This window comes from Malonomonas rubra DSM 5091 (assembly GCF_900142125.1).
Lineage (GTDB): Bacteria > Desulfobacterota > Desulfuromonadia > Desulfuromonadales > Geopsychrobacteraceae > Malonomonas > Malonomonas rubra.
This window is the reverse complement of sequence record NZ_FQZT01000012.1, coordinates 57,672-99,273: the sequence shown is the minus strand read 5'-3', so window position 1 is coordinate 99,273 and position 41,602 is coordinate 57,672. Positions and strand designations below refer to the sequence as shown.

General features: G+C 52.0%; 37 protein-coding genes, 2 tRNA genes and 1 other RNA gene (1 of these 40 running past the window's edge). 26 read left to right on the top strand and 14 right to left on the bottom strand.

The features are described 5' to 3' along the window. From BUB13_RS14550 to BUB13_RS14525, 6 genes are all read left to right on the top strand, one after another. A partial coding sequence (locus tag BUB13_RS14550; protein ID WP_072909501.1) for a flagellin occupies positions 1-801 on the top strand: 801 nt, incomplete at its 5' end. Between the two features lie 84 nt (positions 802-885). Continuing rightward, positions 886-1,233, top strand: coding sequence for a flagellar protein FlaG (locus tag BUB13_RS14545; RefSeq protein WP_072909500.1), 348 nt, complete (start codon positions 886-888; stop codon positions 1,231-1,233). A 22-nt stretch (positions 1,234-1,255) separates the two neighbouring features. Then, positions 1,256-2,599, top strand: coding sequence for a flagellar filament capping protein FliD (fliD, locus tag BUB13_RS14540; protein WP_072909499.1), 1,344 nt, complete (start codon positions 1,256-1,258; stop codon positions 2,597-2,599). A gap of 50 nt (positions 2,600-2,649) precedes the next feature. Beyond that, positions 2,650-3,090, top strand: coding sequence for a flagellar export chaperone FliS (gene fliS, locus BUB13_RS14535; protein WP_072909498.1), 441 nt, complete (start codon positions 2,650-2,652; stop codon positions 3,088-3,090). 14 nt (positions 3,091-3,104) lie between these two features. After that, positions 3,105-3,503: a hypothetical protein gene (locus tag BUB13_RS14530; RefSeq protein ID WP_139249398.1), complete on the top strand. Its 399-nt coding sequence runs from the start codon at positions 3,105-3,107 to the stop codon at positions 3,501-3,503. Positions 3,504-3,552: 49 nt separating this feature from the next. After that, a complete protein-coding gene (locus tag BUB13_RS14525; protein WP_072909496.1) occupies positions 3,553-4,212 on the top strand; it encodes a flagellar brake protein in 660 nt (219 codons plus the stop codon). Positions 4,213-4,289: 77 nt separating this feature from the next. On the opposite strand, the gene BUB13_RS14520 is transcribed toward BUB13_RS14525, so the two are convergent. Continuing rightward, complete coding sequence (locus tag BUB13_RS14520) at positions 4,290-5,270, bottom strand: GGDEF domain-containing protein (protein ID WP_072909495.1); 981 nt, start codon at positions 5,268-5,270, stop codon at positions 4,290-4,292. 276 nt (positions 5,271-5,546) lie between these two features. Here BUB13_RS14520 and BUB13_RS14515 point away from each other — a divergent pair, with 276 nt between their 5' ends. The 13 genes from BUB13_RS14515 (at position 5,547) to BUB13_RS14455 (ending at position 21,302) form a co-directional block, all read left to right on the top strand. Beyond that, a complete protein-coding gene (locus BUB13_RS14515; protein WP_072909494.1) occupies positions 5,547-7,451 on the top strand; it encodes a hypothetical protein in 1,905 nt (634 codons plus the stop codon). A gap of 2 nt (positions 7,452-7,453) precedes the next feature. Then, the gene (locus tag BUB13_RS14510; protein ID WP_072909493.1) at positions 7,454-7,747 is read left to right on the top strand and encodes an EscU/YscU/HrcU family type III secretion system export apparatus switch protein; all 294 of its coding nucleotides are present in this window, start codon (positions 7,454-7,456) and stop codon (positions 7,745-7,747) included. 87 nt (positions 7,748-7,834) lie between these two features. Then, positions 7,835-7,922, top strand: a tRNA-Ser gene (locus BUB13_RS14505). Between the two features lie 187 nt (positions 7,923-8,109). Next, an RNA gene (gene ffs / locus BUB13_RS14500) (signal recognition particle sRNA small type) lies at positions 8,110-8,208 on the top strand. Positions 8,209-8,319: 111 nt separating this feature from the next. After that, positions 8,320-10,008: a DNA polymerase III subunit gamma/tau gene (dnaX, locus tag BUB13_RS14495; protein ID WP_072909492.1), complete on the top strand. Its 1,689-nt coding sequence runs from the start codon at positions 8,320-8,322 to the stop codon at positions 10,006-10,008. A gap of 47 nt (positions 10,009-10,055) precedes the next feature. Beyond that, positions 10,056-10,370 carry a YbaB/EbfC family nucleoid-associated protein gene (locus tag BUB13_RS14490; protein WP_072909491.1) on the top strand — a complete coding sequence of 105 codons (315 nt, stop codon included), beginning with the start codon at positions 10,056-10,058 and terminating at the stop codon, positions 10,368-10,370. A 244-nt stretch (positions 10,371-10,614) separates the two neighbouring features. Beyond that, positions 10,615-11,214, top strand: a complete 600-nt coding sequence (gene recR, locus BUB13_RS14485) for a recombination mediator RecR (RefSeq protein WP_072909490.1) — start codon at positions 10,615-10,617, stop codon at positions 11,212-11,214. Positions 11,215-11,344: 130 nt separating this feature from the next. Beyond that, positions 11,345-14,929, top strand: coding sequence for a pyruvate:ferredoxin (flavodoxin) oxidoreductase (nifJ, locus tag BUB13_RS14480; protein ID WP_072909489.1), 3,585 nt, complete (start codon positions 11,345-11,347; stop codon positions 14,927-14,929). Positions 14,930-15,024: 95 nt separating this feature from the next. Beyond that, entirely contained in the window at positions 15,025-16,035 is a 1,011-nt protein-coding gene (locus BUB13_RS14475; RefSeq protein ID WP_072909488.1) for an NAD-dependent epimerase/dehydratase family protein, read from the top strand. After that, on the top strand, positions 16,032-17,276 hold the full coding sequence (locus tag BUB13_RS14470; RefSeq protein WP_139249397.1) for a hypothetical protein: 1,245 nt from the start codon (positions 16,032-16,034) through the stop codon (positions 17,274-17,276). Before BUB13_RS14475 ends, BUB13_RS14470 begins: the two co-directional genes overlap by 4 nt. Before the next feature lie 173 nt (positions 17,277-17,449). Further along, positions 17,450-18,355, top strand: coding sequence for an AEC family transporter (locus BUB13_RS14465; protein ID WP_072909486.1), 906 nt, complete (start codon positions 17,450-17,452; stop codon positions 18,353-18,355). A 264-nt stretch (positions 18,356-18,619) separates the two neighbouring features. Beyond that, the gene (locus tag BUB13_RS14460; RefSeq protein ID WP_072909485.1) at positions 18,620-19,924 is read left to right on the top strand and encodes a pyridoxal phosphate-dependent aminotransferase; all 1,305 of its coding nucleotides are present in this window, start codon (positions 18,620-18,622) and stop codon (positions 19,922-19,924) included. A 10-nt stretch (positions 19,925-19,934) separates the two neighbouring features. Further along, positions 19,935-21,302: a glutamate--cysteine ligase gene (locus BUB13_RS14455; RefSeq protein WP_072909484.1), complete on the top strand. Its 1,368-nt coding sequence runs from the start codon at positions 19,935-19,937 to the stop codon at positions 21,300-21,302. On the opposite strand, the gene BUB13_RS18835 is transcribed toward BUB13_RS14455, so the two are convergent. Beyond that, on the bottom strand, positions 21,262-21,492 hold the full coding sequence (locus BUB13_RS18835; RefSeq protein WP_139249396.1) for a hypothetical protein: 231 nt from the start codon (positions 21,490-21,492) through the stop codon (positions 21,262-21,264). The genes BUB13_RS14455 and BUB13_RS18835 overlap by 41 nt on opposite strands. Positions 21,493-21,660: 168 nt before the next feature. Here BUB13_RS18835 and tkt point away from each other — a divergent pair, with 168 nt between their 5' ends. The 3 genes from tkt to BUB13_RS14440 all read left to right on the top strand — a co-directional run bounded on the left by tkt (position 21,661) and on the right by BUB13_RS14440 (position 25,577). Then, on the top strand, positions 21,661-23,649 hold the full coding sequence (gene tkt, locus BUB13_RS14450; RefSeq protein WP_072909483.1) for a transketolase: 1,989 nt from the start codon (positions 21,661-21,663) through the stop codon (positions 23,647-23,649). A 344-nt stretch (positions 23,650-23,993) separates the two neighbouring features. After that, positions 23,994-24,245 carry a helix-turn-helix domain-containing protein gene (locus tag BUB13_RS14445; RefSeq protein WP_072909482.1) on the top strand — a complete coding sequence of 84 codons (252 nt, stop codon included), beginning with the start codon at positions 23,994-23,996 and terminating at the stop codon, positions 24,243-24,245. Continuing rightward, a complete protein-coding gene (locus BUB13_RS14440) occupies positions 24,246-25,577 on the top strand; it encodes a type II toxin-antitoxin system HipA family toxin (RefSeq protein ID WP_072909481.1) in 1,332 nt (443 codons plus the stop codon). A gap of 330 nt (positions 25,578-25,907) precedes the next feature. Here the strand turns inward: BUB13_RS14440 and BUB13_RS14435 are convergent, their stop codons facing one another. The 11 genes from BUB13_RS14435 to BUB13_RS14385 all read right to left on the bottom strand — a co-directional run bounded on the left by BUB13_RS14435 (position 25,908) and on the right by BUB13_RS14385 (position 38,098). Further along, on the bottom strand, positions 25,908-27,014 hold the full coding sequence (locus tag BUB13_RS14435; RefSeq protein WP_072909480.1) for a helix-turn-helix domain-containing protein: 1,107 nt from the start codon (positions 27,012-27,014) through the stop codon (positions 25,908-25,910). Beyond that, entirely contained in the window at positions 27,007-27,336 is a 330-nt protein-coding gene (locus tag BUB13_RS14430; RefSeq protein ID WP_072909479.1) for a type II toxin-antitoxin system RelE/ParE family toxin, read from the bottom strand. Before BUB13_RS14430 ends, BUB13_RS14435 begins: the two co-directional genes overlap by 8 nt. Positions 27,337-27,426: 90 nt before the next feature. Beyond that, positions 27,427-28,197 carry a signal peptidase I gene (gene lepB / locus BUB13_RS14425; protein ID WP_072909478.1) on the bottom strand — a complete coding sequence of 257 codons (771 nt, stop codon included), beginning with the start codon at positions 28,195-28,197 and terminating at the stop codon, positions 27,427-27,429. 22 nt (positions 28,198-28,219) lie between these two features. Next, positions 28,220-30,631: an EcoAI/FtnUII family type I restriction enzme subunit R gene (gene hsdR, locus BUB13_RS14420; RefSeq protein WP_072909477.1), complete on the bottom strand. Its 2,412-nt coding sequence runs from the start codon at positions 30,629-30,631 to the stop codon at positions 28,220-28,222. Further along, a complete protein-coding gene (locus BUB13_RS14415) occupies positions 30,628-31,884 on the bottom strand; it encodes a restriction endonuclease subunit S (RefSeq protein WP_072909476.1) in 1,257 nt (418 codons plus the stop codon). Before BUB13_RS14415 ends, hsdR begins: the two co-directional genes overlap by 4 nt. Next, positions 31,884-33,335, bottom strand: coding sequence for a class I SAM-dependent DNA methyltransferase (locus BUB13_RS14410; protein WP_072909475.1), 1,452 nt, complete (start codon positions 33,333-33,335; stop codon positions 31,884-31,886). Before BUB13_RS14410 ends, BUB13_RS14415 begins: the two co-directional genes overlap by 1 nt. A 251-nt stretch (positions 33,336-33,586) precedes the next feature. Then, on the bottom strand, positions 33,587-34,159 hold the full coding sequence (locus BUB13_RS14405; protein WP_139249395.1) for a hypothetical protein: 573 nt from the start codon (positions 34,157-34,159) through the stop codon (positions 33,587-33,589). 95 nt (positions 34,160-34,254) lie between these two features. Beyond that, positions 34,255-35,103, bottom strand: coding sequence for a hypothetical protein (locus BUB13_RS14400; protein ID WP_072909473.1), 849 nt, complete (start codon positions 35,101-35,103; stop codon positions 34,255-34,257). Between the two features lie 52 nt (positions 35,104-35,155). After that, positions 35,156-35,566, bottom strand: coding sequence for a hypothetical protein (locus BUB13_RS14395; RefSeq protein ID WP_072909472.1), 411 nt, complete (start codon positions 35,564-35,566; stop codon positions 35,156-35,158). Further along, entirely contained in the window at positions 35,567-37,828 is a 2,262-nt protein-coding gene (locus BUB13_RS14390; RefSeq protein WP_072909471.1) for a phage/plasmid primase, P4 family, read from the bottom strand. A gap of 30 nt (positions 37,829-37,858) precedes the next feature. Continuing rightward, entirely contained in the window at positions 37,859-38,098 is a 240-nt protein-coding gene (locus tag BUB13_RS14385; protein WP_208610179.1) for a helix-turn-helix transcriptional regulator, read from the bottom strand. 125 nt (positions 38,099-38,223) lie between these two features. On the opposite strand from BUB13_RS14385, the gene BUB13_RS14380 reads away from it, so the two are divergent. From BUB13_RS14380 to BUB13_RS14370, 3 genes are all read left to right on the top strand, one after another. Continuing rightward, a complete protein-coding gene (locus tag BUB13_RS14380) occupies positions 38,224-38,760 on the top strand; it encodes a hypothetical protein (RefSeq protein ID WP_072909470.1) in 537 nt (178 codons plus the stop codon). 14 nt (positions 38,761-38,774) lie between these two features. Next, the gene (locus tag BUB13_RS14375) at positions 38,775-39,968 is read left to right on the top strand and encodes a tyrosine-type recombinase/integrase (protein WP_072909469.1); all 1,194 of its coding nucleotides are present in this window, start codon (positions 38,775-38,777) and stop codon (positions 39,966-39,968) included. 78 nt (positions 39,969-40,046) lie between these two features. After that, entirely contained in the window at positions 40,047-40,376 is a 330-nt protein-coding gene (locus tag BUB13_RS14370) for a helix-turn-helix domain-containing protein (protein WP_072909468.1), read from the top strand. 92 nt (positions 40,377-40,468) lie between these two features. On the opposite strand, the gene BUB13_RS14365 is transcribed toward BUB13_RS14370, so the two are convergent. Beyond that, positions 40,469-40,544, bottom strand: a tRNA-Phe gene (locus BUB13_RS14365). Between the two features lie 397 nt (positions 40,545-40,941). Here BUB13_RS14365 and aroF point away from each other — a divergent pair. Continuing rightward, positions 40,942-41,602: the 5' portion of a 3-deoxy-7-phosphoheptulonate synthase gene (gene aroF, locus BUB13_RS14360; protein WP_072909467.1), read on the top strand. The gene runs 365 nt beyond the window's last position; only the first 661 of its 1,026 coding nucleotides appear in the window; its start codon is at positions 40,942-40,944; its stop codon lies beyond the right edge, outside the window.

Sequence of the window (41,602 nt, the reverse complement as noted above, 5' to 3'; positions counted from 1 at the left end):
GGTATCAACCAGGCGGTCCGGAATGCTAACGACGGCATCTCTTTGGCACAAACTGCTGAAGGCGCCATGGGCGAGATTACCAACATCCTGCAGCGGATGCGCGAACTGACTATCCAGTCGGCCAACGATTCCAACAGCGCCAGCGACCGTGAATCCCTGCAAGAGGAAGTCAGCTCGCTGATCAGCGAGGTTGATCGGATCTCGGCGACCACCGAATTCAACGAAACCAAGGTTCTGGACGGTTCGGGTACCACTCTGAACTTCCAGGTCGGTGCTCGTGGTACCACTAATGATCAGATCTCCATCTCCCTGAGCTCGTTGAATATGACGGCATCGACCGGTGGTCTGGAGATTGCTGCCGTGAATATCGGTTCGACCTTTAATGCTGCAGCATCAACGACCGCTGTCAACGTAACTTCTGCTGTTAATTTGCTTTCAGCCACAGGTGGCGGATCTACTACGGTGATTGGTGCCTCTACTACCGTGACTGGTGCTTCGACTACAGCAACTGCTGCTGGTATGACCACCGCTTCTGTTCTGACCGCCCTTGACGATGCCATCGGCAAGGTCGACAGCGCCCGTGGTACCATGGGTGCGGTGCAGAATCGTTTCGAATCGACCATCGCTAACCTGTCGAACATCGCTGAGAACGTTACTGCCGCGCGTTCGCGGATTATGGATGCGGACATCGCCGCTGAAACTTCGGCAATGACCAAGTACAACATCCTGCAGCAAGCTGGTGTTTCGATTCTGGCCCAGGCCAACCAGTCACCACAGTTGGCACTTTCGCTTCTTGGTTAACGTGTGAGCTCTTGTCGGGGGTCGGTTTGTCCGGCCCCCGGTTTTTTCCCTGCTGATTTAAATTAGTGGGGGGAGGAGAAGAAAATGAATGTTGAAGCTTTAAATGTACAGAGCCCGGCGCAATTTCAACTGAGCAAAGCCTCTGACGAGGTTAGCGAGTCGCGCAAAAAGGCCGAAAATGCTCCGCAGAGCGAGCTGCTTGAGAAAAAACAGGCTCAGCCTGAAGAGCTGCTCAAGCAAATCAAGTCTTTGACTGAAGGCGGCATCTACAGCGTGCGTTTTGAGAACGATGAACGCACCCACGGGATGGTGGTTAAAATAGTCGATCGTGAGTCGGATGAAATTCTTCGCCAGGTTCCGGCAGAAGAAATTCTGGAACTGAAGGCGGCATTAGACGATCTGCGTGGCAATATTGTCGATACACAAGGTTAACTGGGAATAAGCGGAGAGAGCCATGGCGATTACTTTCGGCGGTCTGGCAACCGGACTAGATACAGGATCGATAATCTCGGAGTTGATGAGTATCGAGAGGACACCGATTACCCGTCTCGAAAACGACAAGGCTTTTTTCACCAATCGGTTGGCTGTTTTTTCTAAACTTGACGGGAAGCTAAGCACGCTGCAGGAGAAGGCAGAGGCGATTGATACTCCGATCGAGCTGAACTCACCAAGTGTTGACAGCAGCTCTGAGTCTTACCTCTCTGTGACCGCAGGAGGAAAAGCACAACTGGGCACATACCAGATCAGTGTTGTTGCCTTGGCGCAACAGCAAAAAGATGTCAGCCAGGGCTATGTCGATAAAACAACGAATAGCTTTGGGACGGGTACGCTGAACCTTACGGTTGCAGGTGAGCTGAATGAAATCACCATTGATAGTGAAAACAATTCCCTTGAAGGGATTGCCGAGGCGATCAATGATGCGGATTTAGGTGTTTCTGCGACCATTATCAATGATGGGACTGCCTCTCCATATCGCTTGATTCTGACTGGCGAAACAGTTAGTGACAGCTTTTCGCTCGACAGTTCGGAATTGACAGGTGGGACTGATCTGAACTTAGCCATGAGTCCAACCCAGACAGCGCAACAAGCGCATGTTCGTATTGACGGAATTGATATCTACAGTGACAGCAATAGCATCGATGAGGCGATCCCCGGCCTGACCCTTGATCTTGCGCAGGCCGATGAAACGGTAACGACCACGATCACTATTGATGCTGATAAAGATGCCGCCCAAGGCAAAATCAAAGATTTCGTAACCGCCTACAACGACATTATTAACTACATAGCAAGTCAGAAAACCGCTGACTGGGGAAATGATTCAACCTTCCGTTCGGTCAAGCGGCGGATGCAGGACTTGCTGGTCTCGCAGCAAAGTGGGTTGGGAACTTTTTCATCTTTGTCAGAACTTGGGTTTGAAACCCAGAAGGACGGGACCATATCTTTGAACAGCACGACGCTATCAGAAGCGCTGGAAGAAGATTATGAGGGAGCCGTTGCTCTTTTTACTGGTGATGATGAAACCAGTGGAATCAGCAGTCAGTTTGCCGACTACCTGGACCTGCTGACAGATTCTGCCGATGGTATTTATGCCGGTCGGAAAGAAACGACAGACAGTAATGTTAAGCGGATCGAGCAGCGTATTACCAGTATGGAAGCTCGATTGGAACTGAAAGAAGAAACCCTGCGGGCACAGTTTGCTGCAATGGAACAGCTTGTTAGCGGGCTGAATTCGCAAGGCAACTATCTGCTGCAGCAGTTATCGTCGATGCCCACAATTGGCGGCTCAAGTAGTAACTAATCCATCAGCCTGTGTTTCTGGCAGTTGATGTTTTTCGGGAGCAATATACTATGAATGCATATTTAAACCATTATCAGAACAATCAAATCTTGACAGCAAGCCCTGAGCAGATTTTGATCATGCTGTATGATGGAGCAATCCGCTTTGTTAAGGGAGCTAAACTTGCGATTGAAGAGGAGCGCCCGGCAGATAAAGCAAAATATTTGAGCAAGACAATTGCGATTATTACCGAGTTCATGAATACCTTGGACCATGAAGTCGGCGGTGAGATTGCTGCTGATCTCCTGCGGCTTTATGATTTTATGGTCAGTGAGCTTTCAGCGGTAAATGTTAGGAGTGATGCAAAGCGGCTAGACCCGGTGGAGAAAATTCTGACTGAATTGCGTGAAGGTTTTGCAGAAGCTATTGAAATTAATCGAAAAGCACCACAGCCTGGCAGCACAATGGCACCGGGTATTGAACAGGCTAAGCAGATAGCTGCTTCTCTATAATGTTGGAGATGCAGATGGATATACTCTTAGAAAAATCGTTAGATCAGTATCGGCAGATTATTGAGCATGCTGGCCAACTTGAGCAATTGTTATCCAACGGAGACCCGGAACAATTGCGACAGTACACGATGCGCCTGAATCAACTTCAAGAAGAAGCCGGCTTACACGACCAGCAACTGCTTGCCGAAATCGCTCGCGATTCAGCCCGCTGGCAAGCCCACCCCCTGTTCCAGCAGCGCATGCAACTACTGGAACAAATTATGGAAATGAATAATTTGCTTTTGCCAAGAATCCATGGCATGATGGCCGTCACCGGGGCTGAACTGGCCCAGTTGAAAGAAGGGCGGACTGCGCTATCCGGCTATCATCCAAACGCAGGCCGACCGAAAAAATCGATTCGAGGTGTCGGTTAGCCGGGTCATTCAGATCTCGTTGTTATCGATCCTTATTCGGGGATCTGCCATGTCTGCTTTAGATCAATTAAAAGAGTACCGGGTCGTTCGTGTCGTTTTACCGCTTGCTGAAGGTGGCCAGCAGTTGATTGATGGTGTCGCCAAAGCAACCAACCCGCCTGAACTGGAAATTACCTTCCTGCCGGATCAACTCAATGCTGATGCGTTGAACATGGAAGAGCCCTGCCAGATATCTTTTGACATCGCTGGCTCGACCAAAGCGATCCGCGCAAAAATCACCGAAGTTGTCAGTGATGCCAAGCTGCAGATGGAGATGGTTGAGTCCTTCACCCATGTGCAGAAACGTGCCTATTTCCGGGTTGATGCAGACCTGTCGGTCAGCTATTGGCTGCTGGAAGCAGAGAACCCCCTGGCACGTTCGATTCAGACTCCGGTCAATATAAGTGGTGGTGGTGTTCGCCTGCCGGTAGACGAGCCTTTACCCGATGGAACCGAGATCGGTCTCGAACTGGTCCTTGACGTGCCCGAGCCGCGGGTTGTCGAGTGTGCTGCGAAAGTTGTGCGGACTTACGAAGGCGGTCCGACCGGCAAGCAGGCAGCGCTTACATTTATCGATCTGGATGAAGAGGATCAGGATGCAATTGTCGCTTACTGTTTGGCAGAGCAGCGTAAGCAGTTGCGCTTGAAGGTCCAGGTCCTGGGACGCTGAAAATTTAAAAAAGAACAATTGGAAAAGCCTGCGACATCATGCCGCAGGCTTTTTTGTTTTTCATTTCGTTCGGATGACTAGGTGCCGAAGGCCAGCTGTTGCACCGGGCTGTAACGATAATCACATCTATTACTGATGTGCTGATGCAGGTGCCAGGTTTCGGTACGGTTGCGGCCATTGCTCTTTGCCTGGTACAGGGCGCGATCCGCTTCTTCGACGAGAGTTTTGGGATGGGTTGTGCCCTTCAGGGTGGCGCAGCTGATACCGATGCTGACAGTGATCTGGTGTTGAAATTGGTGCATCCGGTCTGATACCTGGGCAACCTCGCGGTGAATTCTGTCAGCAAGGACTTTAGCGTTGTTTGCGTCCGTATCTGGCAGGATGATAGCGAACTCTTCACCACCATAACGGCAACAGATGTCGGAATCGCGTGCGGAGGTTCTTATCGCCTTGGCGACTTTACGCAGCACGTTGTCGCCCGCTTGGTGTCCATAAGTATCGTTGAATTGTTTGAAGTGATCCAGGTCGATCATCAGTAGCGAAACGGGGAAACCGGAACGCTGGGTGCGTGCGGTTGCCTGTTTGATGCTCAGGTCAAAGGTGGCTCGGTTGCCCAGCTCTGTTAAGGGGTCGGTCAGTGCCATCTTCTGTAGCTGTTCTTTAGTTTTGCGCAGATCGAGCATCCGCTGCCAGCGTTTCAGGTGACCCTGCAGACGAGCGTTGAGTTCACAAGGGTCGGCCGACAGGCGAATGGAATCGCTGGCACCGAGATTGAATCCTTTGATAAGGCTTTGCTGATTGTCGGCAAAAGCGATCAACGGCAGGTCGTGCCACTGATCTTCTTTTTGCAGTCGATAGATCCAGTCTGTCTGGGTTTCCTTGCTGTCAATTGCCCAACAGATAATATCAGCAGATTTTGTTTTGAGATGCTGAAAAAGCGCAGAAATGGTTTTCAATGGCTTAACCCGGTCAAACAGCTTTGTTTCCGAGAGGTTTTTAACCAGCTGCAATTTCTTACCGGGATCAGCACCGATCACCAGGGCAGTAGCATGCATCATTTTATATATCCTTTCACGTCCGGATATCGCATATAAAGTCGTGTGCAGATTCAGCTAAGTTACGCTTCGGCAGCTGCCAGAGAAGTCTTTAGCTTTAAATCAATTTATAGCGAAATTTGTGCCATCTTGTAAAAGTTCATTTAAATTAGTCTGTTAGTGCGTTTTTCAGCTTTTAGCTAAAGCGTGGAGTATGTTTTCGTGCCAAGTTTTTGACTCATTCTGACTCTGCAGAAAAGAGTGTTAAACTAGTCTGATCGAAAGGTCGATGAGCAGCCTATGAGTATAGTGAATCCACTGGCAACTCCCAATCAGGTCACACCGCAGCAAGCAGCTGTTCCGGTTGAGTCTGCGGAACAGCGACAGATCGACTTGCGCCCGGAGCAGATGGTGCGGGCGACGGTTGTTGAAGGGGGGCTGGATAGGGCGCTTCTGGAGATGAATCATCAGCAGTACCGGGCCAAGAGCGATATCGAACTGCAGGCCGGTCAGAAGTTGATGTTGCAGGTGTTGCAGACGCAGCCGACGCTTGAGTTTCGTATCGTCAATGATCCTTTGCTGAGCAGGCTTGGGCAGCTGTTGCCTTTATTGTCGCAAAATTATGATTGGGCCAAACTGCTTGAATCGATTCAGCAACCGCAACAGCAGCAGAATTTGCCGCCGACGGCGAAAGAGGTTCATCAGCAATTGCTCCAACTGTTGCAACCGAACGGGCAGGCGCCCGTCGGACTCGATACAAACCTGGCAAAACTTCCCAGACAATTGCAGCAGCTTTTTCAGGCTGTAGCCAATAACCCGGATAAAATTGTTTTGCCGCAACAGGGGCAGGCACAGGCCCCGCAGGGGGCTTTGCTGCAAGCCCAGCCGGTTCCTGTCGGCGAGGCTTCTGCTGCAGCGCAGACGCAGATCGCACAGCTCGCTAAAGATTTGCAGGTACAGCTCAGCCAGCTGCAGCAGGCAGGAAACAAACCGATGGCGGAAAGTTGGTTGGCAGAAACGCGGAATATTCTGCAACCTTTACATCAGCAGAATGCTGCTCAATTGCACCTGCAGGCAAAACCGCAGATGGATAATCTGTTCGCTTTGCTGGGTCAGATGCGACAACAGCCGAATCTGCCCCCACAACTGAGCGGTGAGTTGGAACGCTTGGTTCTGCAACTGAAGCAACCGGATGCTTCGCTGTTGAACCCTGAACAGAAGTCGCAACCGCAGCAGGTTGCCGGGCAAGCACAGGATGCTTCTGCTGCTCGGCCGCAGCAGGCCGTAGCTGCGCCGCAAGTCACGGCAGAGTCGATTCGGCAGGCCATACAGGCCAGTGGAGTCTATCGGCCACCGGCAGGTGCCGCCCAGGCCACCCAGCCAAATACTGTCACCGCACCGGTTGTCCCGGCAGAAATCAGCGCCGGGCTGGAGAAGCTGCTGGCACAGGTGCAGCAGGCTCAGGCCGATGGAGGGAAATTGCCCCCTGAACTGCTCGGCCGCTTGGAGGGTTTGCTCGATAAGTTGCAACGGTTGCCCCAGGTGCAGGGGCTGACTCAGCCGTTGCTGCCGGGGCTGGAAAATATCAACCAGCAGCTGGTCCAGTTGATTCAGCAAGGACCGCAGCAGCCGAATGGGGGCGCACTCGGTGTTCTTTCTCAACTGTTCGGCTTTCATCTTGAAGCGGAACTGCTGAAAGGAAAGACGAAAGAAGCTCTGGCAAACCTTAAAGCCAGCTTGCTGGCTATGCAGAAAGAACTGGGTGAGGAAGTAAAGGAGCCGCTCAAACGATTGGAACTGTTCCAGCTCTGCAAAGCGCGGCTGGCGGAAGAACAGGTGCAGTTTATCCCGTTGCCTTTTAACGAGCTGGAGGAGGGGTATCTGCTGATGGAGCAGGGTCAGCAGGACGACGAAGATGACGCGGTGGAGCCTCCTCTCCACATTACGCTCTCCTTGCGTGTGTCGGCGCTTGGAAATATGCGCGTTGATATGCTTTACGATCAGCATGGCCTGCATCTGCGCATGGCCTGTGAGAGTAAGGAAAAGATGGCTTATCTGCAGGAGCACGCAAGCGAGCTGGAGGAGTCGATCGAGACGGTATCGCTGAATGCTCTCAGCTTCAGTGACGATGCCCGGGTGCCAAGCCGTGAGCTGCTGGAAAAGCTGCTGCCGGACGCTCTCGGCATGCTGAACACCAGGATTTGATGATGAGTAAAACGGAAAGACCGCAGAAGCCGCTGCAGGCTGTTGCACTGCGTTACGATAAGGAAGTCAGCTCGGCGCCGAAAGTGACGGCCTCAGGCAAGGGCGAAATTGCGCGCAAGATCATCGAAGCCGCCCAAGAGGCCGGGGTCGACATTGTTCAGGATCCGGACTTGCTCGAGGTGCTCGGCCGGGTGCCGATTGGTGAGGATATTCCGCCCGAACTCTATCAGGCCGTTGCCGAAATTCTAGCCTTTATCTATCGGGTTAACGGTCGTTACGCGGCGGCGAACGGGTAAGAGAATTAATCCTTAAGCTAAGCGATTATTTCGACAAAAAATCCCCTTTACAGTTTCCTGCCTGTTAGTGTAGTGTATGCGGCTCGCGGAGAGGTGACCGAGAGGCCGATGGTGCTCGCCTGGAAAGCGGGTGTAGTGAAAGCTACCGGGGGTTCGAATCCCCCCCTCTCCGCCATATTCTACATGGCTGATGAAAAACGCCGATCTGCGGCGTTGCCTTCATCCCGCCTCGGCGACGTACCATAGAGGTACGCCTTACTCGGCGAGATTTCAGGCGCCTTGCATCTCAGCATTTTTGATCAGCCCAGATACATTGTATATAAGATCAATCGATATCGGTAAACGTTGCCGGTAGAAGTGACAGCCGGGTCCCGCGCAACGGACATCCGTGAACCCCGTCAGGCCCGGAAGGGAGCAGCGGTAACGGTTTTGGACGTGTGCCGCGGGGGTGCCTGGCTGTCACTTGTGCCGGCAATTTTTGTTTTGGCCAGTCAAGCTCTACGGATGGGTTCATGTGACCCTCGGAATGGGTGGCACAAGATCGTTCTCAACACCATTAGAGGGAAGATTGCATGTCCTATCTGGTTCTGGCACGTAAATGGCGACCGCAGCTGTTCGATGATCTGGTCGGTCAGGAGCATGTCAGTCAGACGCTGAAAAACGCTATCAATGCTGACCGGGTGCATCACGCTTTTCTCTTTACCGGGGCCCGTGGAGTCGGTAAAACCTCTGCCGCACGGATTTTTGCCAAGGCCCTCAACTGTGAAAAAGGGCCAACGGTGGAGCCCTGCGGGGTCTGTCCGTCCTGTGTTGAGATCACCGCCGGGCAGGGAGTGGATGTTTTTGAAATTGATGGTGCCTCGAACACCGGTGTCGATGACATCCGTGAACTGCGCGAGAATATCCGTTACCTGCCATCGAACTCCCGCTACAAGATTTTCATTATCGATGAGGTCCACATGCTCTCGATCAACGCCTTCAACGCGCTGTTGAAGACGCTGGAGGAGCCGCCGGACCACGCCAAGTTTATCTTTGCCACAACCGAGCCTCACAAGATTCCGATTACCATCCTCTCCCGTTGCCAGCGGTTTGATTTTCGCAAAATCGGCCAGCCGCAGGTTCAGGGGCGTTTGCGCTATATCATAGATCATGAAAAGGTGTCGATCTCTGATGCGGGTCTGTCGATGATTGCCCGCAGTGGTGGTGGCAGCATGCGGGATGCGCTTTCGACTCTTGATCAGGTGATCGCGTTTTGCGGCGAAAAAGTGGCAGACAAAGACCTGCAGAACCTGCTCGGTTTGGTCAGCCGCCGTCTGCTTCTTGATTGTATCGAGGCGATTCTCGATCGTGATGCGCAGCGGGCTCTCCTACTGCTGCAGAAAGTGGACGAGCATGGCCACTCTTTCCGCCAATTCTGCCAGCAGCTGGTCGAACTGGTCCGGGCGCTGGTCATTATTAAGGTCGCTGAGCAACCGGGCGTTTTACTCGATTTCAGTGAAAGCGAACTGCAGGATCTGCGCGAGTTGGCTCATCCGGCCAGTTTGGATGATTTACAGCGGCTGTTGTCGGCGCTGATCAAAGCTGAAGCGGACCTGGCGCTGTCTAACTATCCCCGCCTGACGCTGGAGATGGTACTGGTCAAGCTGGCCAGCCTGCCGAGCAGTATCGATGTTAGTGCGCTGGTGAAGAAGCTGGAATCGCTCGAACGCAAACTGGCCGGAGGTCTGCCTGCTCCACCGGCACATCGCCCGCAGCCTGCTGCGCCGGCTCCCTCTCCGGCTGCAGTTGACGAGGTGTCACCACCGCCACCGGATACGGACACGTTTGGAAAAAAGCCTGAAGCTCCGTCTGCTCCTGCCGGGGAAAAGAGCTGGGCGGGGCTGGTTGAATTTGTTAAAGCACATCGCCGGCCACGGATTGCTTCGCTGCTGGAACAATCGAGCTTGCTGCTGATCGAGCTGCCGCGCCTGCAGATTGGCATGTCGAATCGCTATTACAGCCTGGCAGACGCTGATATGAAGCATTCGATCGAAGAACTGGCCAGCGAGTATTACGCTGCCGAGGTCCGGGTCGAGTTCAAGCAGGTTGGCAATCAGACCGACGCACCACCATCGTTGCACCAGGAACGGGTTCAGCTGGAGTCCGACCGGCAGAGAAAGTTACGTGAAAATGCTGCAGAGCACCCGATGGTGAAGACCGCACTAGAGGTGTTCGGCGGCAAAATTGAAGAGATTAAACCGATCGATAAGGGATTTGTTTAACTTATAAAGAACCGGGGATCCGGACGAAATTCACTGGAGGAAAAGTCATGGCAAAAGGTCTTGGCAACATTATGAAACAGGCTCAGCAGATGCAGGCGAAAATGGCTCGCGTGCAGCAGGAGCTGGAGAAAAGAGAAGTTGAAGCAACTGCAGGCGGCGGCATGGTGACCGCTAAGGTCAACGGCAAGCAGGAGCTGCTGTCGCTGAACATCGAGAAGGACGTGGTTGACCCGGAGGATGTTGAAATGCTGCAGGATCTGGTGATGGCTGCTGTCAACGAGGCGGTTAAGCAGAGCCAGAAAATGATTCAGGAAGAAATGAGTAAAGTGACCGGCGGAATGAATATTCCCGGCCTGTTCTAAAAATATTTTTTGTATTAAAGGCCCCTTGGCAATTGTCGCCCTGGGGCCTTTGATTTATCATGTAGTATTTACCAAAAGCAGTATACGATAAAGATTGAAATTCGCCTGAAGTGGTGGTAGGGTTCTTTTTGGTCAGACCAATAGACCGCAAAAGTGCTCGTATCATTTTGGGGAAATTTTATTTTTTAAGTGATACTAAATAAATAAAACAGCATTTTAAAATGTTGGATTTGGCGGAGAAATCATGTTAGGCTCGCTCCCGTCTTTTGCTCGTCTGGTCGCTGAATTGAGCAAATTGCCGGGTGTCGGCGGCAAGACCGCTGCACGCTTGGCGTTCCACCTGTTACGGACAACAGATAGTGATGTCGAGGCGCTGGCTGACGCGTTGCTCGACATGAAACGTAAAGTTCGGTTTTGTTCCCGCTGTTTTCACATCGCCGAAGAAGAGCTTTGTCAGATATGTTCTGACCCCGGCCGTGAATCTCAGCGACTCTGCATCGTGCAGGAACCGCAGGATCTGCTGGCGATAGAACGCAGCCACGCATATAGAGGGCTTTACCATGTACTGCATGGAGCTCTGTCACCGCTCGACGGGATCGGTCCGGAAGATCTGAAAATCCCACAATTGCTGCAGCGTTTGCAGGATGAGCAGATCGAGGAGGTGATGCTGGCGACCAACTTTACTGTTGAGGGTGAGGCAACGGCGCTCTACTTGGCCAAGCTCTGCAAGGAACAGGGAGCGAAGGTTACGCGACTGGCCCACGGGATTCCATCCGGCAGCGACTTGGAATATATCGATGCCGGCACGGTACAGCAGGCAGTCAGTGGGCGGAGAGAGCTTTAATAAGACGATAGATAGATCTTCCTCGACAGGGGCCGTTAGGTCGGTTTCTGTCGTTTCAGCGTTTTGGTTTAACCGGTTCACGATTCCATGTTTTGGATCGTCAATTTAACAACCTATCAAGGAGGTTTGCATGTCTCGGAAAATGGTTTGTACTGACGGCAATTCCGCGGCGGCGCATGTTGCACATGCGACCAACGAGGTTATTGCTATCTACCCCATTACCCCGTCCTCGGTTATGGGCGAGATTTCTGATGCCAAAAGTGCTGTTGGCCAGAAGAACATCTGGGGAACTGTTCCAAAAGTTGTCGAAATGCAGTCGGAAGGTGGCGCCGCCGGTGCCGTTCACGGTGCCCTGCAGGCTGGTTCTCTGACCACGACCTTTACCGCATCTCAGGGTCTGCTGCTGATGATCCCGAACATGTACAAGATCGCCGGCGAATTGACTCCGACCGTCTTCCATGTTTCGGCGCGTGCCATCGCTGCTCAGGCACTGTCGATCTTCGGTGACCATTCCGACGTTATGGCCTGCCGCCAGACCGGTTGGACCATGCTCTGCTCGAACAACGTGCAGGAAGTCATGGACTTCGCTCTGATCGCCCAGGCTGCGACCCTTGAGTCCCGCGTTCCTGTGCTCCACTACTTCGATGGTTTCCGTACTTCTCACGAAGTACAGAAGGTCGAAGAACTGAGCATGCAGACCATGAAGGCGATGATTGACGATGAGCTGGTTGCTGCCCACCGTGCCCGTTCCCTGTCGCCGGACCACCCGGTCCTGCGCGGTACTGCTCAGAATCCGGACGTCTACTTCATCGGTCGCGAGACCGTCAATCCTTACTACGAAAAAGTTCCGGGCATCATGCAGGCCCAGATGGACAAGTTCGCCAAGCTGACCGGTCGCCAGTACAACCTGGTCGATTACGTCGGTCACCCTGACGCTGAGCGCGTCGTCGTTATGCAGGGTTCCGGGTGCGAGGCGATGGAAGAGCTGGTCGCACACCTGGCCGCACAGGGCGAGAAGGTTGGTCTGCTCAAGCTGCGCCTGTTCCTGCCGTTCCCGATCGAGCAGTTCTGCAAAGTGCTGCCGAAGAGCGTCAAGAAAATTACCGTTCTTGACCGCACCAAGGAGCCGGGTTCCATCGGCGAGCCGATGTACCAGGCAGTTCGTACCGCAATTGGCGAAGGCATGACTGAAGACCTTTGCTCCTTCGATGGTTACCCGAGCATCGTCGGCGGCCGTTATGGTCTCGGTTCTTTCGAGTTCAACGCCGGTATGTGTAAAGCCGTCCTCGACAACATGCTGCAGGATAAGCCGAAGAATCACTTCATCGTTGGTTTCGAAGATGATGTCATGGGTTCCAGCCTGCCGTTTGACGAGGACTACAAGGTTCCGTTCGATGGCTACGCTGCCATGTTCTATGGTCTCGGTTCCGACGGTACCGTCGGTGCAAACAAGAACTCGATCAAGATCATCGGTGATACCACCGACAACGAAGTTCAGGCCTACTTTGTCTACGACTCCAAGAAGGCAGGTAGCATGACCACCTCGCACCTGCGCTTTGGTAAGCAGGTGATCAAGTCGACCTACCTGCTCAGTAAAGAAGAGGCTGATTTTGTCGCCTGTCACAACTTCTCCTTCCTCGAGAAGTACGACATGTTGCGCAACGCCAAAGAAGGCGCGACCTTCCTGCTCAACTCGCCGTACGGCAAAGACGATGTCTGGGCTCACCTGCCGAAGATGGTGCAGCAGCAGATCATCGACAAGAAGATGAAGTTCTACGTCATCGACGGTGTTCACTTGGGCGAGAAAATCGGCCTCGGTCCCCGCATCAACGTCATTATGCAGACTGCTTTCTTCAAGATCTCCGAGATCATCGATCTGGATCAGGCGATTGCTGAAATCAAAGGTGCAATCGTTAAATCCTACGGCAAAGCCGGTGAGAAGGTTGTCAGCATGAACAAGCAGGCGGTTGACGTCGCGCTTGAGAACATTAACGAAGTTAGCGTTCCGGCAACTGCCGACAGTGCAATCGAGATGACCAGTGGCCAGTGGGCTGGTTGCTCTGAAACTGTCCAAAAGACGCTTGGTCCGATTATCGATGGTCTGGGTCACAAGCTGCCGCTGTCGGCCATGCCTGCCGATGGTACCTTCCCGACCGCAACGGCCTGTGTCGAGAAGCGTAACATCGCTGTGACTGCCCCGGCCTGGAAGGAAGAACTCTGCGTCCAGTGCGGTATCTGTTCTTTCGTCTGCCCGCACGCTGCCATCCGCATGAAAATTTACGATGATGCTGATTTGGCTGGCGCACCGGCAACCTTCAAATCTTGCGATGCCAAAGGCAAGGATCTGGCTGGCAAGAAGTTCACCCTGCAGGTCGCGGTTGAGGACTGTACCGGTTGTGGTGCCTGTGTTTACAACTGTCCTGCCAAGAGCAAGACAGAAGAGGGCGTCAAGGCAATCAACATGGTTGAGCAGCCGCCTCTACGTGAGACCGAAGCAGCCAACTTCGAGTTCTTCCTCGGTATCCCTGATCCTGACGAGAGCCTGTTTAACCGTGCGACCGTTAAGGGAAGCCAGCTGCTGCCGCCGATGTTCGAGTTCTCCGGTGCCTGTGCCGGTTGTGGCGAGACCCCGTTCGTCAAGCTCTGCTCGCAGCTGTTCGGTGACCGCATGGTCGTCGCTAACGCGACCGGTTGTTCCTCCATTTACGGTGGCAACCTGCCGACCACTCCCTGGTCGACCCGTAAAGACGGCCTCGGTCCGGCGTGGAGCAACTCCCTGTTCGAGGACAACGCCGAGTTCGGTTTCGGCTTCCGTCTCTCGATCGACAAGACCACGGCTTATGCCCGTGAACTGCTTGAGAGCAACGTCGATTGCGGCTGCAAGGCTTGTGAGGGCACTGCCGACATGAAGAAGGAAATCCTCGCATCGGCGCAGGATACTCAAGCAGAGATCGAAGCTCAGCGCGGTCGTGTCGCCAAGCTGAAGACGATTCTCGCAGCATGTACTCACGAAACCGCCAAGCCGCTGTCCGGTGATGCTGACTACCTGGTCAAGAAATCGGTCTGGATCCACGGTGGTGACGGTTGGGCGTACGACATCGGTTACGGTGGCCTTGACCATGTTCTCGCTTCCGGCGCGAACGTCAACGCACTGGTCCTCGACACCGAGGTTTACTCCAACACTGGTGGCCAGGCCTCCAAGTCGACACCGATCGGCGCGGTTGCCCAGTTCGCAGCTGGTGGTAAAGATATGCCGAAGAAAGACCTGTCGATGATCGCCATGACTTACGGCAACATTTACGTTGCTCGCGTCGCTCTGAGCAATCCGGCACAGGTCGTTAAGGCGATGATCGAAGCGGATGCCTACGATGGTCCGTCGCTGATTATTGCTTACAGCCACTGTATCGCTCACGGTATCAACATGACCAAGGGTATCGACAGCTGTAAAGAAGCGGTCGCCTGTGGCCACTGGCCGCTGTTCCGCTACGACCCCCGTCTCGCTGCGGAAGGCAAGAACCCGCTGCAGATGGACAGCAAAGAGCCGACCATCAGCTTCGAGGAGTTCGCTGGTAATCAGAACCGCTTCCGCGCTCTGAAGAAGGCCAACCCCGAGCAGGCTGAAGAGCTGATTGCTGCATCCGCAAAGGATACCGCAACCCGCTACGACCTGTACAAGAAGCTGGCAGAAATGCAGGCTGACTGTGGTGTCAAATAAGCAGAGCTTTTAAACTGCTGAACAAAATGAGCCCCCGGTGCATAAGTGCCGGGGGCTTTTTGTCGGGATGAAATATCTGTTATGGTGTGCCTCAAATGAACGGAAAACATGTTTTCATTACTGGGATAGCAGGTTTTTTGGGCAGTCATGTTGCCGACAGATGTCTGGCTGAAGGCTGCCGGGTTTCAGGGTGTGACAACTTAACTGGTGGCTATCTTGACAATGTACCGAGTGGTGCTGCGTTCCATCAAATCGACTGCAACGATTTTGCGCCGCTGGCCGCTTTGCTGAAAGAGGTTGATGTTGTCTACCACTGCGCTGCCACAGCTTATGAGGGACTCTCTGTATTCAGCCCGCACCTGGTCACCCGCAACGTTGTCACGGCGACTACGGGAGTTGTCTCCGCTGCAGCGGCCGGAGGAGTAGGGCGCTTCATTCTCTGCTCATCCATGGCCAGATATGGCACCAATGAGGTTCCCTTTACTGAGGATATGGTGCCGGCTCCTCAGGATCCCTACGGCATTGGCAAATGGTGTGCGGAGCGGTTGCTTGCCAATATTGCCAAAACCCACAGGATGGAGTGGGTGGTGGCTGTCCCGCACAATATCATCGGGCCGCGCCAGCGCTACGACGACCCGTATCGAAACGTGGCCGCCATTTTCATCAACCTGATGTTGCAAGGACGGCAACCCTATATCTACGGGGATGGCAATCAGAAGCGCTGTTTTAGTTTTGTCTCCGATGTGGTCGATCCGCTGCTGCGCATGGCCACAGATGATTGCTGTGTCCAGCAGGTCATCAATATCGGTCCCGATGATGAGTTTGTGACCATCAACGAGCTTGCGAGTACCATCGCCCGACTGCTCGATTTCGATCTCAAGCCGAATCGTATTGAGAGTCGCCCCCAGGAAGTTTTCTTTGCCAACTGCTGCGCCGACAAAGCCCGGCGACTGCTTGAATATCAGCCGAAAGTGAAGCTCGAGGAGGGCTTGGCTGCTATGATCGACTGGATAAAATCTCGCGGACCTCGCCCATTTTTGCACAATGTTGAGTTGGAAATAGACGGGCCGCGCGCGCCGAAGACCTGGTCGAAGAAGTTACTGTGACAAGGGGGCTCGCAGAAAAGGCCGCCACTCTTTTGGCAGAGGCCTCGGGATTACAGGGGAAGCTGCATTTGCCCGGAGTGCGTGATGATTATAGATGTCGGCTGGAGCAGGTTGTTCTAGTAGCCACAAGGGCAATGAACGACACGGAGGAAAACCAAGAAGGGACATTGCTCCAGCGGGTGTTGCTAAGGGCGCATGCAGCTCGGGCAGAGGATGCGCGCTATGGTGGCGGACAGCTCTCGCGCGGATCTCAGCGGGCGCCCACATTGTCAGATTGTGAAGACGGCTGGCAGCGCGTTGAGGAGATCGTTTGTACTGCGGAGGATGCGTCAGTGGAGGCCGCACGTTTGGCCCGGCTTCTTGCTACGGCCGAAGCGAGTGAGATTGCCGGCAGGGCTGAAGGTGCCGCAAAGGCCGCCAGAAAAATCGTCACAGAGCGCAACCGCGCTTACACTTTCCATGCTGACCCCGGTTTTTCCTTTGGCGAAGGCTGGTACCTGGCCGCTGCTGCGCTGCTTGCAGGCGTCCCCATTCAAATTAAACCGGGTGCTGTCCAGGAATTGCAGGCCAAGCGATTTCTTCTTGATGCCGGGTTGGAAGGATCATTGCGCCCATACCGGCCACGTCCGGCCAGTCCAAAGCATCTCACTCATATCATCGCTGAGGCTTTTCGCGTTGATGCTTTAGGAGCACAGAAAATTCTTCGCACAGCGTTTCTGGGAGGCGAATCGGCATCGGCTTCTTTGCATTCGTGGGTCGATGACATCGTGGAAGGAAAGCCAGCGCAGAAGGTACTGCTTTGGGTCCGAACGGGTGATCACGATATCGAGCGCAATACCTGTTTCGCTGAGTTGCAGCAGCTTTCTGAACTGGTAGCGAATGCCGGCTTCTCTCCCATCTTTTTCGGCGATGCTGTTCCCACGGAGCTTGTTCCGACAAACGGAGTCGACCTGACTCTGTGCTGGAAAGAACCGCTCTTTCAGGGGCCGGATATGCGCCGCGCTCAACTGCAGCTGTTTGAAGAATTGAAAAAACATCACGGCCTAGTGGGGCAGATTGGCGTTACTAGTGCTGGTATGGACGGGCCGGCGCTTATGGGGTTGCCCACCCTCTATCTGACACAGGAACGTAACGTTCGGCTGGGCAAGTGGGTGGGAGCCGTTCCGGGGTATCAAGAAGTCGTGCGGGCACCGGACTGTCTCGACATCATCGCTACTACTCTCCATCAGTGGCGGCAGTGAGCTCGCATCTCGCTTATCGTATAGTGGCGACTGCTTCGCAGGCTGTTGGCCAACCCAAATCTTAAGCCCACTTTCTCAGCACTCTGGTACGCAGGTGCCGGGGCGTTTTTTGTTTGCTGAAAACAGACAGATAGCGGTAATTTGATCTCCTCTCTTTTCTTGAGAAGGTGTATATGCTGGAGCTTTTTTCCATATTTTTCAACGTGATCATGCCGGTTTTCGGCATTGTCGCTCTCGGCTTTCTGCTTGGTGGCAAGTTGCAGCTGCAGGCGGCAACACTGACTCGCAGTGCCTATTACGTTTTTGTCCCGGCATTTATCTTTCAGGCCATCAGTCAGTCGCAGATCGAGCTCAATGCGGCTTTGCAGATGGTTGTCTTTATCGTTGTGTCCCACCTGCTGGCCGTGTTTATTGCCGGAGGTATCGGCCGGGCGCTCGGGCGTTCGAAAGAGATGATTGCCGCTTTTGTCATGATTGCTGCCTTCGGTAATGTTGGAAACTATGGCCTCGCTATTGTTCGATTTCACCTTGGTGATGCGGCATTGGCTCCTGCAAGCATCTATTTTGTCGCTATCTCCATAAGCGCATTTATTGTTTGTGTCGGAGCTGCTGGCTGGGCCCATGATGGCAGCAAAGGAGCAATCTGGGGGGTACTGAAAACTCCAGCCCTTTGGGCATTGCCACCGGCGTTGCTGGTCTCTTTGGGTGGGGTAGAGGTGCCCTTGATGATGTCGCGCATGATCGGCCTCCTCGCTGATGCCATGATTCCGGTGATGCTGTTTGCCCTAGGCCTGCAGTTGCTTGAGCAGCGGCGGGTTTCGTTGGGAAGCGATGTCTGGCTAGCTTCAGGAATACGTTTGCTTTTAGTGCCGGCCATTGCATTTGTTGTCTCTTCTTTGTTTGTTTTGAACCCACTTGAATCGGCCGCGGGTATCCTGCAGGCGGCTATGCCGACAGCGATCCTGGTGGCAATTATTGCCAAAGAGAACAACATCGTCCCGCAGTTTGTAACTTCGGTTGTTGTTGTCTCGACCCTCACCAGCCTGGTGACCTTAACGTTGCTGATGGTTGCCTTGTAAGATAATAAATCCCGTTCAGCGCAGGGAAAGTGATTGACTTGGATTTCACTCTGTGATAATCCAAGCAGCTAACTTTACCTTAGGAGTAAACCTAATGATCCACACTGCAGCAGCGGCAGCACGAGCGATTCAGGCGGCGAGTTCAAGCCTGACAACTGTCCATCACCCCTAGCGGGTGAAGCTGCACGCGTTTGTAAAAAACACCGAGGCCATGGACAGAGCAGTCCATGGCCTTTTTATTTGCCCTGCAATGGAGAGAAGAAGATGCGCAACAATATTGTTCACATCGGTGCCGGCGAGCTGACTTATGAAATTCGCGCTATTGTCGATATCGCCGAGAAATTGAAGAAGCTTGGCATCAAAACCAACATGGAAAATATCGGTGACCCCGTTGCGAAAGGGGAAAAGATTCCGGACTGGATTAAGGGGATTGTCGCTGACCTGGCGATGAAAGATTGCTCCTATGGTTATTGTGCGACTAAAGGTGTGCTGGAGACTCGTGAGTTCCTCGCCGAACTGACAAATAAGCGGGGCAAGACCCAGATAACGGCAGAAGACATCATTTTCTTCAACGGTTTGGGTGATGCCATCCAGAAAGTCTATGGCCTGCTCAAGCGTGAAGCTCGGGTGCTCGGTCCTTCACCGACCTATTCAACCCACTCCTCTGCAGAAGGTGCCCACGCAGGTCAGAAGCCGGTCACCTATCGACTCGACCCGGAGAACAACTGGTATCCGGATATCGATGATATGCGCTTGTCAATTAAGTACAATCCAGCAATCTCTGCGATCCTGGTGATTAACCCGGACAACCCGACCGGAGCCGTTTACCCGGAGCGTATCCTCAAAGAGATCATCGCCCTCTGCAAAGAGTACGATCTGTTTCTGATCTGTGACGAGATTTATCACAACCTTTGCTACAACGGGACGGCAACCCGACCCATCTCCGACCTGATCGGCGACCTGCCGGCGATCGCCATGAAGGGGATTAGCAAAGAGGTCCCTTGGCCTGGCGCCCGCTGTGGCTGGATTGAGGTCTACAACGCCGATAAAGATCCGATGTTCGCCAAGTATGTTGAGAGTATTTTGAACTCAAAAATGGTCGAAGTCTGTTCGACCACTTTGCCGCAGAAAGCGATCCCGGCGATTCTCAGCCACGAGGAATATCCAAAATATCTCGAGCAGCGGAAGAGCCGATACGAAAACTATTCGAACATCGCTTATAATTTACTGAAAGAGGTGCCGGGCCTGAAGGTGAATCGCACGAACGGCGCTTTCTACATGAGTGTGGTGTTCGAAAAAGGCCTTCTTAATAGTCAACAGACTTTGGATATCGAAAATGCCGAAGTCAAGCAGCTGGTTGAGGAGTTGGTCAATAAAGAAGGCTGCGAGGCAGACAAACGGTTTGTTTACTATCTGCTTGCGTCCACCGGAATTTGCGTTGTGCCAATCTCCTCTTTCTGTACCGATGAGCGTGGTTTCCGCATAACCTTGCTGGAACTGGACGAAAAAGAATTTACGCAGATTTTCATTACCATTGCCAACGCGGTGACCAGCTACCTGCGTTCCTGAAAGGCTGCCGATGCTGCCCTTTGCCAGCGATAAACACGCACAGTTAATTGACGCCCCGCAGCAGTTGAAAGAGTTTCTACTGCGGGGTGCTCGACCACGAAAAGATTGGGGGGTCGGGCTCGAAAGCGAAAAGTTGGTCGTTGATCGTCAAACTGGCGAAGTAGCGAGTTATGAACGGATTCGTGATCTGCTGGCGCGACTAGAGGGCGTTGGTGGCTGGGAGGGTAGCTACGAAGGCGAACATCTGCTCGGTTTGCAGGGGAAGCGTTCATCCATTACGTTGGAACCGGGAGGTCAGCTGGAGCTTTCTGGCCGTTTCTGTTGCGACATCCACTGCAGCTGGCGTGACCTGAGCCGTTATCGTCAACTGGTGATGGAGACCGGTCGCGAACTCGACCTGATGTTTCTTGGCTTGGGGGTGCAACCCTTTACGCCTCTTGAGAAAATAGACTGGTTACCGAAGGCCCGCTATGATGTGATGGGTCCTTATATGTTGAAGGCTGGTTCAATGGGGCAGCGGATGATGAAGCAGACCGCCGGAACCCAGGTCAACCTCGACTATTCTGACGAAGCCGATTGCCTGCGCAAGCTGCGGGCGGTGCAATGGTTGGCTCCAGTCTGCTATGCTTTGTTTGCCAACTCGCCCGTCATGGAAGACAATCCGACCGGCTTTCTCTCGACCCGTGGTCATATCTGGTCGCATACCGATGCCGACCGTTGTGGGCTGATCCTGCAACTGTTTGCGCCTGATGCAGGCTTTGACAGTTATATTGAATATGCGCTCAATGTTCCCATGTACTTTATCCAACGGGATAACCGCTATATCAATTTGACGAACCAGCGGTTAACTTTCGGCCATTATCTGGAGACTGGCTGGCAGGAATGTAAGGCAACATTGGCGGATTGGGATCTGCACCTGTCGACACTGTTTCCAGAGGTTCGCCTGCGACCACAGATAGAAATTCGTAGCGCTGATAGCTTGCCGCCAGCATATACGGCCTCTGTTGCGGCTTTTTATAAGGGTTTGCTTTATTGTGATGATGCCCTGACGAGAATTGAATCACTATTCAACTGTCTTTCTGAGGAAGACTTTTTGCAACTTTACCGTGATTCTTGGAAGCTCGGGCTGAAGGCGACCTCATCCCAGGGGAGCCTGCAGGAGATCGCTGCAGAGTTGTTGCCGTTAGCGAGCACAAGTTTGCGCCGGCAGTTTGAAGCTGGTTGCACCGGGGCCGATGAAAGCAGTTTCCTGTACCCGTTAAAAGAGCTTGTCGAAAGTGGCGAAACTCTGGCGGAACAACTGCTGGCACGCTGGCGGGGAAGCCGGGAAGAGAAGCTCAAAGTCTTGTTTGATCGCTGCGATTTCTCTCATCGTTGAACACATTGATTGCTTTTTCCGACTCGGCAACTATGGCGACTGTGCATTTGTGCAGTCGCTTTTGTGTTTTTGCTGACAAATGTTTACGTGTTTCCACGTGTTTATTCTTTGCGACTGCTGCTAAATTACAAACCATCAACAGCTTGGTGTGGCAGTCAGGCTGTTGACCTCCAAAAAAAGAAGGTTTCATCATACCTCCTTTCTTGCTTACAGGCCGATAGCCGGGAATGCCTCCCCTGGTTATCGGCCTCTTTTTTTCCTGTAGTTTTCCTTGTCTTTTGGCCCGGTTCCTGTTTCAATATGCCGTTCAAAAATTAGCCGTAAATCTGCAGCTTAGCCGACCAAGGAGTCATTTCGAATGCAGCCGAAACAGTTTACCGATCCCGTCGTTAAAGAATCGATCAACACCATCCGCTTGCTCGCCGCCGATGCGGTTGAGGCAGCCAAGTCGGGTCACCCCGGCACGCCGATGGAAGCCGCGCCGATTGCCTACCTGCTCTACATGAAGCATCTGCGGCATAATCCGGCCAATCCTGACTGGGCTGGACGGGATCGTTTTATCCTTTCATGTGGTCACGCTTCGACTCTGATTTACAGTATGCTGCATTTGACCGGGTATGACCTGCCGCTCGACGAAATCAAGAACTTCCGCCAGTTCGGCCGCAAAACAGCCGGTCACCCCGAGTTTGGTCATGTCCCCGGCGTTGAAACCACCACCGGTCCGCTTGGCCAAGGTGTTGCCGTTGCTGTCGGTATGGCGATGGGCGGTCAGTACCTGGCGCAGAATGTCGATGCCGAACTGTTCGACTACCGAACCTGGGTTATCTGTTCCGACGGCGACCTGATGGAAGGCGTATCCGCTGAAGCTGCTTCTCTGGCCGGTCATCTCAAGCTGGGTAACCTCAACTATCTCTACCTCGATAACAAGATTACCATCGAGGGCGATACCCAACTCGCTTTCACTGAAGATGTCGGCGCGCGCTACATCGCCTGCGGCTGGCACGTTGAGCGTGTTGAAGGTGAGAACCTGGAAGAGATTGACGCTGCAATGGAGCGTGCCAAGAATGATCCACGTCCTTCTCTGATCATCGCTCGCACTCATATCGGTTTTGGTGCGCCGAACAAGCAGGACACTCACGATGCCCACGGAGCTCCGTTGGGTGGCGACGAGCTGGCACTGACCAAGCAGTTCTTTGGCCGCGATCCAAAAGAGACGTTCGTGATCCCTGCTGAAGTTGCTGAGCACATGGGTGGCTGTGTCGCTAAAGGCACCGAGCTGGAAAAAGAATGGCAGCAGAAGCTGGATGGCAAAAAAGCTGAGACAGCCGTTGTTAACTGGTTGGCCGTTTCGGACGGCGGTCTGCCACAGGGTTGGGATGCCAAACTGCCGGTTTTCGAAGCGGGTGACAATAAAGCAACCCGTCAGGCCAGTGGAGCGGCAATCCAGGGGCTGGCTCCGCAGATGCCTTTCCTGATCGGCGGTTCTGCCGACCTAGCGCCTTCGAACAATACCGAAATCAAGGGTGAAGCGTCTTGGCTGCCGGGCCGAAGTGGTCGCAATATCCACTACGGCATCCGCGAGCACGCCATGGGCTCGATTATGAACGGCCTCTCCCATACTCCGGGTCTGATCCCGTTTGCCGGCACATTCTTCGTCTTTGCCGATTACATGCGCCCGGCGATGCGGATGGCTGCGCTGATGGGGCTGGCTCCGATCTATGTGCTGACCCACGACTCCATCGGCCTCGGAGAAGATGGCCCGACTCACCAGCCGGTCGAGCATCTGGCGTCTCTGCGTGCGATGCCGAACATGACCGTAATCCGTCCGGCTGATGCCAATGAAACCGTTGAAGCGTGGAAGGCCGCAGTTGCCAACCGCAAAGGGCCGACCAGCTTGGTTCTCACCCGTCAAGGCCTGCCGACTGTTGATCGTACCCAGTTCGGCTCAGTTGAGGGGCTGCAAAAGGGCGGTTACGTGCTGGCTAAAGAGGAAGGCGAGTTGCAGGTCATCCTTATTGCCAGCGGTTCTGAAGTGCAGCACGCGGTCGCTGCCCGAGAAACCTTACAGGCAGAAGGTGTCGGCACTCGCGTCGTTTCCCTGCCGTGCTGGGAGCTGTTTGACGCGCAGGACGCTGCCTATCAGGAAGAGGTTCTGCCATCTGCCTGCACCAAACGTGTCGCAATGGAAGCAGGTGCAACATTCGGCTGGGAAAAATATGTCGGCCGCTGCAACCCGATCATCGGCATGGAAACCTTCGGTGCCAGCGCCCCCGCCGGAGAATTGATGCAGCACTTCGGTTTTACAGCTGAAAACTTTGTCGCCAAGGCAAAAGAAATTCTCAGCTAACTGAGGTTTCTATAAATATCGAAAGGGTGGTCCGTTGGGCCACCCTTTTTTGTTTGTCCATGCTTTTTGTTGGTGGACAGGTTCAGTATTTCTAGTACCGCCCCTATTTTCAATATCTACTAGTTGAAGCATCATACGTTTTACAAATAAAGTTTTGAGTAATATCAACGTGTCAATAGGCGGGCTTAGCATCAAGAGAATCAAATGCCAACTAAAAACTTAGCATACCACCAATTGACAATATACTCTATAGTCACTAAGCTATAAAATAAAAATATTGCCCTTAGGTCATATTGTGTTTTTATGGCTTGATGGCTATATCTCTGGCAGTAATCGGAGGCCCAATGTTTCGCAAAATCATCTCTCCTGAGAGCCTAGGGGCAGCCCTAAGGGAAGTACGTAAGCAAAAAGGCTTAAACCAAACGGCAGCAGGGAAATTGGTTGGCATAGACCAGTCCACTGTATCGAAGGTCGAACAGGGCAGTGGCGGAACACAACTCGACACCCTGTTTCGACTGCTGGCTGCTCTGGAGCTGGAAATGGCAATACAACCTCGGAACAGGGTTGAGGACAATATCGAAGGAGATAACTGGTAAATGGGCCGCAAACGCCTAAGAACAGAACTATTCGCCTACATGAACGGGGAAAAGGTTGGCACCCTGACTCGCACGGCTAACGGCAGGCTGGAGTTCAGCTATGACAAGTCATGGCTCGAAAGCAGCTCAGGGCGTCCGCTGTCGCTCTCGATGCCTTTGGCCGAACAGGTCTACGCAGATGATAGAGTCGAAAACTATTTCGACAATCTGCTGCCGGATAGCCAACCGATCAGAAACCGAATTCAGCGACGCTTCGGAACCGCCTCAAATAACGGTTTTGACCTTTTGTGGCATGTCGGTCGGGACTGCGTCGGAGCACTGCAGCTTATGCCTGAAGACCAACAGGTCGATGTCCAGCAAATAGAGGCAGAACCATTAAAGGACGCGGATATCGCAGCAATTCTGAAAAATTATCGAACAATGCCCCTGGGAATGCACGAAGATAAGAACTTCCGAATTTCGGTCGCCGGGGCTCAAGAGAAAACCGCCCTGCTCAAAATTGACAACCAGTGGCATCTGCCGCTGAGCAGCACGCCGACCAGTCATATTTTCAAACTCCCGATCGGCCATATCGAACATAGCGGCATGGATCTCTCCGACAGCGTAGAAAACGAATGGCTTTGCCATGCCATCCTCAAGGCTTTCGGCCTTCCCGTTGCCAAAGCAGAAATGCACACATTTGAAGAGACAAAAGCTTTGGTTGTCGAGCGCTTCGATCGGCGCTGGGCTAAAGACAGATCATGGTTGATCCGTCTGCCGCAGGAAGACATGTGTCAAGCGCTGAACGTTCCGCCAGTTCTCAAATATGAAAGCGATGGCGGCCCCGGCTTTTCACCGATCATGGAATTACTGCTCGGTTCCACAGACAGTTTGAGCGATCGGCGCCTGTTCATGACTGCTAATCTGGTCTTCTGGCTGCTGTGCGCCATTGACGGTCACGCTAAAAACTTTAGTATTTATCTCCTTCCGGGCGGAGACTTCAAACTGACCCCACTCTACGATGTGATTTCCGCCTTCCCCCTGGTCGCAAAAAAACAGCTCGAGCAACGCCGATTGAGAATGGCGATGGCGCTGATGGGCAAGAACCGGCATGACGAATGGCACATGATGCTCTATCGCCACTGGCTCTCCACGGCAAAAGCATGCCGCTTCCCGACAGGCGAAATGGAGAAGATCATCACCGAAACCCTTGGCCGCCTGGATCAAGTCGTCGCTGAAGTCAGCTCACAACTCCCCGGTTCATTCCCTGATGCCGTTGCTGGTCCAATTTTTGACGGCATGAAAACGGCACGTGATAAATTGATCCGAACAGACCCTTTGAAAGAGGGATAAGGCTATAGGAGATAAAAGCTATAGCAGCCAAGTTGGGATTGAGGAAGTGAGTTTTAAGGGTTACACGAAAGGTTACATAGAAGCAAAAAGGGGTTACACCGTATGGCATAACCCCTTAATTTTACTGGTGCCCAGAGACAGAATCGAACTGCCGACACGAGGATTTTCAGGATTTGTTAAAGAGTTTCTATCTAGTGCCTGTTTGTTCTCAAGGACTTGTTCTTATTGATAAATATCTTTTCCTTGTGCGAGCTTTGTTCTGCCGATGTCTCGGGCTTTGTGTAATTTTCTCGGCATGATTACACAGAAATTACACTAAGCAGAGATCCTCTATTTCTCCTCGAAACGAAAACTCACCTTTAAGTCATTCATCCATGATGGTTGGATAAGTTCGTCATGCTGTAAACGGCCCACGATAATTCCAGGGTGGATGCCAATTTTTTCTGCCAGACAGCACACTGCCGCCTTGCTCCTGAGGCCAAGGAGGTGTGTATTGTTTTCTGGAGGAATTAAGAAGTTTGCTGCCCACTCATTGGCTTCATGTTCTTCTGGGCTGTCGATTTGAGCTTTGTTTGGATCATCTAGGTATACGGACTTCTTATCATTAGCATGAAGTAAAATATGGGCTGCTTCGTGGAATAGTGAGAACCAAAACTTATCGTTAGTTTTGCCATACAGGGAGAGTTGAATAAGTGGCCTGTGCGGACTTAGCCAGCGTGCAACTCCGCTTACATGTGCCCTAGGGATTGCCGGGGCCAGAACGAAGGCTACACCTGCTTGTCTAAAATGATCACGAAGTAGGGGTTCAAACTTTTCCGGTGGGAAGATGGTCAGCTTTCTTATCTCTTCTAACGCTGCAGTAAATTGAGGGCGATCGTACTTGGGGCCGTCTAATTTCTCTGCATGCTGTTCCCCCATGCGCAACCATGAAGAAATAGACCCAATATCGCTTTGATCTGCACGGCTACGGCGGAAAGAGCACTGCATTTCTCCGTAATGGCTACGCCATTCATCGGGTGAAGCAACACCAAAGAAACGCAAACACTGTTCAACCAGTTCAGGTTTTGATTTTTTAACAATGCGCTTTTTAGTTATTACGCCGGCAGCCATCAACTCCTTTACAGGTAATTCATCCAGCCATGCTGCCCACTTGGCATCTCTTTCGGCAGCTTCAAGCCGAGCGCAACGTTCACGATATTTGGCTTCACGCGCAAGCCAGAAGCCAACTGAACTTCCTAGGACACGCTCTAGTCTAATAGCGGCATCTTCCGTAAGCGGTACTTTTCCTTTGATAAGTTGATTGACATGCTTGGTGCTGTATCCAAGACGAGTTGCTAATTCTTTTTGTGCCCAGCCACGTTCCTCGATAATGTCAAGAATTGTGTCACCTGGGGGGGAAACCCAGTCAGGGGTAAACGGTGAACTTAGTTTAGTCATGATAGTCTCCGGTGTATTCAATGCAAATAATGGTTACCTTCGACCAATCAATCGAGCCGTCACCATGCTGAGGGCAAGGGTCGTTCTTTGGAGAAAATACAAGCCGTACTCCCCCCGCAAGGCTAACAGCAAACTGTCCGGCTCGATCACCTTTTAGTGGGTGAGGATTGCCTGCGACAAGGTCTGTAACATTCTCTGCCGCCTCAAGGTCGTCCATGCGAGTTCTAAGCTTACGAGCACAGGCCTTCCCTAGTTTTTGCTTAGCAACAGAACTTTTCTCGCAAAGTTCACGAGTTTTCTTGTTTTTAAAGTAGATTTCCAACTGATGGCACCATCGTATCATTATTTACCTAATAGGTAAACGCTCGATTTTGAATAAGGATTGACAATAGCGGATCTTACCTGTCAGAGATTATCTGATTACTGAGCCAGTTCTCTCTTTCCGAGCACCCGCCATGCTCGTTTCATTTGGCAAAGAAGCATAAACAATAAGCGCACGACCAATAATCATCTTCTCAGTCACGGGGCCGAAAAATCTGCTGTCGAAGCTATAGTCTCTATTGTCGCCAAGGAGGAAGTAGCTATTGGCGGGAATCACCAGCTCCTTCATTTGATCTCTTGGGGCTTTTTCAGCGCTGAGTTTTTCTTCATCGAAGTGGGAAGCATATTTATCGAACACCTTATTGCCATCGATATAGAGAGCTTTGTCTTTTATGGCGATTTTTTCGCCTGGGAGTCCCATCACCCGCTTAATAAAAAGCCTGTTTTTTGCATCGTCTGGCATTAAAAAAACGACAACATCACCCCGCGATATGGGCTTGTTTCTATAATACTGATTATCAATAATGATTTGATCGCCAACAATTAACGTCGGGTTCATGCTTGCTGCAGGAACTCTAAAAATACGCCCTTTGAAAAAGGCAGGATTTTTCTCTCTTCCCAGACTCCAAACCTGCGCAGCTTTGATCTGATCTCCTGTCATGAAATATGAGAGCCCCAGCCTAAATAAAGTTTCCTCGAGGTTGCCAGTTGGAACGCTCTGCCCATTCAGGGCACTGGTGTATTCTTCAGCGGCACTCCTATATTGGTCGTTATAAAATAGTTTGTCGGCGAGAGTTATTTCCCCGCACCAAGCTGACGATGTATAGGCAAAAAGAACCCATAGGATTACAACATATTTCATTTATCCCCCCCCTGTAATTGTTTCACTCAATATCAGCCGACCTCGCATACAAGTGCCGCTGAAACCCAACAAACGTCTCCCGGATCTGCGGGATACCACCAAGCTGCGCAGCGGCATCATTGACATTGCCGTACTTCAATTCAAGTAGTCCTGCAAGCTTGGCTATCTCCAGCTCACCGACCCCAACTCTGACATACTCGCCAAGCACGAACTCCAGGAACGCCTGCTGTTTCTCTTCGTACTTGGTGTAGATCTCGTTTTTGTGTGCCTCTACTCGTTCTTCACGGCTGATCGGCGGTAAGGTGAAGGCGATGTAGGCTAGGACGTCGAAGACATCACTGTGCATGGCGTTGATCATCAGCTTGGCTTCGGCCAGTTGCTCAGCCCCGAAACCTTTCTCCGCCAAGCCGTCGAGCAGGGTCTTTCGTGTAACCGGATCGCCCCAGATGGTGCGCAGCTCTTCTTCATTCTTGAACAGAGCCGGTAGCTCGCCATAGAGGTGTTCCACGAACTGCGCTGCCGACATCGGCGTGCCGTCGGGACTCCAGAAGGTGGTTGCCATCATGTGCTGGATGACGCGCTCTTTACCGTCGGCGAGCGTCACCTTGACCTTCTTTTTCTTACCCCCTTCACAGACGCACGGCTTTTCGCCGCATTCCGGGCAGGGGCAGATGCACGGTTTCACTCCACATTTTTCGCAAACGCAAACACAAGGCCATTCACCACACCGCGCACAGACCGGCTTTTCACAGGAGCAGGGAGCGTTACCGCACTTCTCACAAACTTCAGGCTCTTCCGGCTCGCCATCCCATTCCGGATCACTGAAGTGCTTGTACGCTTGCACGAAGTCGTAGATGGTGAAGTAATCCTTACCGTCAAACAGGCGCGTACCTCGTCCAATAATCTGCTTAAACTCGATCATCGAGTTGACCGGGCGCATCAGCACAATGTTGCGGATATTGCGGGCATCGACGCCGGTGGAGAGTTTCTGAGAGGTGGTCAGGATGGTGGGGATGGTCTTTTCGTTGTCCTGGAAGGTGCGCAGCCAGCGTTCCCCTTCGGCTCCGTCGCGGGCTGTGACTCGTACGCAGTAATTCGGGTCGGTGCTGGTCTTCATCTGGTTAATCAGGTCACGCACCGCAGCGGCATGATCCTGGGTGGCGCAGAACACCAGCGTCTTCTGCTTCTGGTCAATCATCTCCATAAAGATTTTGACCCGGTAGGCTTCGCGCTCTTTGATCTCGATGATCTTGTTGAAGTCATCTTCGCCGTAGAGCTTGCCTTCCTCGATCTCCCCTTCGATGACGTTGTCATCCGGGGTATAGATGTAATCATCCAGCGTCGTGGCGATCTGCTGCACCTTGAACGGGGTCAGGTAGCCGTCGTTGATCCCTTCCTTGAGCGAGTAGATATAGACCGGCTCACCGAAGTAACGGTAGGTATCGGCATTCCCTTTGCGCTTGGGGGTGGCGGTCAGGCCCAGCTGCACCGCAGGCTTGAAATACTCCATGATGCTGCGCCAGTTGCTTTCGTCGTTGGCTCCGCCACGGTGACACTCGTCGATGATGATGAAGTCAAAAAAGTCGGGCGGATAATCACCAAAGCTGGGAGCGGGATTGCCTTCGGCGTCGCGGCCGGCCATGAATGTCTGGAAGATAGTGAAGAAGATGCTGCCGTTTTTTGGGACACGCCCATGCTGTCTGATGATCGCTGGATCGATGCGCACAAGGGCATCTTCTGGGAAGGAGGAGAAAGCGTTGTAAGCCTGATCGGCGAGGATGTTGCGGTCAGCCAGAAAGAGGATGCGTGGCCGGCGCTTGCCGTCCCTGCCCAACGTCCAGCGGCTGTGGAACAGCTTCCAGGCGATCTGGAAGGCGATGGCGGTTTTGCCTGTGCCGGTCGCCAGGGTCAGCAGGATACGATCTTCACCCGCGACAATCGCCTCCAATGCCTTGTTGATGGCGTTATGCTGATAGTAACGCGCCTGCCACTGACCGCTCTTGTTCTCAAACGGCACATCGGCAAAGCGGTTGCGCCACTCGTTCTCTTCGGCATAGGTCATCGCCCACAGTTCATCCGGGCTGGGGTACTGGTCTACATACCCTTCCTTGCCGGTCTCCATGTCGATCTGGTAGATGCCGACGCCGTTGGTCGAATAGGTGAAGCGGGTCTGCAGCATCCCAGCGTAGCGCTTCGCCTGTGCCACCCCTTCGGTATCGGGCAGATCACGCCGCTTGGCTTCGATCACCGCCAACTTCTGCCCGCGATAGGTAAGCACATAATCGGCGATGTCCTGCTTCGACCGTTTACCCGCACCCTGCAGCCTGCCCAGCGTGATGACTTCACGACGGATGCGACTGTCCTCGACAGCGCCCCAGCCTGCAGCTTTCAGGGCGGGATCGATCAGTTCGGCGCGGGTTTCGGCTTCGTTCATGCGACGGCCTCTTCAAGTGTTTTTTCGGGCAGGACGGTGAGTTCGCCTGCGAAGGCTTTTTGTAGGATGGATTGCTTGAGTTCGACGAGGGCTTCTAGCTTTTGCTGATAGACGGTTTCGAGGCTTTGCGTCTCAACAGATAGCTCTTTTAGTCGAGCTACAATTCGCCCTTGATCCGCTAAATCCACTGGAACCGGAATTGAAAAGTTTACAAGCGTTTTGATCGGTAGTTGAGGTTGCGCAGCCCCCGAAACAAAACGTTCAATTTGAGATTTCATAATTCCAGAACGTAAAATCTCAAACAAATACTCGGACTGAATGACTTTCTCGTTAGGGCGAAAAATCAGCATTCCTGAGTTGATTCGGATCGCATCATAGGCAACGCTGTCGTCATAAACAGCAATGTTGCCTATAGTCCCCCTGGTCGTAAGGATGACATCTCGGCGCTTTAGCTTGCCCTTCCGCAGGGCCTTGTCTTTCTCTTCAGTGATAAACATTGTGGTGTCAAAATTAAACCCGTCGGGTCTGACATTTTTTGTATTGAGAAAGAGGCAAAAACCTTCATCCAAGAAGTCAGCTTTCTTTGGGTAGTTTACTCCTCGATCACCATCTATGATCTGAATCAGATCAGCATCGCCGAACTTCTTCTCCACCCACCCATCACCCTTCTGGGTGAAAACGGCATTCAGATAGCTTTCAAACAGCTCTCGGGCATTGGCGAGGTTCTTCTCGGTATTGGCGACCGCCGCATCGATTCCCGCAAAGGCTTCATCGAGAATAGCGACTATGCGCTTTTGTTCGGGGAGGGACGGAAGAGGGATTTCAACACCGGCCAGTGCAGACTTGGATAGCTCTTTAAAAGTCGTGCCGCTTCCAAGGTCATTCAATAGGCCGACATTCAAGCGCAGGAAGTAAAAGAGGTACTTGGTATCCAGCAGTTCAGACGGCACAAGCCCCCGACAACCTTGGTTCGTTGCCATCGGCAATGTATTGATAACCAAATGCCCAATCGGCGCACGAGTCGATAAAATTACTGAGTTTGCGGGAATCAACTTGGCCGATGATTTAGCGAGTCCCTTATCGGAAATCTTCCTGCAGGTATCAGATACATAATTGCTATCGAGCTGGCCCATGTCTTTGGGGGTGATCCACAGTACGTCGCCATCCCAATACTCAGCAACTTTGCTTTTGGGCGTACCACCGTTGATGATAGTGGTGACATCTCCGATGGGTTTAGTTATCCAACCCACCATCACACCATCTCCCGAATCCCGGCCAGAATCTCCGCACTCTCGGCATCCAGCGCCGCAATCTCATCCAGAATCTCCTGTGGATCGCGCAGCGGGGCTTCCTCTTCTTTGTTCGGGTTCTTCACCGACAGATCAAAGCTGGTCTGATCGATCTCCTGCACATCCACCGACCACGATTTGTCTGAATCGGCAAAGCTGGCCTGCAGGGCGACGAACTCTTTCAGATCATCATCATTCAGGGCCGTGGTCTTGCCGAGGCTGCGGCCCGGATCGAGCTGGTAGTACCAGGTCTTGCGGGTGGGTGCGCCCTTCTCGAAGAACAGCACCACGGTCTTCACCCCGGCGCCGAGGAAAGTTCCACCGGGGCAGTCGAGCACCGTATGCAGGTTGCAGCTTTCCAGCAGCTCCTGGCGCAGGGCGCGGGAGGCGTTGTCCGAGTTGGAGAGGAAGGTGTTCTTGATCACCACTGCCGCCCGGCCACCAGCCTTGAGCGACTTGATGAAATGCTGCAGAAACAGAAAGGCGGTCTCGCCGGTCTTGATCGGGAAGTTCTGCTGCACCTCCTTGCGCTCTTTGCCGCCGAAGGGAGGATTGGCCAGGATCACATCGAAGCGGTCCTTCTCCTGAATGTCGCTGATGTTCTCGGCCAGGGTGTTGGTGTGGATGATGTTGGGCGCGTCGATGCCATGCAGGATCATGTTCATGATGGCGATGACATAGGCGAGGCTCTTCTTCTCCTTGCCGTAAAAGGTCTTGGTCTGCAGGGTCTCCAGTTGGCTGGTGGTCAGCTTACCCTTGCGCAGGTAATCATGCGCCTCACACAAAAAGCCCGCCGAACCGACTGCGCCATCATAAATCCGCTCACCGATCTTCGGCTTGGTCACCTGAATCATGGCGCGGATCAACGGCCGGGGGGTGTAATACTCCCCACCGTTACGGCCAGCGTTGCCCATGTTCTTGATCTTCTCTTCATACAGGGCCGAGAGTTCGTGCTTCTGATCCTGTGAGCGGAACTGCAGGGCATCCATCAACTCCAGCGCATCGCGCAGGCTGTAACCGCTGCGGAACTTGTTCTTGATCTCACCGAAGATCTCGCCAATCTTGTATTCGATGGTATCGGGACTGGCAGCACGTTGCTTAAACCCCTGCAGATAGGGGAACAGCTCCCGGTCTACGAAGGCGATTAAATCATCGCCGGTCAACGCGGTATCGTGATCGAACTCCCCCTTGGCATTCTTCGGCGCCGCCCACTGTGACCACTGGTATTTCCCTTCGATGATGAAGGTGTAGTCCTTACCCTCCAGCTCCGCCCGCATGGCCCGCTCGCGCTCCAAATCATCCAGATACTTGAGGAAGAGCATCCACGAGGACTGCTCGGTGTAATCGAGTTCCGAAGAACAGCCCGCCTCTTTCCAGAGGACATCATCGATATTTTTAAAGGTTTGTTGAAACATTGGGTTCCTTGTTGTGATCTTGTGGTAATGGGCGGGGAGAAATGAAAAACCGCCAGAACAGCAATGCACTGCTGTTGACGGTTTAGAGTGTTTTAGCTTGGTTCGCAGACAACATTATTTCATCCCCCCATACAATATAATGTAAGAATTATAGGGGAACCTCGATATGTTTTCCAGAAGAATACGGATAGCTGGACAGGGTTCGTTTTGGTGCGAACCAAGGTGTGTGCTGTTAGGGCGGGTTGCTTCTGTTAAAAGTGAATGCCGAACTTTTCAGCGATCCATAACCATCCAGCATTCTCGGCATGAGTGGCCTCGTCGCGCAATCGCCAATATGTTTTCCAATGCATGTGTTTTGGTTTTTCTGGGAATGCGTCAGTCAGGCTGTCATCACCACCGAGATCTTTTCTGATCTTTCTGGCTTTGCGGATAAGGCGATCTGCAGGGTTTTCTTGCTGACTGCTGTAGGTTAAGTCGTAACAGTGACGGCACAAGAAATACTTGCCCGCCCCATAGATCACGGCAATACGCTTGTGACAGTGGGGGCAGAGAAACCATTTGCGAGAACCACCGTAGTTGCAGGGGGTGTGGTCAAAATAAACGCTCTGTTCGATGTCCTGCCACTCTTCGCCACTACGACGATAACGGTAGCGAAGATTCATTCGGTCATGCTCCATAGTGTATCGAATCCAGCCGGTCTGCTCGTCGCCACGAGACCAGGATAAGGTTCCCGAAATCCCAGGTCGCAGGTAGTTGTTTTTCTTCAGCCAGCGAATATCGATACGGTGCTGGCTTTCAGCTGCGTCTTTTGTGTCCCATCGCATCCGACGGCCCGAGCCTGATCCGCCCATTTTTTCGCCTCATCTTTTTATCGAAATCATTAGTAAAGTTAACCGGTCTGTTTTCCAAACGAACCCATTCAGACCACTTCTTCACCTGGAGTGACATCAATGGATCTTCTCTGCCGCATCTCCTGCTGCTGCCAGAAAGCTTTCATGGCTTTGTATAATTGGTTATCAAGCGATACTTGGTAACGCGTTAAATTTTCTCGAGTGATGGGATCGGGGATACTGGCGGCCTCAATGGCGGAATCGTACAGAGACGCCAAAAGAGGTTGTCTTTCATGCCGCTTCAGTTCGTTGTATGAGTGAGATCGGCACTCCTCAAGCCAATCGAGCAGGGTCTGGTCTTGCAGGTAGTCATCAAAATATTCTTCTGTCGTCATCAGGTCTTCTTTTGCCCAGCTTTCTGCGATTGACCAGAGAATCGGCGCATGCTTTTTGATTGCTCCAGGGGTTAGGTTTTCAGCATGTCCCTCCCCCCAAAGGGCCGAGATTTCCTCCAGAACCTTTGCGTGTGAATCATGCTCTTGCTGTTCGAGAGGGATTAAATCATCAGTCGAAACGGCCTTGCTACTGTAGGCCTGCAAACCCAGGGAGCGATTCACCTGTTTTAGAAGTTCATTCTCCTGCCTGTGCAACTTGATCATGGCGCTTTCGGCGGCTAGGATTCTCTTCTGCCGCCACAGGATGATCGCTATCTTTTCCACCAGTGTTTTTTCGAGAAAACCTGTTGGCTTCAGGTCGTGCTGCAGTTCCTTCATGATGTCGCTGAACTCAAGGGGGTCTTCTCCTTCAATAAGCATGCGGTTACTGAGAATGCCGTGCCTGAGGGAATTGAGGCTGCTCACCTCTTTGCCTGATGATGTTTTCGGGCCGGTGCTTTTCAAGGCATTCTTCTTGTTTGCTGTGGTCTGTTTTTCCGTCATCTCTGTTATCCTCGGTCCTGTATTGCTACTCGCCTTCTGTTGATGGTTGCTTTCAAACCCTCAACTCTGGCAAGAACGCTTCCAAAAGATACATCTGGGCCGCCTTGTGTTCGGCTTCTTCTCTGGTCATGCCGGCGTCGTATTCGAGGATGGCCGCCTTCTCTTCCCACTTTTCTTTTAACGCCCTGAAATGTGTGTTTGGCGCATATTGTTGGCAGTGCTTGAGGAGGAGTTTCTTTTGTAGCTCTAGATTGTTTTCGGTCAGGCCAACAATCACTGCAGCGAGGTTTTCGACGGGGGTGATCATCCGCAGTTCCTCGGCTTCAAGTCTGGCAATTGAGACTGGTTTGATCTTCCTCTTTGCGATCAGTTGATTTGCAATCTTGTCCGGCAAAACAATCTGGCTACCAGTGGGGATCGTTCCTTTTTTTGTGGAAAGCGGACTCAGGACTTCGGCCAGCATTTATACGGCCTCCTCATTGTCGAAATCTTCTTCAGTGAGGGTGAGGATATCTACATTATTATGAGCGTTTGGACGTTCCGGACGTTTGGGGCCGTTTTCAGTAAACTTCTCTATATAATCTTCTTCGCGAGACTTTACGGAAAAATCGTCCAAACGTCCGCATTGTCCAGAATCATCATCGATGGCGATGCCATTCCAGAAGATGGTTCCGCTTTTTTCCCGCTCAAAACCGCATTCCGCTAAGAGTCGGCCGAATTTTTGTGCTGAAATGTTTCTCCAGTTTGAATAGCTGATGAATGATTGGAGAAGATCGTTTGCTGCAGAGCGGTAGGCACTGCCGGTTTTGCAGCATTCGTCGATCCACTGCTGGAAGATGTCTTCAGAGTGACGATACGCCTCGACCTCTTCTCGGACTTCTCGAGGTGGGCATAGACCGGTTTCCTGCCACTTGAGACACCCCTGCACCGCCCAGTTGAGGATGCCCGGCAATTCTGCGGTGAGCTTGTCCATCAGTTTCGGGTCGCGTTCTTTCTCCGGAATGGTGACGTTAAACGGCACGAGATGAATCCGACGCCAGATGCCATGATCACGCCCTCTGACCTTTGGTTTGTAATTACCCAGCAGCAGAATTTTATATTGCGGCGTGTACTCGAAGAACTCTCCATACAGGAAGCGACACGAAATCCTGTCTCCCCCTGTCAGGGTTTTTACTGTTGCTTCGGCCAGTCTTTCTCCGTCGTCAAATTCTGAGACCTTCACTAGCCGTGAGCCGCGAAGAGCTGCCAAGTCGTTGCTGGCAGAATTGTTGTCGCGGTGCATCAGCAGGGTGCTGCCGGCGGTGGAGGCAAAATCACCCAGAAGCATTTCAATCACGTTGGCGAGAGTTGTTTTTCCGTTTGCTCCGGTTCCGTAGAAAAACACAAGAATCTGTTCGCAAATATTGCCGGTCAAACAGTAGCCAACATATCGCTGGATATAATTGATTAATGCGGTATTGCCGCCCATGATCCTGTCTAGGAAACGGATGAACTCAGGACATTCCGCGGTTGGGGAATAGTTGATATTTACGAGCCTGGTGATGAAGTCTTCAGGGGTGTGTTCATAGAGCGACCCGTCTTTCAGGTTTAATGTTCCATTGCGGCAGTTCAGTAGCATGGGGTCTTGGTCGAGCTGTGAGCTGGAAACATTCATCTCAGGCACGACCGCCGCAGCTTTTAGGACGGTTTCCTGTCGCTTGTGGCTTTCCAGCGACACGACTCCTTTGAGCATTCTCTGTCTTGCATTGTCGTCGGTGATCTTGCGGACATTGTCGTAGAGTTGATCCAGGTTTTCCTTGAAAAGAGGAAATGGGCCGCCTGGGGCATCCGTGGTCCAGCGTTGGCCGTCGTAGATCAACCACTTTTTTGCCTCCATCCAGTTCCGAACTTTGCTGCTGTAGTTTTTTGTGAAATATTCTGCGATCCTGATGTCAGTGATGAGATTTGGTACGTCGGGTTGTTGATTGTGGCGAATATAAATGCTTTGGACGACCTGCTCGACCTCCTCTGGTGGAAGGGGCGGATTGTTCTGCTGGTTCCATACGGATGCCTGTTCAAGAATCTCTTCCAGTGTGCCACCATCGTTGATCCAGGAACCCACCAGTCTTGCTAATGCATTGTTGCGCCCGCCTTCGGTTGTGCCCCGGTACAATTCCTTGACGGGTTGTTTCTCCTTGTCGGATTTCGCCAATAACCATTCCGGGATATCTGGTAAAGAGGCTTCATCAAGTGAGACGACCCATCTATATTGCTGGCCATTTTGATGCATCGATGGTGGGGCGACTGCTTGCCCACCCTCCGCTCGAAGGTCGATTCCGGGGAGGTCGGCACGTTTCTGGAAGTTGCGAATGCCAGGCTTATATTTGCAATAGAGGTGATAGCCTCGCCCCGTTTTAACAAGAGGGGCATGCGGCAGGCCGCGATCTTTTGCCTGTTGGAATGCTTCTTCGGTGTCGAAGTCGATAATGGCAATCCCTGATAATTCGCCGGTTACGATGCCGATGTTGTGTTTGGCGTTTTGAAACCACTCGCGACAGTCTTCTTTTGTTGCGGGCGTTTTTTGATAGTTACTCCAAGAATAGGCAGGAATCTTTCCGTTGAGTGGAATGATGGACAGCCCTCGATCTAAATAATCAGTTGCCGCGTTGTGTAAATCTGAATCAACGGCAATCGGTGGAGTTGTCATGCTCCCCATTTCCATGACAACTTCGTTGTGTTCACTCATCAAGTGTCTCCTGGGGTTCGAGTAAAATTCTTAGTAATTGCTTGCCCTAGCCTGTGCCGTGCTGTTTGCCTTGCCAGATTCCAGCCACTCATCCAGATCTTTTTTGTAGTAAAAGACGCGGCCGCGTTTGATGTACCTCGGCCCAGTGCCGTCGCAGCGTTTCATGGCAAGAGTCTTTTCCGAGAGACCGAGATAAACAGACGCATTTCTGGTATCCAGGCGTCCATCGGGGAACATCATCACTTTTTCAACCATAACCTCAGCATTCATAAGAACCTCCAGTGTGTTGTAAGATGGCACGAGTATGTCACAGGAAAAAATGTATTGCAATAGAACACATGTGTGGTATATTGATTTAGAACAATTTAGAACTTTTGACACGGAGGACGCTGTATATGACTGCAAAAAAGGCTGGTGGCGGCAAGCTGACCCGTTCTGAAACAGTTACGGTGCGCTTAGATCCAAAGCTGCGTTATTTAGTTGAGTTGGCAGCAAGGAGTCAACGTCGAACAGTTTCAAGCTACATCGAGTGGGCGATAGAACAAAGCTTGCAGAAGGTAATCCTTTTTGAAGGAAGATCGAGTGCAGAGTGCGATGTCAACCTCGCAGAAGCAGGGGCAGACTTGTGGGATGTTGATGAGGCAGACAGGCTTGTACGACTTGCCGATCAATACCCAGAGATGCTGACATATGACGAACAAGTTTTATGGAAGCTTATTTGTGAGAACGGCTTTTTTTGGCGCGGCAAATACGATGATGATGGAGATTGGTGCTGGACTGTAGATATTCGCAAGCTGATTTGGGGGCGACTTCGTGAGCACTGGGATTTGTTGAAAGCTGTTGCTGATGGGGAAGAAGAAGCATCCAAGTTGCCTTCGGCGGTGCGAAGAGAAGAACCTACTTTCAATCCGGACGACGAAATTCCGTTTTAGCACGTGGAGTTGATATGGCTAAAACTTTCTCAAAGCTAACCCGCCCCAATATGCGCAAATTGAATGCTGGCGAATCAATTCTGGAGCATGGGATTACGTTCGAGCGCAAGGCTGATGGCGATGGAGTATTTACTGTCAATGTCATGGTCGATGGCCAACGAATCCACCGCGTTGTTGGTCGTGAGTCTGATGGGACAACGAGAACTCAAGCGGAAGACTTTATCCAGAAGATTCGTCGTGATGCGAAAGAAGATCGTCTCGCTTTGCCGAAGGGTAGGAAGCTTGCTCTGAGCTTTCGTGAAGCAGGAGATAAATACATCCGTAAACTGGGGGAAGAAGGCGGTAAGGATCTCGCTGCAAAACGACGACGGTTAAAGCAGCACCTGGTTCCGTTCTTCGGCGATACGCCATTGTCAAAGATCAGCACGTTTGATGTTGAGCGTTATAAAAAGTTTCGTTCTCAAGCCAAAGCTGTCCCTGGTGGTGAAAAAAACAGACCCAAAGACGAGGCTTCGCTGAAGCTGACGAGTAAGGGGACGATCAATCGAGAACTGGCTGTGCTGTCTCATTTGTTGAATAAGGCTGTCGAGTGGGGGTGGATTCAGGCTCGACCAGCGATTATCCGGCGGTTCCCTGAATCGCAGGGGCGGATAACCTATCTCACCGTCGATCAGGTAAAGGATCTTATAGATTGCGCCAAGCAGGACCAGAATCCGCAGATATATCCGTTCATCGTCATCGGCCTTGAAACAGCCATGCGCAAGATGGAGATCCTGTGTATCCAGAAAGAGGATGTTGATCTGCAGCGTCGGATGATTTTTATCCCGCAGGCCAAGGCAGGATCGAGAGAGCAGCCAATAACACAACACCTAGCTGAATTTCTCGAATCGCACATGGCGATGTTACCCGAAGGAACACCATGGTTGTTTCCGTCAATAGCAGCCAAAGACGGTCATACTACAGATGTCCGGAAAGCATTTCGGCGAGTTGTATCTGCTGCAGGGCTAAATCCTGATGAGGTTGTTCGCCATACCCTGCGTCATACAGCTATCACTCACTTGATTCAAGCAGGGGTTGATCTGCCGACAGTGAAGAGGATCTCTGGACATAAAACATTAATCATGGTCGAGCGTTATGCGCATCAAAACGGTGAACATATACAAGCTGCGATGGATAAGTTGGAGGGTAGGTTGAAGATCAATATTTAGGATGTATGAGTTTTGGGGGGCTGTGGCCACAGGTACGCAGCCAGTTGTCAATGTATGGATAGAGAAAGGAATGGCTAAGTGTCGAAAGCGTTAAATAGCAGCTACAAGGTGATTCAGATTTTTAGAAAAATCAATACTGAAATGCCAAGCCAGCAGATAGCGATGTTTCTACGTATTGCTTCTTATGAGGGTGTTACTTTACCTGAACTAGCCGAGGCCTTGAACACGACTGTAGCGTCAGTGAGCCGAAACGGTAAAATTCTGTCTGAGTATATGGAAAAGGGTGAGTTGAAGGGATACGGTCTTATCGGTATGAGGCCAGATATTAGAGAGCGTCGTCGGTTGGCCTGCTTTCTGACGGATAAAGGCAGGGAGCTTGTCGCTGAGCTAGATCGGGTGTTTAAATGAAACCAATGGGTGTATTTTCTGCCGGATTACACAGGAATTACACAAGCAATAAAAAAGGGTTACAGCAAAAAGCCGTAACCCTTTATTTTTTCTGGTGCCCAGAGACAGAATCGAACTGCCGACACGAGGATTTTCAGTCCTCTGCTCTACCGACTGAGCTATCTGGGCGAAACGAGACCCGTTTATAACGAATGGTCCTGTAACTGTCAAGGAAAAATAGTGGAAATTTTTTGTGGTTTTCAAGAAAAATGAGAAAGTGCTTGCATCCTTGTAAGCAAGCTGTTTAAACTGCGTCAAAATTTAATTCTGAGAGTGATCAAAATGACTTGGCTTTATTCTTTTTACAGCTTTTTTTCCTTTTGGTTTTTCGGTTTTTTCAAGCCGTCTGCCGTGGAAAGAGGTGTCTAAAGAATACACCGCTTCGGATCACACAAACCATGGCAGAACGGCAATGCGGTTCTCCCATGGTTTTCTTTTTTGTACGTTTGAAAATTAAAGGCCGCCGGGAGCATCGGGCGGCCTTTTGCCTTTAATAGTCATAGCGACTGAAAAGGAGAGCACAAAAATGATTATTGTTATGAAAAACGGAGCTTCACAGGAGGAATTGGCAGAGGTCGAAAAGAAGATTATTGCCCTTGGTTACCAGCCGCATGTAATTCACGGAGAGACTCGCAATGTTGTCGGTGCTGTTGGTGATGAGCGCGGTAAAGAAAAACTGCAGATCATCGAGTCGATGCAAGGTGTTGAGCGGGTGGTGCCGATCCTCAAACCGTATAAACTGGCCAGCCGGGAAGTCCAGCCGGAGCCGAGTGAGATTGAGATTGTTCCTGGTCTTGGCATCGGCGGGAAAGAATTTGTTGTCGTTGCCGGACCCTGTTCAGTCGAAAGCCAGAAACAGATTTGCGAAACAGCGGAGGCAGTGAAACAGTCGGGAGCACGTCTGCTACGTGGCGGTGCTTTCAAGCCACGTACCAGCCCCTACTCCTTCCAGGGCATGGAAGAGGATGGCCTGAAGCTGCTGGCCGAGGCGCGTAAGCTGACTGGCTTGCCGATTGTCACCGAGGTGGTTAACCCACGCGATGTCGAACTGGTCGCCAAATATGCTGACATCATGCAGGTCGGTGCGCGTAATACGCAGAACTTTGCCCTGTTGAAGATGCTGGGACAGCTCGATAAACCGATTTTGCTCAAGCGCGGTATGGCGGTTACGATTCAGGAATTCCTGA

Coding starts and splice junctions, on each gene's coding strand:
- BUB13_RS14515 (WP_072909494.1), top strand. CDS start 5,547: ATGAGTATAGTGAATCCACTGGCAACTCCCAATCAGGTCACACCGCAG.
- BUB13_RS18835 (WP_139249396.1), bottom strand. CDS start 21,492: ATGAAACCTTCTTTTTTTGGAGGTCAACAGCCTGACTGCCACACCAAG.
- nifJ (WP_072909489.1), top strand. CDS start 11,345: ATGTCTCGGAAAATGGTTTGTACTGACGGCAATTCCGCGGCGGCGCAT.
- fliS (WP_072909498.1), top strand. CDS start 2,650: ATGAATGCATATTTAAACCATTATCAGAACAATCAAATCTTGACAGCA.
- BUB13_RS14545 (WP_072909500.1), top strand. CDS start 886: ATGAATGTTGAAGCTTTAAATGTACAGAGCCCGGCGCAATTTCAACTG.
- BUB13_RS14415 (WP_072909476.1), bottom strand. CDS start 31,884: ATGGTGGGTTGGATAACTAAACCCATCGGAGATGTCACCACTATCATC.
- BUB13_RS14440 (WP_072909481.1), top strand. CDS start 24,246: ATGGGCCGCAAACGCCTAAGAACAGAACTATTCGCCTACATGAACGGG.
- BUB13_RS14445 (WP_072909482.1), top strand. CDS start 23,994: ATGTTTCGCAAAATCATCTCTCCTGAGAGCCTAGGGGCAGCCCTAAGG.
- BUB13_RS14380 (WP_072909470.1), top strand. CDS start 38,224: ATGACTGCAAAAAAGGCTGGTGGCGGCAAGCTGACCCGTTCTGAAACA.
- recR (WP_072909490.1), top strand. CDS start 10,615: ATGTTAGGCTCGCTCCCGTCTTTTGCTCGTCTGGTCGCTGAATTGAGC.
- BUB13_RS14490 (WP_072909491.1), top strand. CDS start 10,056: ATGGCAAAAGGTCTTGGCAACATTATGAAACAGGCTCAGCAGATGCAG.
- fliD (WP_072909499.1), top strand. CDS start 1,256: ATGGCGATTACTTTCGGCGGTCTGGCAACCGGACTAGATACAGGATCG.
- BUB13_RS14530 (WP_139249398.1), top strand. CDS start 3,105: ATGGATATACTCTTAGAAAAATCGTTAGATCAGTATCGGCAGATTATT.
- tkt (WP_072909483.1), top strand. CDS start 21,661: ATGCAGCCGAAACAGTTTACCGATCCCGTCGTTAAAGAATCGATCAAC.
- BUB13_RS14390 (WP_072909471.1), bottom strand. CDS start 37,828: ATGAGTGAACACAACGAAGTTGTCATGGAAATGGGGAGCATGACAACT.
- BUB13_RS14410 (WP_072909475.1), bottom strand. CDS start 33,335: ATGTTTCAACAAACCTTTAAAAATATCGATGATGTCCTCTGGAAAGAG.
- BUB13_RS14375 (WP_072909469.1), top strand. CDS start 38,775: ATGGCTAAAACTTTCTCAAAGCTAACCCGCCCCAATATGCGCAAATTG.
- BUB13_RS14435 (WP_072909480.1), bottom strand. CDS start 27,014: ATGACTAAACTAAGTTCACCGTTTACCCCTGACTGGGTTTCCCCCCCA.
- BUB13_RS14385 (WP_208610179.1), bottom strand. CDS start 38,098: ATGAATGCTGAGGTTATGGTTGAAAAAGTGATGATGTTCCCCGATGGA.
- BUB13_RS14395 (WP_072909472.1), bottom strand. CDS start 35,566: ATGCTGGCCGAAGTCCTGAGTCCGCTTTCCACAAAAAAAGGAACGATC.
- BUB13_RS14520 (WP_072909495.1), bottom strand. CDS start 5,270: ATGATGCATGCTACTGCCCTGGTGATCGGTGCTGATCCCGGTAAGAAA.
- BUB13_RS14400 (WP_072909473.1), bottom strand. CDS start 35,103: ATGACGGAAAAACAGACCACAGCAAACAAGAAGAATGCCTTGAAAAGC.
- BUB13_RS14510 (WP_072909493.1), top strand. CDS start 7,454: ATGAGTAAAACGGAAAGACCGCAGAAGCCGCTGCAGGCTGTTGCACTG.
- hsdR (WP_072909477.1), bottom strand. CDS start 30,631: ATGAACGAAGCCGAAACCCGCGCCGAACTGATCGATCCCGCCCTGAAA.
- BUB13_RS14460 (WP_072909485.1), top strand. CDS start 18,620: ATGCGCAACAATATTGTTCACATCGGTGCCGGCGAGCTGACTTATGAA.
- dnaX (WP_072909492.1), top strand. CDS start 8,320: ATGTCCTATCTGGTTCTGGCACGTAAATGGCGACCGCAGCTGTTCGAT.
- BUB13_RS14475 (WP_072909488.1), top strand. CDS start 15,025: ATGAACGGAAAACATGTTTTCATTACTGGGATAGCAGGTTTTTTGGGC.
- BUB13_RS14455 (WP_072909484.1), top strand. CDS start 19,935: ATGCTGCCCTTTGCCAGCGATAAACACGCACAGTTAATTGACGCCCCG.
- BUB13_RS14405 (WP_139249395.1), bottom strand. CDS start 34,159: ATGCGATGGGACACAAAAGACGCAGCTGAAAGCCAGCACCGTATCGAT.
- lepB (WP_072909478.1), bottom strand. CDS start 28,197: ATGAAATATGTTGTAATCCTATGGGTTCTTTTTGCCTATACATCGTCA.
- BUB13_RS14465 (WP_072909486.1), top strand. CDS start 17,450: ATGCTGGAGCTTTTTTCCATATTTTTCAACGTGATCATGCCGGTTTTC.
- BUB13_RS14525 (WP_072909496.1), top strand. CDS start 3,553: ATGTCTGCTTTAGATCAATTAAAAGAGTACCGGGTCGTTCGTGTCGTT.